Origin of the sequence: Streptomyces sp. NPDC019443 (assembly GCF_044389785.1) — a bacterium.
Taxonomy (GTDB): Bacteria; Actinomycetota; Actinomycetes; order Streptomycetales; family Streptomycetaceae; genus Streptomyces.
In genome coordinates this window covers 229,213-286,883 of record NZ_JBIRYJ010000003.1, presented here as the reverse complement: position 1 = coordinate 286,883, position 57,671 = coordinate 229,213, and the positions used below count along the sequence as shown (strand labels likewise).

Annotated in this window: 39 protein-coding genes and 2 pseudogenes (2 of these 41 only partly in view); 26 read left to right on the top strand and 15 right to left on the bottom strand. The window is 70.0% G+C overall.

From position 1 onward, the window contains the following. The 3 genes from ACH492_RS11680 to ACH492_RS11670 form a co-directional block, all read right to left on the bottom strand. A protein-coding gene (locus tag ACH492_RS11680) for an ABC transporter ATP-binding protein (RefSeq protein ID WP_398985250.1) crosses the window boundary here: on the bottom strand, positions 1-765 show its 5' portion. Its footprint begins 48 nt before the window's first position; the window shows 765 of its 813 coding nt (coding positions 1-765); it begins with the start codon at positions 763-765; its stop codon lies off the left edge, out of view. 4 nt (positions 766-769) lie between these two features. Next, positions 770-1,786 (bottom strand): ABC transporter substrate-binding protein, encoded by a 1,017-nt coding sequence (locus tag ACH492_RS11675; RefSeq protein WP_398985248.1) that lies wholly within the window; start codon positions 1,784-1,786, stop codon positions 770-772. A 215-nt stretch (positions 1,787-2,001) separates the two neighbouring features. Further along, positions 2,002-2,085, bottom strand: coding sequence for a putative leader peptide (locus tag ACH492_RS11670; protein ID WP_351446407.1), 84 nt, complete (start codon positions 2,083-2,085; stop codon positions 2,002-2,004). A 255-nt stretch (positions 2,086-2,340) separates the two neighbouring features. Between ACH492_RS11670 and ACH492_RS11665 the strand changes: the two genes are divergently transcribed. Both ACH492_RS11665 and ACH492_RS11660 read left to right on the top strand, forming a co-directional pair. Then, the gene (locus ACH492_RS11665; protein WP_398985247.1) at positions 2,341-5,829 is read left to right on the top strand and encodes a phosphodiester glycosidase family protein; all 3,489 of its coding nucleotides are present in this window, start codon (positions 2,341-2,343) and stop codon (positions 5,827-5,829) included. A gap of 314 nt (positions 5,830-6,143) precedes the next feature. Continuing rightward, a complete protein-coding gene (locus ACH492_RS11660; protein ID WP_398986200.1) occupies positions 6,144-8,174 on the top strand; it encodes a PP2C family protein-serine/threonine phosphatase in 2,031 nt (676 codons plus the stop codon). A gap of 49 nt (positions 8,175-8,223) precedes the next feature. On the opposite strand, the gene ACH492_RS11655 is transcribed toward ACH492_RS11660, so the two are convergent. After that, positions 8,224-9,276 (bottom strand): enoyl-CoA hydratase/isomerase family protein, encoded by a 1,053-nt coding sequence (locus ACH492_RS11655; RefSeq protein ID WP_398985245.1) that lies wholly within the window; start codon positions 9,274-9,276, stop codon positions 8,224-8,226. 174 nt (positions 9,277-9,450) lie between these two features. Here ACH492_RS11655 and ACH492_RS11650 point away from each other — a divergent pair, with 174 nt between their 5' ends. Next, on the top strand, positions 9,451-10,620 hold the full coding sequence (locus ACH492_RS11650; protein ID WP_398985243.1) for a serine hydrolase domain-containing protein: 1,170 nt from the start codon (positions 9,451-9,453) through the stop codon (positions 10,618-10,620). Positions 10,621-10,736: 116 nt separating this feature from the next. Further along, on the top strand, positions 10,737-11,927 hold the full coding sequence (locus tag ACH492_RS11645) for an acyl-CoA dehydrogenase family protein (RefSeq protein ID WP_398985241.1): 1,191 nt from the start codon (positions 10,737-10,739) through the stop codon (positions 11,925-11,927). Positions 11,928-12,125: 198 nt separating this feature from the next. Here ACH492_RS11645 and ACH492_RS11640 read toward each other — a convergent pair whose 3' ends face one another. Then, positions 12,126-13,634 carry a serine/threonine-protein kinase gene (locus tag ACH492_RS11640; protein WP_398985239.1) on the bottom strand — a complete coding sequence of 503 codons (1,509 nt, stop codon included), beginning with the start codon at positions 13,632-13,634 and terminating at the stop codon, positions 12,126-12,128. A 190-nt stretch (positions 13,635-13,824) separates the two neighbouring features. Between ACH492_RS11640 and ACH492_RS11635 the strand changes: the two genes are divergently transcribed. Beyond that, positions 13,825-14,238 carry a hypothetical protein gene (locus ACH492_RS11635; protein ID WP_398985237.1) on the top strand — a complete coding sequence of 138 codons (414 nt, stop codon included), beginning with the start codon at positions 13,825-13,827 and terminating at the stop codon, positions 14,236-14,238. On the opposite strand, the gene ACH492_RS11630 is transcribed toward ACH492_RS11635, so the two are convergent. Beyond that, positions 14,202-15,185, bottom strand: a complete 984-nt coding sequence (locus ACH492_RS11630; protein ID WP_398986198.1) for an aminotransferase class V-fold PLP-dependent enzyme — start codon at positions 15,183-15,185, stop codon at positions 14,202-14,204. The genes ACH492_RS11635 and ACH492_RS11630 overlap by 37 nt on opposite strands. 847 nt (positions 15,186-16,032) lie before the next feature. Between ACH492_RS11630 and ACH492_RS11625 the strand changes: the two genes are divergently transcribed. Beyond that, a complete protein-coding gene (locus ACH492_RS11625; RefSeq protein ID WP_398985236.1) occupies positions 16,033-16,860 on the top strand; it encodes an FAD binding domain-containing protein in 828 nt (275 codons plus the stop codon). Further along, positions 16,857-19,574: a molybdopterin-dependent oxidoreductase gene (locus tag ACH492_RS11620; RefSeq protein WP_398985234.1), complete on the top strand. Its 2,718-nt coding sequence runs from the start codon at positions 16,857-16,859 to the stop codon at positions 19,572-19,574. Before ACH492_RS11625 ends, ACH492_RS11620 begins: the two co-directional genes overlap by 4 nt. Before the next feature lie 281 nt (positions 19,575-19,855). Here the strand turns inward: ACH492_RS11620 and ACH492_RS11615 are convergent, their stop codons facing one another. Beyond that, complete coding sequence (locus ACH492_RS11615; protein ID WP_398985232.1) at positions 19,856-21,301, bottom strand: glyceraldehyde-3-phosphate dehydrogenase; 1,446 nt, start codon at positions 21,299-21,301, stop codon at positions 19,856-19,858. Between the two features lie 264 nt (positions 21,302-21,565). Between ACH492_RS11615 and ACH492_RS11610 the strand changes: the two genes are divergently transcribed. From ACH492_RS11610 to ACH492_RS11600, 3 genes are read left to right on the top strand one after another with little or no spacing between them, the layout of a single operon-like run. Beyond that, positions 21,566-22,498 (top strand): oxygenase MpaB family protein, encoded by a 933-nt coding sequence (locus ACH492_RS11610; protein WP_398986197.1) that lies wholly within the window; start codon positions 21,566-21,568, stop codon positions 22,496-22,498. After that, a complete protein-coding gene (locus ACH492_RS11605; protein WP_398985230.1) occupies positions 22,480-24,711 on the top strand; it encodes a tetratricopeptide repeat protein in 2,232 nt (743 codons plus the stop codon). Before ACH492_RS11610 ends, ACH492_RS11605 begins: the two co-directional genes overlap by 19 nt. Positions 24,712-24,727: 16 nt before the next feature. Beyond that, the gene (locus tag ACH492_RS11600) at positions 24,728-26,260 is read left to right on the top strand and encodes a phytoene desaturase family protein (RefSeq protein WP_398985228.1); all 1,533 of its coding nucleotides are present in this window, start codon (positions 24,728-24,730) and stop codon (positions 26,258-26,260) included. Between the two features lie 18 nt (positions 26,261-26,278). Here the strand turns inward: ACH492_RS11600 and ACH492_RS11595 are convergent, their stop codons facing one another. Then, entirely contained in the window at positions 26,279-28,126 is a 1,848-nt protein-coding gene (locus ACH492_RS11595) for a serine hydrolase (protein WP_398985226.1), read from the bottom strand. A 150-nt stretch (positions 28,127-28,276) separates the two neighbouring features. Between ACH492_RS11595 and ACH492_RS11590 the strand changes: the two genes are divergently transcribed. From ACH492_RS11590 to ACH492_RS11580, 3 genes and pseudogenes are all read left to right on the top strand, one after another. Continuing rightward, positions 28,277-29,386, top strand: a complete 1,110-nt coding sequence (locus ACH492_RS11590) for an NAD(P)H-dependent flavin oxidoreductase (RefSeq protein WP_398985224.1) — start codon at positions 28,277-28,279, stop codon at positions 29,384-29,386. After that, positions 29,383-30,960: an acyl-CoA synthetase gene (locus ACH492_RS11585; protein ID WP_398985222.1), complete on the top strand. Its 1,578-nt coding sequence runs from the start codon at positions 29,383-29,385 to the stop codon at positions 30,958-30,960. Before ACH492_RS11590 ends, ACH492_RS11585 begins: the two co-directional genes overlap by 4 nt. 58 nt (positions 30,961-31,018) lie before the next feature. After that, positions 31,019-31,186, top strand: a pseudogene (locus tag ACH492_RS11580) (ionic transporter y4hA); the annotation flags it as partial. Here ACH492_RS11580 and ACH492_RS11575 read toward each other — a convergent pair. Further along, positions 31,176-33,596 (bottom strand): penicillin acylase family protein, encoded by a 2,421-nt coding sequence (locus tag ACH492_RS11575; RefSeq protein ID WP_398985220.1) that lies wholly within the window; start codon positions 33,594-33,596, stop codon positions 31,176-31,178. The pseudogene ACH492_RS11580 and the gene ACH492_RS11575 overlap by 11 nt on opposite strands. Positions 33,597-33,681: 85 nt before the next feature. Here ACH492_RS11575 and ACH492_RS11570 point away from each other — a divergent pair, with 85 nt between their 5' ends. Next, on the top strand, positions 33,682-35,178 hold the full coding sequence (locus tag ACH492_RS11570) for an acyl-CoA synthetase (protein WP_398985219.1): 1,497 nt from the start codon (positions 33,682-33,684) through the stop codon (positions 35,176-35,178). On the opposite strand, the gene paaK is transcribed toward ACH492_RS11570, so the two are convergent. Further along, positions 35,165-36,451, bottom strand: coding sequence for a phenylacetate--CoA ligase PaaK (paaK, locus tag ACH492_RS11565; protein ID WP_398985217.1), 1,287 nt, complete (start codon positions 36,449-36,451; stop codon positions 35,165-35,167). The genes ACH492_RS11570 and paaK overlap by 14 nt on opposite strands. Positions 36,452-36,632: 181 nt before the next feature. Between paaK and ACH492_RS11560 the strand changes: the two are divergent. From ACH492_RS11560 to ACH492_RS11550, 3 genes and pseudogenes are all read left to right on the top strand, one after another. Continuing rightward, a pseudogene (locus ACH492_RS11560) lies at positions 36,633-37,468 on the top strand (alpha/beta fold hydrolase). A 71-nt stretch (positions 37,469-37,539) separates the two neighbouring features. Further along, on the top strand, positions 37,540-38,076 hold the full coding sequence (locus tag ACH492_RS11555; RefSeq protein ID WP_398985214.1) for a VOC family protein: 537 nt from the start codon (positions 37,540-37,542) through the stop codon (positions 38,074-38,076). Positions 38,077-38,203: 127 nt separating this feature from the next. Next, on the top strand, positions 38,204-38,803 hold the full coding sequence (locus ACH492_RS11550) for a chorismate mutase (RefSeq protein ID WP_398985212.1): 600 nt from the start codon (positions 38,204-38,206) through the stop codon (positions 38,801-38,803). 52 nt (positions 38,804-38,855) lie between these two features. Here the strand turns inward: ACH492_RS11550 and ACH492_RS11545 are convergent, their stop codons facing one another. Next, complete coding sequence (locus ACH492_RS11545; RefSeq protein WP_398985210.1) at positions 38,856-40,478, bottom strand: acyl-CoA synthetase; 1,623 nt, start codon at positions 40,476-40,478, stop codon at positions 38,856-38,858. 166 nt (positions 40,479-40,644) lie between these two features. Between ACH492_RS11545 and ACH492_RS11540 the strand changes: the two genes are divergently transcribed. From ACH492_RS11540 to ACH492_RS11505, 8 genes are all read left to right on the top strand, one after another. Further along, the gene (locus tag ACH492_RS11540) at positions 40,645-41,445 is read left to right on the top strand and encodes a crotonase/enoyl-CoA hydratase family protein (RefSeq protein WP_398985208.1); all 801 of its coding nucleotides are present in this window, start codon (positions 40,645-40,647) and stop codon (positions 41,443-41,445) included. A 378-nt stretch (positions 41,446-41,823) separates the two neighbouring features. Then, positions 41,824-42,786, top strand: a complete 963-nt coding sequence (locus tag ACH492_RS11535) for a Zn-ribbon domain-containing OB-fold protein (RefSeq protein ID WP_398985206.1) — start codon at positions 41,824-41,826, stop codon at positions 42,784-42,786. Next, positions 42,783-43,829, top strand: a complete 1,047-nt coding sequence (locus ACH492_RS11530; protein ID WP_398985204.1) for a thiolase domain-containing protein — start codon at positions 42,783-42,785, stop codon at positions 43,827-43,829. Before ACH492_RS11535 ends, ACH492_RS11530 begins: the two co-directional genes overlap by 4 nt. Next, positions 43,826-45,007, top strand: a complete 1,182-nt coding sequence (locus ACH492_RS11525) for a thiolase domain-containing protein (protein WP_398985202.1) — start codon at positions 43,826-43,828, stop codon at positions 45,005-45,007. The genes ACH492_RS11530 and ACH492_RS11525 overlap by 4 nt, the downstream gene beginning before the upstream one ends. Before the next feature lie 117 nt (positions 45,008-45,124). Beyond that, on the top strand, positions 45,125-45,367 hold the full coding sequence (locus ACH492_RS11520; RefSeq protein ID WP_307665273.1) for a DUF397 domain-containing protein: 243 nt from the start codon (positions 45,125-45,127) through the stop codon (positions 45,365-45,367). Between the two features lie 246 nt (positions 45,368-45,613). Beyond that, positions 45,614-45,958, top strand: a complete 345-nt coding sequence (locus tag ACH492_RS11515) for a hypothetical protein (RefSeq protein WP_307665274.1) — start codon at positions 45,614-45,616, stop codon at positions 45,956-45,958. A 178-nt stretch (positions 45,959-46,136) separates the two neighbouring features. Continuing rightward, a complete protein-coding gene (locus ACH492_RS11510) occupies positions 46,137-49,052 on the top strand; it encodes an ATP-binding protein (protein WP_398985199.1) in 2,916 nt (971 codons plus the stop codon). 67 nt (positions 49,053-49,119) lie between these two features. Next, entirely contained in the window at positions 49,120-49,620 is a 501-nt protein-coding gene (locus ACH492_RS11505) for a hypothetical protein (RefSeq protein WP_307665276.1), read from the top strand. 68 nt (positions 49,621-49,688) lie between these two features. Here ACH492_RS11505 and ACH492_RS11500 read toward each other — a convergent pair whose 3' ends face one another. The 4 genes from ACH492_RS11500 to ACH492_RS11485 all read right to left on the bottom strand — a co-directional run bounded on the left by ACH492_RS11500 (position 49,689) and on the right by ACH492_RS11485 (position 56,234). Continuing rightward, positions 49,689-51,893: a germacradienol/geosmin synthase gene (locus ACH492_RS11500; RefSeq protein WP_398985197.1), complete on the bottom strand. Its 2,205-nt coding sequence runs from the start codon at positions 51,891-51,893 to the stop codon at positions 49,689-49,691. A gap of 181 nt (positions 51,894-52,074) precedes the next feature. Further along, the gene (locus ACH492_RS11495; protein WP_398985195.1) at positions 52,075-54,000 is read right to left on the bottom strand and encodes an N-acetylmuramoyl-L-alanine amidase; all 1,926 of its coding nucleotides are present in this window, start codon (positions 53,998-54,000) and stop codon (positions 52,075-52,077) included. A gap of 213 nt (positions 54,001-54,213) precedes the next feature. After that, a complete protein-coding gene (locus ACH492_RS11490) occupies positions 54,214-54,816 on the bottom strand; it encodes an ROK family protein (protein ID WP_398985193.1) in 603 nt (200 codons plus the stop codon). Positions 54,817-55,112: 296 nt separating this feature from the next. After that, positions 55,113-56,234, bottom strand: coding sequence for an aminoglycoside phosphotransferase family protein (locus ACH492_RS11485; protein ID WP_398985191.1), 1,122 nt, complete (start codon positions 56,232-56,234; stop codon positions 55,113-55,115). A 233-nt stretch (positions 56,235-56,467) separates the two neighbouring features. Between ACH492_RS11485 and ACH492_RS11480 the strand changes: the two genes are divergently transcribed. Beyond that, positions 56,468-57,671, top strand: partial view of a hypothetical protein gene (locus ACH492_RS11480; RefSeq protein WP_398985189.1) — the 5' portion only. 290 nt of this gene lie beyond the right edge of the window; the window shows 1,204 of its 1,494 coding nt (coding positions 1-1,204); it begins with the start codon at positions 56,468-56,470; its stop codon lies beyond the right edge, outside the window.

Here is a 57,671-nt window from a genome sequence, read left to right as displayed (position 1 = left end):
ATCGCGCAGCAGGCTCCAGATCTGATGTCGGTGGTGCGCAAACTCGGGGCTGGACCGTGGATCGGCGTCGGCGCTTCGGTCACCCAGGTCGATCGGCACGATCTCTTTGATCCGGCCGGGCCGGGAGGTGAGCACGGCGACCCGCCGGCCCAGATGGACCGCCTCGTCGATGCCGTGCGTGATGAACACGATCGTCTTGCCGGTGCGCTGCCAGATCCGCAGCAGCTCGTCCTGGAGCGACTCCCGGGTCTGTGCGTCGAGCGCGGCGAACGGCTCGTCCATCAGCAGCACGTCGGGGTCGTAGGCGAGGCTGCGGGCGATGGCGACACGCTGGCGCATGCCGCCGGAGAGCTCGTGCGGATGGCGGTCCTCGAAGCCGGTGAGCCCTACGAGCGCCAGATACTCGCGGGCCCGCTCGGCCCGTTTGCGGCGCGGCACCCGGGTGGCTTCGAGGCCGAACTCGACATTGCCCTGGGCGGTGCGCCAGGGGAGCAGGGCGTACTGCTGGAAGACGATGCCGCGGTCCAGACCGGGGCCCGAGACGGGTTCGCCGTCGAGCAGTATCCGGCCCGAGGTGGGCTCACAGAGCCCGCCCAGCAGGTCGAGCAGGGTGGATTTCCCGCAGCCGCTGGGACCGACGACAACCACGAACTCCCCGGCGGCGATGTCGAGATCGATACCGTCCAGCGCGATGACGGACTGCTGCTTTCCGCGTACGGGGAAGGTCTTGCCGATGCCCTGGAAGCTGATCTTCGGCGTGGTCATGGGGTCAACTCCCCGCCTTCGTAGTGCCCTTGTTGAACTTGTTGGTGTACAGGTCGGGGATCTTCACCTGTCCGGACTTGATGTCTCCCCGCTCGGTGAGCCAGTCGGCCCAGTCGGAAATCTCCTTCTCGTCGATCCGGCCGCCGGGCGCGGAGACACCGTAGGAGCGCCAGTACTTGAGCGCGTCGGCGCTCTCGTTGCGCTTCCGCTTGGCGACGATCTCGGTCATCTTGGCGACGACCTCCTCGTGCGGTGTCGTACGGGACCAGTCCAGGGCCCTGCCCACGCCGGTGACGAAAGTCCGCACCGTCTCCGGGTTCTGTTCGATGAAGCGCTCGGTCAGCACATAGGTGCCTGCGCTGAAGGCCCCGCGCAGCTCGAAGTCGCTGAAGAGCTTGCGTATCCCGCCCGTCTGCAGCGCCTTGTCGCGCAGGATGCCGCCGAGGACGGCCACGTCGATCTGCCTCTGGCGCAGCGACTGTTCGGTGTTGACGGGCGGTACGACGATCCGCTCGACCTGCTCGGCTTCTGCCCTGCTCAGGCCGTTCTTCCTGAGGTAGATGTCGAGCATCGCCTCGGCGTGGGCGCCCAGGGTGTTCATGCCGACTTTCTTGCCGACGAGGTCACGGGGCCGGCGGATGGCGCTCCGCTCGGCGACGTAGTAGCCGCTGTAGGCGTACTTGTCGGAGCCGTAGTAGCTGATGACGGCCTTGATGGGAGCTTTGCGGGAGGCGAGCTTGACCACCGCGCCGTTGAATGCGCCCCCGAAGTCGATCTGACCGGAGGCGGCGGACTGGATGTCCTGCGGGCCGCTGATGGTGTTGCCGACCCAGTCGAGCTTCAGGTCCTCCAAATAGCCGAGGGCAGCGGCGAGTTCGGCCGGGTTCACCGCGCCGGCCGAACCCTGGTAGCGGAGCGTCTTGGTGTTGCGGACGCCGCTGCCGCTCGCTGTGCCGCAGCCCGCAGCCGCCAGCGCGGAGAGTCCTGAGAGCACAAGGAAGGTGCGTCTGGTGGAGGTCATCAGTCATTCCGTTTCGGGGTACGCGAAGATGCCTGGAAAATCACCGGGAAAAGCGCGATGAATTCAGGTGGGAGGTGGGAATGCATTGGCAGGGGAATGGGGAAAATCCTGCCCAAATAATTACCGCGGGCGGGCCGGGGGAGTGAGGTGCTCAGCCCGTCAGAAGCCCCTGGAGCAGGGGCCGGACGCGGACGAAGAAGTCAGCTGCGCGTGTTTCAGCGGCCGGCGGCACAGAGTGCGCTGGCGTGCCGTCGAAGATCGACGTGCAGGCGCGATACGAGAATGTCAGCTTGACTCACAACGGTGAGAGTGGCAGCGACTTCCGGTCACGTCAATGCGTTTCGGAAATCGTCTCGCATAGTGAATTGTTACGGCTTTCTTTCGTGAATGTGGACCGTCGGACGGCTGTCACGGCCGCGGAGTGTCCACGGTCCTGACGGCCGCTGTTCTTCCGGGTGTTCCCACGGCCCCCTGGTACGTTCCCTCGGGCGCCGCGATGCTGTGCGCCGACAGCGCTTACTGCGCGCTCAACACGCCGTATTCCAGGAGTAGTTGTGGGCCTTGGCAGAGCAAGACGCTCCGTCGTGCTGGTCGCGACGGTGTCCGCCCTGGTGGCGGGAGCGGTATCTCCCGCCGTCGCCGATTCCACCCCCGACCCCCGGCCCAGGGACCGGTCCGAAGTGCTGCGGCCGATCGCGCCGCCGCCCGCGAGCGCCCCGGCCGGACGTCCCAGAGCCATCGCCGACGGCGACGGCATCGAGACCGCGCGCAGCTCCCGGTCGATCGCCCCCGGTATCCGCCTCACCTCGTACGACCGGCTCGAATCCAACAAGTGGCTGCGGGTCGACGCACTCTCCGTCGAACTCGACGGCAGCGGGGCACAGGCCGACTACCTCTCCTCGGGCAAGGTCGCCGACCGCCGTACCGTCTCCGAACTCGCCGCCGGTCACGACGCCGGACCCGGCCGGCGCACCGTCGCCGCCATCAACGCCGACTTCTTCGACATCAACCAGACCGGCGCTCCGCAGGGTCCCGGCATCAAGGACGGCAAGGTCACCCACTCGCCGGCCACCGGCGCCAACCGGGCCGTCGGCATCGGCCCCGGGAGCGCGGGACGCGTCCTGCAGCTCTACTTCGACGGCGCCCTGACGCTGCCCTCGGGAACGCACCCGCTGACCGCGTACAACGCCGCGAACGTTCCGGCCGGCGGCATCGGCGCGTACACCGCGGCCTGGGGAACCGCCGACCGTGCCCTGACCGTGGACGCCGCAACTCCCGTCGCCGAGGCGCTCGTACGGGACGGCAGAATCGTCGCGGTCACGGGCAGGCCCGGCACCGGGCCGATCGCCCCGGACACCACCGTCCTGGTCGGACGGGAGGCCGGCGCCGGACTCCTCGCCGCGCTGGGCCCCGGCGACCCGGTGCCCCTGGAGTACCGGCCGCGCACCGACAGCGGCCCCGTCCCACGCACCGCGGTCGGCGGCCGTGAACTCCTCGTCGTCGACGGCGTACCCCAGAACCACGAGGGCGAAGGCAACAACACCGCCGCCCCCCGCACCGCCGTCGGCTTCTCCAAGGACGGCAGCGCGATGCAGGTCATCACCGTCGACGGCAGGCAGGCCGACAGCGGCGGCGTCACCCTCACCGAGCTCGGCCTGATGATGAAGCAGGCCGGCGCGCACAGCGCGCTCAACCTCGACGGCGGCGGATCGTCGACGCTTCTCGCGCGCGAGCCCGGCAGCGACGCCCTCCAGGTGGAGAACAGCCCCTCCGACGGCAGTGAGCGCACGGTCCCCAACGGTCTCGCGCTCACCGCGCCCGACGGCAGCGGACGGCTGCGCGGCTTCTGGGTCGAGACCCGCACATCCGCCGGTAGCGCCCCCACCGCCGACCCGGTCAAGGGCGGCCACCCCGAGCGGGTGTTCCCCGGACTGACCCGTCGGCTCACCGCCGCCGGATACGACGAGACGTACGGACCGGCTGCGGGAACCCCGCACTGGCGTGCCGTACGGCCCTCGGTGGGCCGGGTCGACGGCCAAGGCGTGTTCCGGGCGCGGCACAGCGGCACCACCGAGATCCGTGCCGAACGCCGCGGCGCCCACGGCAGCACCGAGCTGACCGTCCTCGACGACCTTGCCCGGATCGAGCCGACCACCCGGCGTGTCGGCCTCGCGGACGCGAGCGCCACCGGCACGTTCGGCATCCTCGGCCTCGACGCGCAGGGCAACAGCGCGCCCGTGGAACCCGGCGATGTGCAACTCGCCTACGACCACACGCTGTTCGCCATACGCGATGACGGCGGGGGCTCCTTCACCGTCACTTCCCGTACGGGCGGCGGCGCCGGGCGGATCACGGCGACCGTAGCCGGCGTCACCACCGTCCTCGCCGTCGCCGTCGGCCTCGCCGAGCAGCCGGTGTCGGCCTTCGACGACGCGGCGTCCTGGACCTTCAGCCAGGCCCGCGCGAGCGGTTCGGTCGCGGCCACGCCCGACGGGCAGAGCGGCACCGGCCTGGAGCTCACGTACGACTTCACGCAGTCGACCGCGACCCGCGCCGCGTACGCCAACCCACCGCGGCAGATCGCCGTCCCGGGCCAGCCGCAGTCCTTCACGGTCTGGATCAAGGGCGACGGGAAGGGCGCGTGGCCGACGCTGCACCTCAAGGACGCGGCCGGATCCGACCAACTGCTGCGCGGCCCGTACGTCACCTGGACCGGCTGGCGGCAGGTGACCTTCGCCGTCCCGCCCGGGGCCGCGATGCCGCTGTCGGTCCACCGCTTCTATCTGGCCGAGACCGCTGCCGCCAGGCAGTACACCGGCAAGATCGTGATCGATGCTCTCGCCGCACAGCTGCCGCCGACCGTCGACCTGCCCGAACAGCCGCGTACGGCCGATCCGCTGATCGACCCCGCGGCCGAAACCGAGGGCAGGGACTGGCAGTTCGCGGTCATGTCCGACGCCCAGTTCGTCGCCCGAGACCCCGACAGCGCGATCGTGGCGCAGGCGCGGCGGACGCTGCGCGAGATCAAGGCCGCACGGCCCGACTTCGTCGTCGTCAACGGCGACCTGGTCGACGAGGGTTCGCCCGCGGACCTCGCGTTCGCGCGGCGCGTGCTGACCGAGGAGCTGGGGGACGAGCTGCCCTGGTACTACGTGCCCGGCAACCATGAGGTGATGGGCGGGAAGATCGACAACTTCATCACCGAATTCGGCCCCGCGCACCGTACGTTCGACCATCGCGGCACGCGCTTTCTGACGCTGGACACGTCGAGTCTGACCCTGCGCGGCGGCGGCTTCGACCAGATCAAGGGCGTGCGGGCGCAGCTCGACGCGGCGGCGAAGGACCCGGGCATCGGCTCGGTGATGGTCGTCGAGCATGTGCCGCCGCGCGACCCGACCGTCCAGAAGGGCAGCCAGCTGAGCGACCGCAAGGAGGCGGCGCTGATCGAGCAGTGGCTCGCGGAGTTCCGCCGTACGACGGGCAAGGGTGCGGGGCTGATCGGCAGCCATGTCGGCGTCTTCCACGCCGAGCACGTGGACGGCGTGCCGTATCTGATCAACGGCAACTCGGGCAAGAATCCGGCGGGCCCGGCGGACGAGGGCGGCTTCACCGGCTGGTCGCTGGTCGGCGTCGACAAGGTCTCGCGGGGCGAGCAGGCGGCGGGCCGTGCCAGGCCGTGGGAGGGCGGCCCGGACTGGGTCTCCGTCCAGACCCGCGCACATGTCGACGGCCTCACCCTGGACGCGCCCGCGGTACTGCGCCCCGGCGACAGCGAGGATGCCGGCGCGACGGTCACTCAGGGTGCACGCAGGGTTCCGGTGGCTTTCCCGCTGAGCGTGGACTGGACGGGTTCGCCGAATCTGTACATCGGTGCCCCGGAGAACGCCCGCCACCGCCACGCGGCGGCGTTCGACCCGAGGGCGGGCCGGCTGACGGCTCTGCGACCGGGGACGGTCACGCTGGTGGTGACGGTGGGCGGCGTGACGCAACGTACCGAAGTCCGCATAGCGGCGGAGGGAGCCGGGGTGGGCCGGGCGGCCTAGCACACCTGCTTGCGCGCAGTCGGCCTCGCATCCGGTGGGGGTGTGGGGGTCGGCCTCGCACCCCGTGAGACCGGCTGCGCTGCCCCACTGTGCCCCCGCTCCTGAGACACGGCGAGGCATGGCTGTACGGGGACGGACCGGGTGCCCCAGCTCGCCGTGCGGGAAGCCCCCGCAGCGGGCAGCCTAGGTCGTGAGCGTTGCGGAGGAGGTGGTTCCCCTTGTCCGATCCGCTCGCCGCAGGGGCCGCAGAAGCCGTAGAACCGGACGGCGGGGGCGAGGGCTCCCACCCTCTCCTGTCGCTCGCGCTCGCCGGGATGATGGACGACGTCCAGGCCCACTCCGGAGCCGTCTATCTGCTCGCGCACGACGAGCAGGTCCTCGAGATGGCCGTCATGGCCGGGCTGCCCCGCGCCTTCGCCGCGCCCTGGGAACGCGTCTCGATCGGCTCGCCCATCCCCGTCGCCGAGGCGACGCGCGAGCGGCAGCTGATCTGGGTCTCCGGCGAGGAGGACATGGCCCGCCGCTATCCACGCATCGCGGTCGTCCTGCCCTATCCCTTCGCCCTCGCCGCCCTGCCCATCGCTACCGCCGACACCACGTACGGCGCCGTCTTCGTCACCTGGCCGGGCTCCCATCCACCCGAGATATCCGCCAGTGAAGTCGGCCGTCTCACCGCCGCCTGCGACCGCCTTGCCCTGCGGCTGGCGCGCGCCGCGCAGCTGGGCCGCCCCGTCGTCCCAGAGGCAGACTTCCTGGGGCCCGCCGCCATGACCGGGACGAGCGGCGCGGTCGAGGCCGTGCACATGCTGGCGCGGGTGCCGGACGGCATGTGCTCCCTGGACGTGAACGGACACGTGACCTACGCCAACCCCGCGGCCGGAGAACTGCTCGGCCTCCCCTCGTCGGGGCTGCTGGGCAACCTGCTGTGGTCGGCCCTGCCGTGGCTGAACGACCCGGTGTACGAAGACCGCTACCGGGCGGCTCTGATCAGCCAGCACGCCACGTCCTTCGTGGCGCTGCGCCCGCCGCAGGACTGGCTGATGTTCCGCTTCCACCCCAGCAGAAGCGGCATAAGCGTGCACATCACCCCGGCCCGCGGAACCGTCCAGGAGTTGCCCTACGACGCACCGTCGCAGCAACCCGCGGGCCTGGTGGCGATATCCCACATCCTCAACCTGGCCAGCGCGCTGACCGAGGCCGTCGGCGTGTCCGACGTGATCGAGCTGGTCGCGGACGAAATCATGCCGGCCGTCGGGAGCCGTGCGCTGGTCATGCTTGCGTCCGACGCCGGGCGGCTGCGCGTCCTGGGCCAGCGCGGCTACCAGAACCCGGAGGTCGTCGACCGGTTCGACGGCATGCCCCTGGCCGCCCAGACGCCCGGCGCCCAGGCGCTCGCGACCGGAGTGCCGTCCTTCTTCGAGTCGCGCGAACAGCTGGAGCACATCTATCCCGCGCGCTACGCGACCCGTGACGGCATGGCCGCCTGGGCCTATCTGCCGCTGATCGCCTCCGGACGGCCCGTAGGCACCTGCGTACTCAGCTACTCGGAGCCGCACCACTTCTCCACCGACGAGCGCGCCGTCCTCACCAGCCTCGGCGGCCTCATCGCCCAGGCACTTGAACGGGCCCGGCTCTACGACACCAAACACCGGCTGGCCCACGGCCTCCAGTCCGCCCTGCTGCCGCACTCCCTGCCCACCCTGCCCGGCCTGGAGGTCGCCGCGCGCTATCTGCCCGGCACCCAGGGCATGGACATCGGCGGCGACTTCTACGACCTGATGCGCACCGGCGACGCGGTCATCGGAGATGTGCAGGGCCACAACGTCACCGCCGCCGGGCTGATGGGCCAGGTCCGCACCGCCGTCCGCGCCTACACGGCGGTCGGTCAGCCGCCCGGCCAGGTCATGGAGAGCACCAACCGGCTGCTGATCGACCTGAACGTGGATCTGCTGGCCAGCTGCGTCTATCTGCATCTCGACCCGCTGGCCGGCCGCGGCCTGCTGGCCCGCGCCGGACACCCCCAGCCGCTGCTCCGCGATCCCGACGGCCGGGTCCACATCCTCGATCTGGCAGGCGGCCCGCTGCTCGGCGTCGACCGGTTGGCCGCCTACCCCACCACGGCGGTGCCGCTGCCCCCGGGATCCGTACTGGTCCTGTACACGGACGGCCTGATCGAGGTGCCCGGCGTCGACATCGACGACGCCTTGGCGGACCTGGCCGCACTGCTGGCAAGCACCGCCGACCAGCCGCTCGAAGCGCTGGCCGACAGTCTGATCCGCCACGCGACGCGCAGCCGTCAACGCAGCGACGACACGGCGCTGTTGCTGCTCCGCCCGGAAGTCTGAGCAGAGCCGGGCCGCACGATCAGGCGTGATCGGGAGCGACCGCAGACGTTCACCCGGTCGAGCTGGAGGCCCTCAATTCGCCGTCCCCGAGCGGCGCGAAGAACCGGGCCACATCCGCGTCCGTCACCTCCGACAGCTCCGCGGGCGACCAACGTGGCCTGCGGTCCTTGTCGATGACCTGCGCCCGTACGCCCTCGACCAGATCGGGCGACGAGAGGGCCGCACACGAGACGCGGTACTCCTGGTCGAGCACCGGCTCCAGCACTCCCAGCCGCCGGGCCCGGCGCAGCGCGGCGAGGGTCACCTTCAGCGAGGTGGGGGACCGGGTGAGGATCGTCTCGGCGGCCTCCTTCGCCGCCGGCTCGCCGCAGTCGAGCAGCCGGCCGAGGATCTCCTCCACGGATCCGGCGGCGTAACAGCCGTCGATCCACTGGCGGTGCCGGGCCAGTTCTCCTTCGGGCGCGGCCTCCGCGCACCGCCGCACCGCCTCGGCCACATCCAGCCCGGCGAGCGACGTGGCGAGCTCCGCCAGCCGGCTCGACGGTATGAAGTGATCGGCGAGCCCGCACAGCAGTGCGTCGGCCGCGCCCACCGCCGTGCCGGTGAGCGCGAGATGAGTGCCGAGCTCCCCGGGAGCCTGTGCGAGCAGATGCGTACCACCTACGTCCGGCACGAAGCCGATGCCCGTCTCCGGCATGGCGACGGCGGAGCGCTCGGTGACGACGCGTACGTCACCGTGCGCGGAGACGCCGACCCCGCCGCCCATGACGATGCCGTCCATGAGGGCGACATAGGGCTTGGAGTAGCGGGCGATACGGGCGTTGAGGCGGTACTCGTCCCGCCAGAAGTCGAACGACGCGTTGCTGCCCGCCAGCGCGTCCGAGTGAATGGCGCGGATGTCGCCGCCCGCGCAGAGCCCCCGTTCACCGGCTCCGGAGACAATCACGACCGCGACGGATTCGTCCTGCTCCCACTGTGCGAGCGCCGCGTCGATGGTGCGGACCATCGGGTGGGTGAGGGCGTTGAGAGCACGGGGACGGTTGAGAGTGATGTACCCCGCGCGGCCCTCGGTGTGCAGCAGTACGGAGTCGTCGAGGGCCATCGGTGTTCCTTCCGGGTTGTGGATCTCCTCGGTCCATCCTCGCTCACGCGACGACGGCTCCTTCAGGCGCGCCTTGTGTTCGGGCTCTTCCCGCCAGTCCGACCAGTCGGTACGTTCCTGGGTGAGCCGGATACCGGTAGGCCGGACACCCGGTCCGAGGCAACGGAGGTCCCGATGTCAGAGCACGCACCACAGATCGCAGGCCACTGCGACGAACGCTTCGAGGCGGTGCGTACCGCCTTCGAGGAGAACTTCCGCGCCCGCGGCGAACTCGGCGCGGCCGTGAACGTGTTCCTCGACGGAGAGAGCGTCGTCGACCTGTGGGGCGGCTGGGCCGACGAGGCGCGCACCCGCCCGTGGGAGCGGGAGACGCTGGTCAATGTGTGGTCGACGACCAAGGGCCCCACCGCCCTGTGCGCGCATCTGCTCGCCGACCGGGGGCTGCTCGATCTGGACGCCCCCGTCGCCACCTACTGGCCGGAGTTCGCCGCGGCCGGCAAAGAGGCCATTCCCGTACGCCATCTGCTCTCGCACCGCGCGGGCCTGGCAGGGCTGCGCGAGCCGCACAGTATCGACCAGCTCTACGACTGGGAGCTGACCACCGCACGCCTCGCGGCCACTGAGCCGTGGTGGGAGCCGGGCACCCGCTCCGGCTACCACGCCTTCACCTACGGGTTCCTGGTCGGAGAGGTCGTCCGGCGGATCACCGGACAACTGCCCGGGGAGTTCCTGCAACAGGAGATCACCGGCCCGCTCGGCATCGACTTCACCATCGGGCTTCCGGAGAAGGAGGCAGGGCGCGCCGCCGAGCTGGTCCATCCGCCGGCCGCGGCGAGCAGCGAACAGGCCGCGATCTTCGCCCAGTTGCAGCCGGTCGCCCTGGCGGCCCTCGTCAACCCGATTCTCGGTGCGGCCGACGCCAACACCCCCGCGTGGCGCGCGGCCGAGATCCCCGCCGCCAACGGCCACGGCACCGCCCGTGCGGTCGCCGCGCTGTACGGAATCCTCGCCGGACGCGGAGAGTTCGCCGGCCGACGCGTACTGTCCCCGGGGGCCGCCGAGCGCGTCCGCGAGGGTCAGGGCCGCTGCCGGGACCTGGTACTCGGCGCGGGCTTCAAGAACGACACGGAGGTGGCGCTCGGCCTCTGGCTGAGCGGCGAGAACGGCTCGTACGGCCCCAACCCCCGCGCGCTGGGCCACGACGGCTTCGGTGGCTCCTGCGGACTCGCCGACCCGGAGGCGGGCATCAGCATGGGCTACGTCATGAACCGCATGGGCCCGCACATCGCCGACGACCCGCGCAAGATGGCTCTGATCGAGGCGCTTTACCAGTCGGTGGGGTGACCGTCCGGTTCTGCGGGACGGGCTTGACCACCCCGGCGCCCTTCCAGATTCTTGCAACACGTTCTACTGTGTGCGCCGCCGCGCATGGGACGGATCGCGAGACTCCTGGAGGGGCCGTGCACCTCGAATACACGCCTGAGCAGCAGCAGTTGCGCGCCGAGCTGCGCACGTACTTCGCCGAACTCGTGCCGGACAACGTCTACACCCGGTACGCCGACCCGGGCGAGCAGAAGCGCTTCTACCGCGAGACCGTGCGCCGCCTCGGCACCGACGGCTGGCTCGGCGTCGGCTGGCCCAAGGAGTACGGCGGCCGCGGCCTCAGCCCCATGGAGCAGTTCATCTTCTTCGACGAGGCTGCCCAGGCCGGCGTACCGCTGCCGCTGATGGCCCTCAACACCGTCGGCCCGACGATCATGCAGTTCGGCACGGAGGAGCAGAAGGCATACTTCCTGCCGAAGATCCTCTCCGGCGAGATCGACTTCGCGATCGGCTACAGCGAACCCGACGCGGGTACCGACCTCGCCGCCCTCAAGACCCGTGCGGTCCGGGAAGGCGACGAGGAATCCGGCACGTACACCGTCAACGGACAGAAGATCTGGACCACCAACGGCGACACTGCCGACTGGGTCTGGCTCGCTGTGCGCACCGACCCCGAAGCCCCGCCCCACAAGGGCATCACCATGCTGCTGGTGCCGACCTCCGACCCCGGCTACTCCTGCACCATCATCAACACCCTTGCCTCGCACGACACCACCGCCAGCTACTACGAGAACATCCGTGTCCCCGCCTCCCGCCGCGTCGGCCAGGAGAACAAGGGCTGGCGACTGATCACCAATCAGCTCAACCACGAGCGCGTCACCCTCGCCGCCCACGGCACCATGGCGATCCGGGCCCTCCAGAACGTCCAGCGCTGGGCCGCCGACACCAAGCTCGCCGACGGCCGCCGCGTCATCGACCTCGGCTGGGTGCGAGGGCGCCTCGCGCAGACCCACACCAAGCTGGATGCGATGAAGCTGCTCAACTGGCAGATGGTAGGCGCCGTCCAGGCAGGCACGCTCACCCCGCAGGACGCATCCGCCGTCAAGGTGTACGGCTCCGAAGCGCGCCGCGACGCGTACGCCTGGCTGATGGAGGTCGTCGGCGCGGCGGGCCCCCTCAAGGAGGGCTCGGCCGGCGCGGTCCTCCACGGAGAGCTGGAGCGCGGCTACCGCTCCGCCGTGATCTTCACCTTCGGCGGCGGCAACAACGAGATCCAGCGGGAGATCATCTCCTGGATCGGGCTCGGGATGCCGCGAGTGCGGCGTTAGCGTCCTTTGTGACGAGGATTTTTAGTTGGCACTTAGGATTTTTAGTTGGCACCAAGATTACTTTGTGCTCTAACGACCTCCCCCGCGATTGGGGTCGGGTCATGCTGGCGTGATGTGGGTCGGACGGTGCAGCAGTCTGTGGGGCGGGCGGCCGGTCTCCCGCCAGCGGCAGAAGAACGCGGGGCCATCGGAGCACGGTCAGTTGGCGGAGCTCCGGAAGGAGCGCAGGAAGACACCCAGCGCGCGCCGGTTAGCGGCGTCGTTCCAGTTGTCGGCCGGGGTCGTCCAGCGCAAGGAGAAGCCACGGCCGGAGCCGATGAGGAAACCGCGGCCGAGCGTGCGCTCGCGGACACCGGTGTCCTCGGAGAACCACTCCATGTCCGCCGCGTCGAGGCCACGGTAGTCGGCGGCGCGGATGTCGCCCAGCCGCTCGTAGTCGACGAACACCCGCTTCAGGGACGGCTCCAGTTCCCGCCAGACTGCGACGGGGTCCGGTCCGAGCTGCTGGCTGTAGGTGATCGTCAGCGTGCGAGGGTCGCCGGACGCGCCGAACGTGACGCGGTAGGACACATCGGCTGAACCGCTGCGGTCGAGCGGCTTCCACCCGGTGGGCAGGTCGATGGAGAACCCCTCCGGAGCCTCGTAGGCGTAGAAAGAGTTAGGGTCGGCGGTTCCGCTGGCGGCCGGGCGGGACGGCGTGGGGCCCGACGCGGAGATGCCGTCGTCTGATCCTCCGGTCAGGGCGAGGGCGGTGAGCGAGGCCCCGACCACGGCCAGCGCCAGGGCCTCGAGGAGCGCGGGCCGACCGACGGTTCGCCTGCTCCACACCCGCCCGGTCCGCCGGACGGCAGCGTACGCGCGCAGGCAGGGGAGCGGCGCCGCCTGCTTTGGTTCCTCGGGATCCTCGCGCAGGATGCGGGTGAACGCCGCGCGGACCACCGGCGCGGGCAGGCGCTCCTGCGGGTCCCTGCGGAGCAGACCCTGGATGGCAGGGCCGAGCAACCCCGCGCTCCGCGGGGACCGGATGGGCCGCAGGTCAACAGCTCGCAGCGTCGCCTCGACCGGTCCACGGTCCCGGACAGGGGGACGCCCCTCTACCATCATGTACAAGATTGCCCCAAGTGCCCACAGATCTGACGCGGGTTCCGTGCCCTCGCCGCGGGCTTGCTCGGGAGAGGCGTACGACGGCGCGGTAACGCGTGGGGCCGACGCGTTCCCCAGCAGCCCGAAGCCGGCGACCAGCGTTCCGCCGTCCTTGCGCACAAATACTTGCCCGGGGCTGAGATCGCCGTGCGTGATGCCTTCACGATGGGCCGCCGCGAGAACGTCGAGGATCTCCAGGCCTATGCGAGCAGCGCGGACGTAGTTGACCGGGCCTCGCCACAGGAGGTCGCTGAGGGGAGCGCCCTCAATCCGATCCATGACCGTCCACACGACGCCGTTCTCCTCCAGGACGTCGAAGACAGTGGCCGCCCGGCCGGGGCAGGTCAGCTCCATGGCTTCGGACTCGCGCAGAATCCGAGCGGCGGTGCGGCGTGCACCGGTGGCCTGAACTGGCCGCGCCTCCATCAAGGAAACCGGCCGTCCGAACCGGACGTCCTGACCGTGCCAGCCGGTGCGGCCTTCCTCACGGTGTACGACCTCCTGCGGCCAGTAGCGTCCGGCGATCAACTCCTGTGTGGTGGCTTGCCCTTCGGTCACGGTCATCCCTCGCTGCGCGCCGGTCTCTCGCCTTTCTCAGTTGTACGGCGGGACTGACCGCGGGTGTTCAACGCGTACGCGATTTGGGCGGCCGGATCTTCGTCCGCCCCAGCCCAAAGGCGAAGCTGTTGTGCCGGCACAGCCTGCCGGAGAAGTTCGACCTCGAGCAGGCCGCGGACCGGCCGGTTGTACCTGGATGTGCCCGCCTGCCGGCTCCTTGGGCATCGTCGGGCACCACGGCGCCACCGTGATGGTCGAGCTCGGGCGCCCCGGCGCGATGCACCCGCTGACCGCGGAGTCCCTCGTGGCACCGTTGCTCACCTCCGGCGAGTACGAGCTCACCGCGGCAAGCACCTACGGGGACATCAGCCGGTCCTGGGAAGACCCGCGGACCTTCGAGTCCGAACCGGAGATGGAACCCGCTGACGGATGGTCCTGGCACGACAGCGACCGGGTAGTCGAAGGGATCAGCTGGAGCGGCGAGTTGGAGATCATCTCCTGGCTGCTGATGGCCGACTGCGCGGTACTGCCGGTCGACGCCTACGCCGGTAACGTGCTCTTCCTTGACGCACGTCAGTGGTCGGCCGCGGCGGAGCGGGTGGGGACGTAGAGCACGTCCAGGAAGGACAGCAGGAGTTGTTCTCGCAGTGCGGGGGCGGCGGCGTTCAGGAGGTGGTTGACCATGGCCATACGCTGCGGAAGCTGTCCGTTGCCGCCGAGGTCGGCGCCGGCCAGGATCGCGGTGTATTCGTCCGGTGTGAGGGTGCTCGGGTCGAGGCCGGCGACGAGGGCGAGAGTGTCGGCGTCCGGGGCTGCCGGGGCTTTCAGGGCGGCCTCCATCGCCTCGGCGAAGGCGTTTTGGAAGTCCGTGAGGCTGTCGAGGGTCGCGCCGTGCAGCGAGATGTGGAGGTTCGCCGGGGAGGACTTGCAGCGGAACTGCGGCTGGGTGAACCAGCCGCGGCTCTTCAACTCGTCGGCGAGCACGAAGATGTCGAGTTCGGGTTCGGTGCTGACGAAGGCTGCCATGTTGCCGACGGGGTCGCCGAGGACCTTGAGGCGGAGTGTCGACCGCAGGTGGTCGATGACCTGCTGGGACGCGGTGCGGGTGCGTCGCGCGATCTCGAGGTAACCCTCGTGGCCGAGGTAGCGCATCACGGCCCAGGCGGCACCTGTGGCACCGGCCGAGCGGCTGCTCTGGACGGTGGTGTTGATGATCGTGTAGCCGGACCAGCGCGAACAGGCGAAGTGGGCGTGGCGCCTCAGGTCCGCGTCGCGGAAGAGAACGACGGACGCCCCCTTCGGGGTATAGCCGTACTTGTGCAGGTCGGCGGACATGGAGGTGACGCCCGGCACGGAGAAGTCGAACGCCGGGATGTCGTCGCCGAGTTCGCGGAGGAAGGGTAGGACGAATGCGCCCACGCAGGCGTCCACGTGGCACCCCACGCCGCGGGAGGCTGCCATCGTGGCGATCTCTTCCACGGGATCGAGCACCCCGTGGCCGTAGGAGAAGGCCGAGGCGACGACCAGGACGGTCCGCTCGTCTATCGCGGCGGCGATGGCCGCGGGGTGGGGTCAGCGACGCCGACGACGAGGACGCGGTTCGACGGCCCCGCCCGACGGCCACCCGCCCGACGGGAAGGGCACCGCCGTCGAAGACCAGTGGTGCCAACCCCTTCGGCCGCAGGGGGATTTCCGTACCAACAGGTGACGGCCCGGTCGTCCACCCCCGGCCGGACGACCCCGTCCCCCACGGGCGCCGGTGTGACCTGGGCGTAGGCGATCGTTCCGTCCTTGCTCACCAGGCCACTGCTGAACGGCTCGGAGACACTCGCCACCTACGGCGCCTTCTTCAACCCGGCTATCAGAGCGCCGATCTCGGACTTGTTGGCCGCGAGGGGTCAGTTTCCGACCGCCGGGCGCCTCGAAGAGGCCCGCGCGGTCGCACCGGCGGCGGAGGCTTGCGGGAACTCCTTCTCCAGCAGGCCGAGGCGCGTCTGCATACTCGCTGTTAGATGTCAGAGATGGCGCCGAATAGTCTGGATGTAGACATCACGACATCACGCCGAAGCCCTGACTTGGCGAGGCCGGCCGGTTCTGCGATATGCTTGACAGGAATCTCTGCGCCCGCCGGTCCTTCCTCGAGCAGTTCGACCGAAGCGGCCATAATTCGATTCTGTCGCTCGAGGTTGTGCCGCTCCCAGTGCGTATGGTGACCCGTCGACGTTCGACGAATGTATCGAGCCGAATTTTCGCAATCGAAAAAGTATGTTCGCATCCCTACCTGCAACAACAAGATCGGGGAGATTTTGGCGTTGCCACGAACGCGAGCGGCGCCACGCGCTGGTTGATCGAGTTCGGTAGGCGGTCCGTCGCACGATTATCGTCGTGAGGGAGATCAGTTCCCATGGACCTCAACACCATCACCGAAGTCATCCGGCGACCGTCCGATCAGCCAGGCGTGGACTGGCGCGAAGGCGACGCCTGGCTCGCAGGCGGAACGTGGCTGTTCTCCGTGGAGCAGCCAGACCTGCGCCGTCTGATCGACCTGACAGCGTTGCGTTGGGATCCCCTCGTCCGGAGCGACGCGGGCCTCGGAATCGGCGCGACGTGCACCATCCGCGACCTGTATGCCTTTGCGCTGCCAGGTGATTGGATCGCGGGCACCCTTTTCGCGAAAAGCTGCGAAGCCTTCTTGTCCTCGTTCAAAGTCTGGAACTCGGCGACCGTCGGCGGCAATATCTGCATGTCTTTGCCTGCTGGCCCAATGATCACGCTGACGGTCGCACTCGAGGCAACGTACGAGTTGTGGGCTCCTGACGGGTCCGCAAGCAACGTCGATGCCCTCGACTTCGTGACCGGCAACAATCGGAACATTCTTACTCCCGGGGAAATCTTGCGGCGCATCGACATTCCGGCGCGCGCCCTGAGGAAACGCACCGCTCACCGCCGCTTCACGTTGACCCACCTCGGCCGTTCGACGGTGTTCCTCATCGGTACTCAAACGCCAGGAATGAGCGACCTGCTGCTCACCGTGACAGCCGGCACTACACGGCCTGTGCGCATTGATTTCGACACCATGCCCGACGCCCGAACTCTGCAGCAGAGCATCGACGTTATCCCGGCCGACGTCTGGTTCGCCGATCCCAACGGGACCCCCGACCACCGTCGCCACCTGACAAAGCACTTCGCCGAAGAGATTCGTCGCGAACTCATAGCTGAGGGCCCGGCATGACGTACATCGTGAACGGCAAGAGCTTCGAGGAGGAACCAGACCCCGGCCAGTGCCTGCGCACTTTCCTCCGTTCACTCGGCCACTATGGCGTCAAAAAGGGTTGCGACGCAGGCGATTGCGGCGCATGCACGGTGTGGTTGGACGGCAATCCGGTACACAGCTGCATCACCCCTGCTTTCCGCGCGGACGGTTGTGAGGTGACTACGATCGAGGGTATTGGATCACCCGGCAACCTTCATCCAATGCAGCGCCAGTTCCGCGACGCCCCGGGGTTCCAATGTGGTTTCTGCACCGCAGGGATGATCATGACGTCGGCAACGTTCACCGAGGCCCAGAAAGAGGACTTGCCACGGGCGTTGAAGGGCAACCTCTGCCGCTGCACCGGCTATCGAGGGATCGAGGATGCCGTGAAGGGCGTCGCCGGCGTAGAGACAGCCGCGCCGGGAAAGGCCGTCGGGACGAGTGTCAGTGCGCCGGCAGCCAACGACGTGGTAACCGGTCGCGCCGAGTTCACGATGGACACCCACATCGAAGGCATGCTGCACCTCAAGGTGCTGCACTCACCACACGCGCACGCCCGGATCGTCTCGATCGACAAGACCGCTGCACTCGCAGTTCCCGGCGTGCATCGGGTCTACACCTGGGAAGATGTGCCGCGCAGGCGTTTTACCACGGCGATCCACAGCGACCATCTTGTCGATCCGGACGACACCTTCATCCTCGACAACACGGTCCGCTTCGTCGGCCAACGCGTCGTTGCGGTCCTGGCCGACACGGTCGGGGCGGCAGAAGAGGGATGCCGGAGGGTCGTCGTCGAATACGAGGAAATGCCGGCAGTATTCGACCCCGAAGAGGCAATGGCCGAGGGGGCGCCACAGCTACACGGCGCGGACAGTCCATTCGTCCGCGATCCCGTCCACAACATCTTGCTCGAGATGCATTCGCACATCGGCGATATCGACGCAGGGTTCGCCGAAGCCGACGTGATCCACGAAGGCACGTACTCCTCACCGCGAGTGCAACACGCGCATCTCGAGACCCACGGCTCGATTGCCTGGATGGAGAACGGTCGACTGAACGTCCGCACCAGTTCGCAGTCGCCGTCGATCGGGAAAGTCAAACTCGCATATCTGTTCGCGCTGCGCCCGGACCAGCTCCGCGTGTTCTGCAAACGCGTTGGTGGCGGCTTCGGCGGCAAACAGGAAGTGATCTCGGAGGATCTGGTCGCGCTCGCCACCCTGGACACCGGGCGGCCTGTCAGCTTCGAGTACACCCGCGAGGAGGAGTTCACGACGGCTTCACCACGGCATCCGATGGCGTTGACGGTCAAGCTCGGCGCGAAGTCAGACGGAACACTCACGGCGTTCCAAGTCCGCAATGTGTCGAACACCGGTGCCTATGGCAATCACGGCGGCGAAACGCTGTATGCAGGCGCCGCTGCCGTAATGATCTACCGCTGCCCCAACAAGAAGTATGACGCCTTCTCCGTCTATACGAACACCGTTCCGAGTGGGGCACTGCGCGGTTACGGGATGACGCAACCGGCGTTCGCCGTGGAATCGGCGATGCACGAACTGGCACTCGCATTGCACATCGATCCGCTCGAACTGCGACGACGCAATATCGTGCGACCGGGTGATCCGCTCGTCGCCATGCATGACGGCCCCGACGACGTGTTGTTCACCGAGGACGGACTCGCGAAGTGCATCGATCTGGTGGATGACGCCATGGCCCGTACAGCCGATGAGCCGTCCCCCGGCCCCGGGTGGCTGGTCGGGGCCGGCGTGGCGAGTTCATTGCACGAGACCGCACCCCCGACCGAACACATCTCCGAGGCCTGGGTCACGCTTGGCGACGACCTCATGTACGAGTTGGCCGTTGGAACAGTCGAATTCGGCGAGGGTACGTCGACGGCGCATGTCCAGATCGCGGCCAACCAACTGGGCACGACGCCGTCGGGGATTCGCCTGGTGCAGTCCGACACTGACCGTACAGGATTCGACACCGGCGCCTTTGCGAGTGCAGGCCTTTTCGTTGCGGGCAACGCGGTACTTCGAGCGGCCAATGCTGTGCGCGACCGCATCCTGGAATTTGCTGCCGCGCACACAGGTGTCCATGTCGTGATGTGCTCGATGGACGACGAGGGTGTCGTCTGCGGCGACCAGCGCGTGTCGTTGGCCGAGCTCGTCGCATCGGCTCGAGCGCGCGGAATTCGATTCAGCGCGGCCCGCAAGGCCTATGGCTCACCCCGAAGCGTCATCTCCAATACGCAGGGGTTCCGAGTCGCCGTCCATCGGGTGACGGGTGAGATCCGAATCCTTTACAGCGTCCAGGCGACCGACGGCGGCGTCATCATCAACCCCGCGCAAGTCCGGGGACAGGTCGAAGGCGGTGTCGCCCAGGGAATCGGCTTCACACTGACCGAGAATTACCACGTCGACGCGAACGGTGTCATGGTCAACCCGAACTTCCGCAACTACCGCATCCCCACCTACGCCGATATCCCGCGCACCGACGTGCTCCTGGTGGACTCGGCGGATTCCGTTGGGCCCGTGCGGTCGAAGGGGATGGCCGAATGCTGTATCAACCCGGTGGCTCCCGCGTTGGCGAATGCGCTCCACGACGCCACGGGCGTCCGCTACCGCGCGCTGCCCCTGACTCCGGAACGGATTTACAGCCGGCTCAACGAATACCAGTCGGTGCCGACAGTCTGAGCAAATGAGCACCTGTCCGGACTGAGCGGGAGTACGAAACGTGGCAGAAGGACGTCAACGCCGCTGCCGCCGGACTTCCGCGGTGCCTCGGCACCGCGGAAGTCCGGCGTGTGCTCGACACGACCATGATCGGTCCAGAATCGCAGGCGGAACGGCTGAGCAGACACCTCGGCGAGTCGGCGGCGAAGTCCGCGAGGAGGAGCAAGGACTCCTCCTCGCGGCTCTCGTAGCCGCGGTGGCGCCCCGCCTGCCGGGACACCGGGTCGGACAGTCCGCCGAGATCAGACCACCGGGGCCGGGTAGGTCGGGTACTCCACCCCGGAGACGTGCTGGACGACGCGGATGACCTGGCAGGAGTAGCCGAACTCGTTGTCGTACCACAGGTAGAGGATCGCGTTGTCGCCGTCCACCTTGGTGGCGCCTGCGTCGACGATCGAGGCGTGACGCGAGCCGATGAAGTCGCTCGAGACCGCGTCGGGGGCGGTGGTGAAGTCGATCTGGCGCTTGAGCGGCGAGGTCAGCGACACGTTGCGGAGGTAGTCGAGGACCTCCTCGCGGGTGGTCTCACGCCCGAGCCGCAGGCTGAGGATCGCGATCGAGACGTCGGGCACCGGGACGCGGACCGAGCTGCCGGTGATCGGCGCCTTGAGGTCGGGGAGCGCCTTGGCGACCGCGGAGGCGGCACCGGTCTCGGTGATGACCATGTTGAGCGGCGCCGAGCGGCCGCGGCGGTCGGAGCTGTGGTAGTTGTCCAGCAGGTTCTGGTCGTTGGTGAACGAGTGGACGGTCTCCACGTGGCCGCGCAGGACGCCGTACTCGTCCGCCATCGCCTTCAGCGGCGGGACGATCGCGTTGGTGGTGCAGGACGCGCAGGACAGGATCTGCTCGTCCGGCTTGATCGTGTCGTGGTTGACGCCGTGCACGATGTTGGGAACGTCGCCCTTGCCCGGCGCGGTCAGGACGACCTTGTCGACGCCCGGGCGCAGGTGCTTCGACAGGCCCTCGCGGTCGCGCCACTTGCCGGTGTTGTCGATGAGGATGGCGTCCTTGATGCCGTACGCCGTGTAGTCGACCTCCGACGGGTCGTTGGCGTAGATCACCTTGATCTCGTTGCCGTTGGCGATGATCGTGCTGTTCGCCTCGTCGACGGAGATCGTGCCCTGGAACTGGCCGTGGATGGAGTCGCGGCGCAACAGCGAGGCGCGCTTGACGATGTCCTGGTCGCCGCCCTGCCGGACGACGATGGCGCGCAGTCGAAGGCCGTTGCCGGAGCCGGCCTTCTCGATGAGCAGGCGGGCGACGAGCCGGCCGATGCGGCCGAAGCCGTAAAGGACGACGTCACGCCCCTCGCGGCGCTCGATCTTGTTGGCACCCATGGCGCCGGCGACGGCCTCGGCGGTGAACTCCTCGACCGAGAGCCCGCGGTCGTCGGTCTTGTACACCGCGGCGAGCATGCCGATGTCGATCTGGGAAGGGCCGAGATCGAGCGTGGTCAGAGCCTGCAGGAACGGCAGCGTCTCGGTGACCGAGAGTTCCTCACCGGCGATCTGCCGGGCGAATCGGTGGGTCTTGAGGATGCTGACCACCGACTTGTTCACCAAGGAGCGGCTGTGAAGCAGGACCGTGACGTCCCGCTCCCGGTGCAGCTTCCCGATGATTGGGATCATCGACTCCGCGATCTCCTCGCGGTTCTTCCAGTTGGTGAACGAGTCGTCATTGACAGTCACAGGTTTATCTTTCGAGCTAGGCGGTGCTCAGATGCTAACCCCCCGCCACTTTGATCATTCAAACGGCCCCCTGACCGAACCTCCGGCCGCAGGCGGCCGGGGGCTCGGTGTTGGCACCGCACGTCACCTGCGTCCGTGATCGCGTACCCAAATGACAACAAGTTCTGCAAGCGAGGTCGCCGATGGAACAGACTGAACTGACACCAGTGCAGGTCAGAGCTTTGGGCAGGTGACATGTATCGCAAGGAGTCGCACGTGCCAGGCATGAGCGGCCCGGACCCGGACGCGGGGCTCTTCGGACCGGACTCGGTGACCTGGCAGATGCACGGAGATCCGATGATGTGGGTCGCCGGGGTGCGCGCGCTGTACCTCCAGGCGCTGCACCCCCGGGCCGTGCGCGGCGTCATGCAGAACAGCGACTTCCGGAAGGACGCCTGGGGCCGGCTCATGCGCACCGCGAACTTCGTCGGCACCATCACCTACGGCACCGCCGCGGCCGCCGAGCAGGCGGGCGCCCGGGTCCGCCGCATCCACACCCACCTCGGGGCCACCGACCCCGTCACGGGCGAGCGCTACGGCGTCGACGAGCCGGAGCTGCTGCTGTGGGTGCACTGCGCCGAGGTCGGTTCGTACCTCGACGTCGCACGCCGCTCCGGTATCCCGCTCAGCGACGCCCAGGCCGACCGCTACCTCGACGAGCAGCGCGAAGGCGCACGCCTGGTCGGCCTCGACCCGGCCGAGGTACCCGCATCCGCCGGGGAGCTCGCCGCCTACTTCGACCGGGTGCGTCCCGAGCTCGCCGCCGGACCCGAGGCACACGACGTCGACGACTTCCTGCAGCGGCCGCCGATCAACCCTCTGCTCGTCCCCGCGCGCGAACTGCTGTGGCGGCGCGTGGCCGCACTCGCGTACAACGCACTGCCCCCTTACGCCCATGAGTTGTACGGCAGACCCGCCCCCGCCCCTGAACGTGTCACGCATCAGCTCATCGCCACAGGCAACCTGCTGCGCTGCATTCCCTCCCGTCTGCGCTGGCAACTGCCGCCAGGTCACATCTTGAAAGCGATGGCGCGACTCGGCCCCGGCGCCCGCCCGGCGCCGTACAAACTGCGCAGACAGGCGGCCATACTGGACGGGCCGGGGAGGGCGCAGCTTAGCGACGGGGGCGACAGCACGCGATGGCGGAATCCAGGCTGATCCAAGGCCGCTACCGGCTGCTCGACGTCATCGGGCGCGGGGGCATGGGCGAGGTGTGGCAGGCCCGCGACGAATCCCTCGGACGGCGCGTCGCGGTCAAGTGCCTCAAGCCGCTGGGACCTCAGCACGACCAGAACTTCACCCGGGTGCTGCGGGAGCGTTTCAGACGCGAGGCGCGGGTCGCCGCGGCACTCCAGCACCGCGGGGTGACAGTCGTCCACGACTTCGGCGAGTACGAGGGCGTGCTCTACCTCGTCATGGAGCTGCTGGAAGGCCGCAATCTCAGCCAGCTGCTGGAGGAGAACAAACAGCATCCGCTGCCGGTGCCCGACGTCGTCGACATCGCAGAGCAGATCGCGGACGCCCTCGCCTACACCCATGAACAGGGCGTCGTCCACCGCGACTTGAAGCCCGCCAACATCATGCGGCTCACCGACGGCGCGGTGAAGATCTGCGACTTCGGCATCGCCCGCCTCGGCGCGGACATCGGCTTCACGTCCCGGCTCACCGGCACCGGAATCGCCATGGGCACCCCGAACTACATGTCGCCGGAGCAGATCAGCGGCAGCCATGTCGACCATCGCAGCGATCTCTACTCCCTGGGCTGTGTGCTGTACGAGATCGCCACCGGCGTCCCGCCCTTCGACCACGACGACGCCTGGGCGGTGCTCGTCGGCCACCGAGACACCCCGCCGCAGCCGCTGCGCACCCACCGGTCCGAGATCCCCGAGTACTTCCAGGGGATCGTCCTCGACCTGCTCGCCAAGACCCCCGAGGCACGGCCCACCGACGCCAAGGAGCTGCGCCGCCGGATGGGCGCCGCCACGCGCCAGGCGCACTCCACCGGGCCCGGGCCCCGCCCCGAGCAGCCGCCCTCGCGCGAGCCGCGGCTGCCGTCCTGGACCCGCGGCATGACCACCGGCCACAAGGCGACCGGCACCTCCCTGCTCCGGCCCGCCCTGCCCGACCACACAGCGGGGCTGACCGGCGAGTGGACCACGCACACCGATCCCCGCGGCGGCCCGCTCCCGCCGCCCCGGGCCAGGTCCGAGCGCCCCACGCCGCCGCCCGAGCTGCTCGCCGTCCTCGCCAGCCGTCACAACGCGGGCCTCAGCCTCGGCCGGCTCGGCCGCTGGGAGGAGGCGGGCGAAGTGCACCGGGCGGTCGCCGCAGAGCGCGAGCACGTCCTGGGTCCCGACCACCCGGACACCCTCGCCAGCCGCTACGAGGTCGGCTTCACGCTGAGCAGGACCGGGCGCGCCGCAGACGCCCTGCGGGAGTTCGGCCGGGTCGCGGACGGGCGCGAGCGGACCATGGGCGCCGACCACCCCGAGACGCTCGCCGCCCGCCAGGAGATGGCGTACGTCCTCGGCCAGCTCGGACGGCACTTCGAGGCGCACGAGGTGTACGCCGCGGTCCTGGACTCCCGCGAGCGCACCGTGGGCCATGACCACCCCGACACCCTGCGCTGCCGGCACAACCTCGCCTTCAACCTCAGCAGGCTGGGACGGCTCGAGGACTCCTACCGGATGGCGTACGACGTCGTGGCCGCGCGCGCCCGGGTGCTCGGCGCCGAGCACCCCGACACCCTGGTCTCGCGGTACGAAGTCGCGTACGCGCTCGGCCAGTTGGGGCGCTGGACCGAGGCGCTGCAGACCTATCGGGAAGTGGCCGTCGCGCGCGCCCGGGCGCTGGGCGCAGACCACCCCGACACCCTCGCCGCCCGCTACGAGGTCGGCATCAGCCTCGGTCGGCTCGGCCGCAGCGCGGAGGCCCTGGAGCTGTACCGCGACCTGGTCGACGACCGCACCCGCGTCCACGGGCCCGACGACCCCGAGACGCTGCGCGCCCGCCACGGCCTCGGGGTGAATCTCGGCCGGCTCGCCCGCTGGGAGGAGGCCCTCGCCGAGGCGCGCGACGTGTGCTCCCTGCGTGAGCGGGTCCTGGGCGCCGACCACCCCGACACCCTCGTCAGCCGCCGGGAAGTGGCCGTGGGCCTCGGCTGGCTGGGCCGCTGGGCGGATGCGCTGACCGTCTACGGCCAGGTCGCCGAGGCCCGTGAGCGGGTGCTCGGCATGGACCACCCCGACGCGCTGGCCAGCCGCAACGACGAAGCGCACTGCCTGGAGCAGCTCGGCAGGCACGCCGAGGCGGTGGAGCTGTACCGGCGGGTGGCGGCGCTGCGGCAGCGGCGGGGCGCGCAGGGCCGATAGCGGTTAGGGTCCGGCCATGCCCGCACACACTTCGTACGACGTCGTGATCGTCGGCGGCGGCCACAACGGCCTGGTCGCCGCCGCCTACCTCGCCCGCGCCGGACGTTCCGTCCTCGTCCTGGAGCGCCGTGGGAACACCGGGGGAGCGGCCGTCTCCACCCGCCCCTTCGACGGGGTCGACGCCCGGCTCTCGCGCTACTCCTACCTCGTGTCGCTGCTGCCCGACAAGATCGTGCGCGAGCTGGGGCTGAACTTCGCCGTCCGTAAACGCACTGTCTCCTCGTACACCCCGAAGGGTGCCGGCGGCCTGCTCGTCGGCGGGGACCGAACCCGGGAGTCGTTCGCCCGGCTCACCGGCGGGGAGCGGGAGTACGCGTCCTGGCAGGAGTTCTACGCAATGACCGGCCGGGTCGCCGAGCGGGTGTTCCCCACCCTCACCGAACCGCTGCCGACCCGCGAGGCGCTGCGCGCGTGCATCGACGAAGAGACGGCCTGGCGGACGCTCTTCGAAGAGCCGATCGGCGTCGCGATCGAGAAGCGGTTCGCCGACGATCTCGTACGCGGCGTGGTGCTGACGGACGCCCTGATCGGCACCTTCGCCGACGCCCATGACCCGTCGCTGATCCAGAACCGGTGTTTCCTGTACCACGTGATCGGCGGCGGCACGGGGGACTGGGACGTGCCGGTGGGCGGCATGGGCGCGCTGACCGACGCACTGGCGGCGGCCGCGCGGGACGCGGGCGCGGAGATCGTGGTGCTGCACGAGGCGACCCGGATCGAGACCGACGGCGAGCAGTCCGAGGTCACCTTCCGCTCGCACGGCGAAGAGGGCACGGTCACGGCCCGTCAGGTGCTGGTGAACGCCTCGCCCCAGGAACTGGCCGCACTGCTCGGCGAGGAGCCCCCCGCTCCCGCGGAGGGTGCCCAGCTCAAGGTCAACATGCTGCTGCGCCGGCTGCCACGGCTGCGCGATCGCTCCGTCGACCCGCGCGACGCGTTCTCCGGGACGTTCCATGTATCCGAGGGATACGGGCAGTTGGCGACCGCGTACCGGGAGGCCGCCGCGGGGAAGTTGCCCAGCGCGCCGCCGTCCGAGATCTACTGCCACTCGCTGACCGACCCGTCGATCCTCGGTCCGGAGCTCGCGGCGCAGGGCTACCAGACGCTGACCCTCTTCGGACTGCACACCCCAGTCCGCCTCTTCGCCGCCGACAACGACGCGGCGCGCACCGAACTGCTGGCCGCCACCCTCGCCGAGCTGGACGCCCATCTGGACGAGCCGATCGCCGACTGTCTCGCGCTCGACGAGCACGGGGAGCCCTGCATCGAGGCGAAGACGCCGCTCGATCTCGAACGGGAGCTGCGGCTGCCCGGTGGCCATATCTTCCACCGCGATCTCGCCTTCCCCTACGCCACCGAGTCCACCGGCCGGTGGGGCGTCGAGACGGCGCATGCCAATGTGCTGCTGTGCGGGGCGGGCGCCGTCCGCGGCGGCGGGGTCAGCGGGGTGCCGGGACACAACGCCGCGATGGCGGCGCTCGGCCGGTGATTCTTAGCTGACGGAGAGTCAGTCCCGCGACGCCGTCCAGCCGTTGACCTCGATCAGAGCGGCGTCCCCGGGTCTGGCCTCGTCGAAGACCGGACGTCCGCGGTCCTCGACCCGCAGGCCGTCCACGTACACTCCGCGGCCCACATAGAGCTGGTCGGTCGCATATCGCCAGCGCAGCCGCACCTTCGCGCCGCACCACGCCGAGAGATCGGCGGTCAGCAGTTGCCAGACACGCCCGGACCAGCCGGTCACCGACCCCGCCGGGTGCGGCTGCGGCTCGGCCGCCCCCCGTACGGTGGTGAACGGCACCGCCCTCCAGGTCGCCCCGTCGTCCGCCGACGCCTCAAGGAACACGGCGTCCGAACCCGGTTCGGTGTCCCACCACAGTCGGCACCGCAGCCGCGCCTGCTCCGAGGCGAGGGCGAGCGCGGGCAGGGTGAGCGTGGCGGATGTGGAGCCGGCCATGCCGGAGAACCAGGCGGTCCGTCCGCGCGCGGGCCGGACGGGGACCGCGCGGGCCATGTTGTTGGCGGCGGCGACGCGCGGGGCGCTTCCGGAGCGCCAACTGCGCACCGGGTGGACAGAGTTGCCGAGCACGATCAGGAAGGAGTCGGTGCTCGGGTCGAGGACCAGGCTGGTGCCGGTGAAGCCGGTGTGGCCCGCGGTGCGGGGTGTGGCCATCGCGCCCATGTACCAGTGCTGGTAGAGCTCGAAGCCGAGGCCGTGTTCGTCGCCGGGGAAGGCGGTGTTGAAGTCGGTGAACATCAGCTCCACGGACGCCGGGAGCAGGATGCGGGACAGTCCGTAGACACCGCCGTTGAGGAGGGTACGGGCGAGGATCGCGAGGTCCCAGGCGCAGGAGAAGACACCCGCGTGGCCCGCGACGCCGCCGAAGCTGTAGGCGTTCTCGTCGTGCACCTCGCCCCAGACCAGTCCGCGGTCCAGGCCCGACCAGGGCGGCCGGGCGTCCTCGGTGGCGGCGATCTTCGGCTTCCAGGAGGCGGGCGGGTTGAAGAGAGTGCGGTGCATCCCGAGCGGAGCAGTGATCTCGCTCTGGAGCAGCACATCCAGGGGGCGACCGGTGATCTCCTCCAGGATCAGCTGCAGCGAGATCAGATTGAGGTCGGAGTAGAGGTACTTGGTGCCGGGAGTGCTGGCCGGGGCCTCGTTCCACAGCAGCCGGAGCTTGCCCTCCCGCGTCGGCTCCTTGTACAGCGGAATCCAGGCGCGGAACCCGGAAGTGTGGGTCAGTAGCTGGCGCACGGTGATGTCCTGCTTGCCCGCGCCCCCGAAGTCCGGGAGGTAGGAGGCGACGGTGGCCTGAAGCTCCAGCGTGCCCCGCTCGATCTGTTGCACGGCGAGGATCGAGGTGAAGAGCTTGGAGACCGACGCCAGATCGAAGACGGTGTCCTCGGCCATCGGGATCTGCCGGTCGGCCGGGAACTCCACGCCCGTGTCGGTCCTCTCGTCGTACGCCATGTAGCGCACGGCCTTGCCGATGGGCCGGTGCAGCGCCACAGTGCCGCCTCGCCCCGCGAGCAGCACAGCTCCCGCGTACCACGGGTGTTTGGGGGAGGGGGCGAGGAACCTCTCCGCGTCGGTGACGAGTTGGTCCAGATGACGAGGGATCAGCCCGGCCCGCTCGGCGGAGCCGCGCCGCAGAGTCGGCCGCCCGGATCCATTGCCCGACTCCGAAGCTGAACCTGCTCGCGAACCCGAACCCGAACCCGAACCCGAACCCGAGCCCGACCCCGACGCCGCCTCCGCGAAGGGAATGGACGCCAGCGCGAGCGCTCCGCCCAGCGCCAGTACTCCGCTGCCCAGCCTCCGGCGGCTGATCCCTCTGCCCGCTGCGTCCTCTGTCATCCGGAACCCTCTCCTGAAAGTATCTTTCGGGATCTGACACGGCAGTGAAACTTTCTTGCCGGGTCCGGGTGCTGTCAACCACCCAAAGAATCTGACACCGCATCAGAAAATCTCTTCCCTCGTCCGCCGGGCTGCGGCATCCTGCCGCCCATGGAGACGGAGCTGAGCAAGAAACTGGGGATCGAGCACGCCATCTTCGGCTTCACCCCGTTCCCGGCGGTGGCCGCCGCCATCACCCGGGCCGGCGGATTCGGGGTGCTCGGCGCGGTCCGCTACACCGCGCCCGACGACCTCAAACACGACCTGGACTGGATGCAGGAGCACACCGGAGGCAAGCCGTACGGCCTCGATGTCGTCATGCCCGCCAAGAAGGTCGAGGGCGTGACCGAGGCCGACGTCGAGGCGATGATCCCCGAAGGACACCGGCAGTTCGTCAGGGACACCCTCGCCAAGCACGGCGTTCCCGACCTCCCCGAGGGCGAGGCCTCCGGCTGGCGTATCACCGGCTGGATGGAGCAAGTCGCCCGCAACCAGCTCGACGTCGCCTTCGACTATCCGATCAAACTGCTCGCCAACGCCCTCGGCTCCCCGCCCGCGGACGTCGTCCAGCGCGCCCACGACCACGGCGTCCTCGTCGCGGCCCTCGCGGGAAGCGCCAAACACGCCAAGCGCCACGCCGAAGCCGGCATCGACATCGTCGTCGCGCAGGGCTACGAAGCGGGCGGCCACACCGGTGAGATCGCCTCCATGGTGCTCACGCCCGAAGTCGTCGATGCCGTGAACCCCCTGCCCGTACTCGCCGCCGGCGGCATCGGCAGCGGCGAACAGATCGCCGCCGCACTCGCCCTGGGCGCGCAGGGCGCCTGGCTCGGATCCCTCTGGCTCACCACCCACGAGGCCGACCTCCACTCCCGCGCGCTCACCGCCAAACTCCTCGCCGCCGGCTCCGGCGACACCGTCCGCTCCCGCGCCCTGACCGGCAAACCCGCCCGCCAGCTGCGTACCGAGTGGACCGACGCCTGGGACGACCCGAACGGACCAGGCACCCTTCCCATGCCGCTCCAGGGACTGCTCGTCGCCGACGCCGTCTCCCGGATCCAGAAGTACGAAGTGGGCCCGCTGCTCGGCACACCCGTCGGCCAGATCGTCGGCCGGATGAACTCCGAGCGCAGCGCGCAGGACGCCTTCGACGAACTGACCCGCGGTTTCGAGCGGGCCGTGGACCGTATCAACCGCATCGCCGGAAGGAGCCGGTCATGACCGAACGGCCGTGGAGGTCCCCCCGGACGGAGTCTGCGGGAGGGTTCTGGGCACAGGCGGCCGCGGACCCGGACCGTACGATCCTGATCGCCCCGGACGGCGAGCAGTGGACCGCCGGACGGCTGCACGCCGCCGTGAACAGGCTCGTTCACGGCCTGCGCGCGGCCGGTCTGGAAAAGGGCGACACGTTCGCCGTCGTCCTGCCCAACGGCGTCGAGTTCCTCACCGCCTACCTCGCCGCCTCCCAGGCCGGTCTCTATCTCGTCCCCGTCAACCACCACCTCGTCGGCCCCGAGATCGCGTGGATCGTCGCCGACTCGGGCGCCAAGGTGCTGATCGCGCACGAACGGTTCGCCGAAACGGCGACCGCGGCCGCCGACGAGGCCAAGCTGCCCGCCGGGCACCGCTATGCCGTGGGCAGTGTCCCGGGATTTTGCCCGTATGCCGAACTCCTCGACGGACAGCCGGAGTCGGTGCCCGCAGACCGGTCGCTCGGCTGGGTCATGAACTACACCTCGGGCACCACCGGCCGACCGCGCGGCATCCGCCGCCCGCTGACCGGCAAGCTCCCCGAGGAGGCCCACCTCGGCGGCTTCCTCGCCATCTTCGGCATCAAGCCGTTCGACGACAACGTCCATCTGGTGTGCTCGCCGCTCTACCACACCGCCGTACTCCAATTCGCGGGCGCCGCCCTGCACATCGGGCACCCGCTGGTCCTGATGGACAAGTGGACGCCGGTGGAGATGCTGCGCCTCGTCGACGCGTACGCCTGCACACACACGCATATGGTGCCGACACAGTTCCACCGGCTGCTCGCGCTGCCCGACGCTGTGAAGGAGCGGTACGACGTCTCATCCATGCGGCATGCCATCCATGGCGCGGCCCCCTGCCCCGACCATGTGAAGCGGGCGATGATCGACTGGTGGGGAAGCTGCGTCGAGGAGTACTACGCGGCGAGCGAGGGCGGCGGCGCATTCGCGACCGCCGAGGACTGGCTGAAGAAGCCCGGCAGCGTCGGCAAGGCCTGGCCGATCAGCGAACTCGCTGTCTTCGACGACGACGGCAACAGGCTCCCGCCCGGCGAGCTGGGCACCGTCTATATGAAGATGAGCACCGGTGGCTTCAGCTACCACAAGGACGAGTCCAAGACGCAGAAGAACCGCATCGGAGACTTCTTCACCGTCGGCGACCTCGGGATCCTCGACGAGGACGGCTATCTCTTCCTCCGCGACCGCAAGATCGACATGATCATCTCGGGCGGCGTCAACATCTACCCCGCCGAGATCGAGTCGGCCCTGCTCACTCATCCCGCCGTCGCCGACGCGGCCGCCTTCGGCATTCCGCACGCGGACTGGGGCGAGGAGGTCAAGGCGGTCGTCGAGCCGGCCGAGGGACACGAGCCGGGGGCTGCGCTGGCGGCCGAGATCCTCGCCCACTGCGAGCGCCGACTGGCGGGCTACAAGCGCCCCAAGACGGTGGACTTCATCGAGGTCATGCCGCGCGACCCGAACGGCAAGCTCTACAAGCGCCGGCTGCGCGCGCCCTACTGGGAAGGGCGCGAGCGGCCCGTGTGAGCCCCGGAGTGGAGCAGCGGCACCCCGGCGGGAGCCAGACCCGGCTCGACGCATGCCGCTGCCCGGGCCCCTGGTCCTGGGGGAGGACTCCACCCATTTGGTGCTGCTCGCGCTCACCGCCGTGGTGAGCACGCTGACCATGGTGCCCGGACGAGCCACGCTTCTTCAGAGCGGCGTCCATCTGGCGCTGTTCGCCGCTTTCGTCTTCCTCTCGTTCAGCCCCTGACCCACACCACCTTCAGTTCGGGCGAGCGCAGGATGTCCCGCTCGCAGAACCGCGACGTCACCCAGCGCTCGTCCGAGAACAGCTCGGTCTGGTCGCTGTAGTGCGGGGAGCCGGGGTTCGACGACTGGGAGTACGTGAGCAGGGTGCGCGCCACCGGGCAGCGCCCGCCGTCCCAGCCGACCGCCTGGATGTGGCTCGAACCGGTCACCACCTCGGTGTAGCCGCCCGCCGGACTCCACATCGGCTCGATCTTGTTCCAGACGCCCAGGGCCTCCGTGCCGCCGTGGACGGGGATGCGTTTTCCGTTCCGTACGACGAACTGGTGCTCACCCAGCGGCGCATTCAGCGGCGTCCCGGCCGCGCGCAGTTCGGCGACGGCGTTCGCGAGGGCTCGGGCGAAGCCGGGCGACGCGGTGTTGAGGGTATTCGGCGTGCGCACCGGATCGGCCGCCGAGAACGGCACCTTCCACAGCTCGGCCGGCGGCACCGACGAGGTGAGCCCCCGCCAGAACCGGTCGAAGAGCAGCGCGCCGCGACTGCCGGTGTTCATGGTGCGGTCCCACTTCGCGAGTACGTCGCAGGCCTGCGCGAGGTCGGCGGTCTTGGCGGGCAGCGCCGCGCACGCCTTCGCAGTGTCGGCCGCGGCCAGATCCCCGGCAGGCACCCGGTTCGCGAACTGCTGCTTCTGCAGATCGGCGACGGTCAGCCGGCCCTCGTCCGCCATCGCTGCCACGTCCTCGATGCCGCCGCGGGTGCGCAGCGAGCGGGGTGTGCCGAGGGAGCCGAAGACCCGCTCGTAGCCCGTGATCGGCCGGTCCGCGTTGGTCAGCCAGGCGCTGTCGTTGGAGTTCTCCGCGTACGGTGCGTCCCGCAGCGTCGGCATCTTCGACGGGCCGAAGATGCCCGGCTGCACCGCGTCCTTGTCCGAGCCGAGCGCGCAGTCTCCGCGCGAACCGTCGAGCACGGCCACGCCCGACGCCGGATATGTCACCTTGCCCAGCGGGGTTGAACAGCGCTGTGCCAGCTCGTCGGTGATCCGCGGCAGCACCTGCGACTGGGAGAAGAGCGTGTGGCCCTTCGAGTCGGCGGCGATCGTGTTCACCCAGGGCAGGCCCTGGGTGCGCCGCAGCGCTCGCAGCATGTCGTCAGTGGAGCGGGACTTGCCGAAGGCGAGTGCCGTGTCGGCGCTGCGCAGATTGCTCGCATTGGGGTCGTTCAGCGCGTACGCCGTCGTGGCCGACCAGGGCAGTGGCAGCGTGGGGCCCAGAGCGGTGACGACCGGGCCGTACCTCGTCCACCACTGTGTACGGGTCACGGACGGGCCGTCCTTGACCGGCACGGTGACCGTCCGCTTCGTCATCCGCTCCGGCTTCCCGTCCACCAGATACGCGGTCGGGTCTGCCGGATCCAGCGTCAGCTGATGCAGATTGAGGGTGACGCCGGTGGCGACGGTGTGGCTCCACGCGACCTTGTCGTTGAAGCCGATGTTGACGATGGCGGTGCCGAGCAGCGAGCTGCCCGAGACGTTCAGCTCGCCGGGTATGGTCTGCTGCGACTGCCAGAAGCGGCGGCCGCCCTGCCAGGGGTAGTGCGGGTTGCCGAGAAGCAGGCCGCGGCCGTTCGCGGTCGCAGAGCCGCTGAACGCCACGGCGTTGGAGCCCATGTCGGCGCTCTCGGCGGCGAACAGCTCCCCAGCGGCCTTCGCCGTCGCGGCCGTATCGGCTGCGCCTACCGGGGCCGTGCCCGGCGGTTTCGCCGCGGTGATGCCGTCGATGCCGCGCCCCTGGCCGCCGAGGACGGAGACGGCGAAGCCGCGCCTGGCCACGTCCAGCGTGGTCACCGGGTCCACCCATTCGGCGTTCTTGCAGGCCGGATCGGTGATGCGGTTCTGCTTCAGCCAGGCGTTGTAGCCGGCCGCCCAGCCGCGCATGAGCTCCTTGGTCCGGTGGCCGGGACCGGCCGGTGCGGGGGTGGCGAGCAGCTTCTCGACGGTGCCCGTGTCGCGTACGCCTCGGAAGTACAGATCGCTGGACAGGTTCTTCGTGGCCGACGACAGCGATCCGTCCGGGGCGGCGTCCGGGCCGAAGTGGCGCGAGCGCTCGCCGTGCACCGTGACGAACCCGTCGGCGAGAACGCACACCTGGTCGGCGGCCTGCGCCCAGCCGGTGCCGAAGCCGAGACTCGCGTAGTTGCCGGCGACGATGTGCGGGATGCCATGTTCGGTGTAGCGGATGACGGCGGACAGACCGCCGCCGGGCGGATGGCGGTGGCGGCTGTCAGCCGCTGCGGCGGGCGGCAGCGCGGCCGCCGCGGTCAACAGGGCGACGCCGGTGAGCCCGAGCCGTCTCAGGCGGATGCGGAAGAGCAACGTGCCTCCCAACGGGACTGCGGTGAAAGCTCGTTGCTCCATGCACTCAGCCGGGGCGAACGGTGTCAACATCCCGTTCGGTATCCGCGGTCTTGACCGTCGGGTCGGCGCCGCCCAGGATCGCGCCATGACAGGTGTACGCAGCAGCACAGTCGACGGAATCGTGCGGCGCAGCGCCCGGCGCACCCCCGACGGCACCGCCGTGCGGTACCGCGACCGGTCCTGGACGTATGCCGAACTGGACGCCGCCGTGTCCACCGCCGCCGCGGTCCTGACGGCCCATGGACTGCGCCAGTACGACCGCGTCGCCGCCTACGGTCACAACTCCGACGCCTATCTCATCGCCTTCCTGGCGTGTGCCCGCGCCGGTCTTGTGCACGTACCCGTGAACCACAACCTCACCGGCGACGACCTCGCGTACATCCTTCGCCAGTCGGGGAGTTCGCTGGTGCTGGCCGACCCGGATCTCGTGCCGCACATTCCCGACGACATGGCCGTACGGACCCTGCGCGACGCCGACGACTCTCTGCTCGCGGCGCTGGGCACTCCCCAGTCGTACGACACCGACCGGGACGCCCGCGACCTGGTGCAGCTGCTCTACACCTCCGGCACCACCGCGCTGCCCAAGGGCGCGATGATGACGCACCGGGCGCTGGCCCACGAGTACGACAGCGCCATCGAAGCCCTCGACCTCCGGCAGACCGACCGGCCCGTCCACTCCCTGCCTCTCTACCATTCCGCTCAGATGCATGTGTTCCTGCTGCCGTATCTGGCGGTGGGCGCGGAGAACACCATCATCGACGCGCCCGACGCGGTGACGGTCTTCGACCTGGTCGAGGCGGGACGCGCCGACAGCCTCTTCGCCCCGCCGACCGTGTGGATCGCTCTCGCGAACCACCCCGAGTTCGCCACCCGCGACCTGAGCGCGCTGCGCAAGGCGTACTACGGCGCCTCCATCATGCCGGTGCCCGTGCTCGAAAGGCTCTGTGAGCGGCTGCCTGGGCTGGGGTTCTACAACTGCTTCGGGCAGAGCGAGATCGGCCCGCTCGCGACCGTGCTGGGACCCGACGAGCACGACGACCGGATGGACTCCTGCGGAAGGCCGGTGCGGCATGTCGAGGCCAAGGTCGTCGACGAGAACGGGGAAGAGGTCCCGGACGGGACCGCGGGCGAAGTCGTCTACCGGTCACCGCAGTTGTGCGAAGGCTACTGGGACAAGCCGGAGGAGACGAAGGATGCCTTCCGCGACGGCTGGTTCCACTCCGGAGACCTGGTGGTCCGCGACGCCGAGGGGTACTACACCGTCGTCGACCGGGTGAAGGACGTCATCAACTCCGGGGGGGTTCTGGTCGCTTCACGACAGGTCGAGGACGCCCTCTACACCCATCCCGCCGTCGCCGAGACCGCCGTCATCGGCCTGCCGGACGACCGCTGGATCGAGGCGGTCACCGCTGTCGTGGTGGCACGCGGGGAGGTCGGCGAGGCCGAACTCATCGACCACGCGCGGGAGAAGCTCGCGCACTTCAAGGCCCCGAAAAAGGTCCTGTTCGTGGACGAGCTGCCGCGCAACGCCAGCGGGAAGATCCTCAAGCGCGAGCTGAGGGACCGCTTCACTTCGTCCTGAGGTCCACGATCCTTTTGATCTTGCCCACCGACCGCTCCAGCGTCTCGGGGTCCACCAACTCGACCGTGACGGACACCCCGATGCCGTCCTTCACCGCGGTCGCGATCGCCCGCGCGGCGGCATCCCGCTGCTCGGACGTCGCATCCGCGCGCGCTTCCGCCCGTACGGTGAGCGCGTCGAGACGGCCCTCGCGGGTAAGCCGCAGCTGGAAGTGCGGAGCGACATGCGGCGTACGCAGCACGATCTCCTCGATCTGGGTCGGGAAGAGATTCACCCCGCGCAGGATCACCATGTCGTCGCTGCGGCCGGTCACCTTCTCCATCCGCCGGAATACCCGGGCCGTGCCCGGCAGCAGCCGCGTCAAGTCCCGGGTCCGGTAACGGATCACGGGCATGGCCTCCTTGGTGAGCGAGGTGAAGACCAGCTCGCCGTGCTCGCCGTCCGGCAGCACCTCGCCGGTGAACGGATCGACGACCTCCGGATAGAAGTGGTCCTCCCAGATGTGCAGCCCGTCCTTGGTCTCCACGCACTCCTGCGCAACGCCGGGGCCGATGACCTCGGACAACCCGTATATGTCGACGGCGTCGATCGCGAACCGCTCCTCGATCTCGCGCCGCATCTCCTCGGTCCACGGCTCCGCGCCGAAGATGCCGACTTTGAGGGAGGTGGAGCGGGGATCGACTCCCTGCCGTTCGAACTCGTCCAGCAGCGTGAGCATGTACGAGGGGGTGACCATGATGATTTCGGGGCGGAAGTCCTGGATGAGCTGCACCTGGCGGGCGGTCATGCCGCCGGAGGCGGGGATGACGGTGCAGCCCAGCCGTTCCGCGCCGTAGTGGGCGCCGAGGCCGCCCGTGAACAGCCCGTATCCGTAAGCCACATGGACCTTGTGGCCGGGCCGCCCGCCGGCCGCGCGGATCGAGCGCGCCACCACGTCCGCCCAGATGTCCAGATCGCGGTCTGTGTAACCGACGACGGTGGGACGGCCCGTGGTCCCGCTGGAGGCATGGATCCGCCGCACCTCGGACTGCTCCACCGCGAACATCCCGAACGGATAGTTGTCGCGCAGATCGGTCTTGGCGGTGAAGGGGAAGCGGCCGAGATCGGCGAGCGTGCGGCAGTCCTCGGGGCGCAGCCCCGCCTTGTCGAACGACTGCCGGTAGAAGCCGACATTCTCGTACGCGTGGCGCAAGGTCGCCCGCAGCCGCTCCAGCTGCAGCGCCTCGAGCTCCTCGCGGCTGAGCCGCTCCGCCGCGTCCAGCAGGTCCGTCATACGGAAACTCCCGTCCCAAACCGGACGACCGATCATTCGGTCGTGCTGTTCCGGGATCAGTAATCCAGCCCGTCCCGTCTCCTGGCAAGGGGTTGATTCCCAGAAATCGCTCCCATCCGTTCACGTGCGCTCTGGGAGTAAGTCCATTGCTGCGAATGCCGGTCCCGGTGAAGATCGCCGCATGCCGAAGTTCTCTGCGCACGACGGGGACGGGACAGTGCTCTCCTACCGCCTGAAGGGGCACGGCGAGCCGCTGATCTGCCTGCCCGGCGGCCCCATGCGGGCCTCCTCCTACTACGGTGACCTGGGCGGCCTGGCCGCGCACCGGCAGCTGGTGCTGCTGGGTCTGCGCGGAACCGGGGACTACGCGGTACCTGCCGACCCCGCGACGTACCGCTGCGACCGGCAGGTCGCCGACGTCGAGGCGCTGAGCGAGCACCTCGGCCTCGCGCATGGACGTGCTGGCGCACTCGGCCGGTGGAAAACCTGGCGCTGCTGTACGCGGCCCAGTACCCCGAGCGGATCGGCCGGCTGGCGCTGCTCACGCCCAATGCCTGGGCGGTGGGGCTCCAGGCGACGCCGGAGCAGCGCCGTGCGGCGGCACTGCTGCGCCGTGACGATCCGTGGTTCGAAGAGGCGTACGCCGCCTTCGACGCCGCGCTGCGGAGGCAGGCCGAACGGCTCCTTCGAGCCGTTCTTCTACGGGCGGTGGGACGCGGCGGCTCAGGCGCATGCCGCGTCGGGCGGTGAGCAGTCCAACCCCGAAGCGGCCGCCGCTACGGCTCGGAGGGCGCTTTCGACCCGCCCGCGACCCGCGCCGCGCTGACCGAGCTGGAAGCGGCGGTGCTGGTGATGGCGGGCGAGCTCGACGGCGTACCGACACCGGAGCGGGCCGGTGAGCCGGCCGCGCGGTTCCCGGACGGCGAGGTCGTCCTCCAGCCGGGTGGCGGTCATTTCCCCTGGCTGGACGATCCGGACTGGTGCGTACGGACGGTTATCGGCTTCCTGTCGCGGTGAGCCGCTGGTGAGGGGAGAGGATGCGGGATAATAGTTGAAACGCGCAAACAACCTCCGAGAAGGAGTCCGCGATGCCTCAGCCCGAGGGAGCCGATCTCGACGCCGTCCTCGCCCACAGGGAGGAGCTGCGCCAGCGCTATCTGCGCCCCATGCCCGACCGCCCCCCGACCACCGCCCGGGGCATCCACCATGTGGCCTTCATCTGCCGTGACGTCGAGGAGACCATTCGCTTCTACCAGGAGTTCCTGGGCTTCCCGCTGGTCGAGGTGGTGGAGAACCGCGACTACCGCGGCTCGACCCACTTCTTCTTCGACATCGGCCACGGCAATCTGCTGGGCTTCTTCGACTTCCCCGGCCACGAACACCCGCCCTTCACCGAAACGATCGGCGGGGTGCAGCACCTCGCGCTGTCGGTGGGGGCGGCGGAGTTCGACGCGGCCCGCAAGGCGCTGGACGACGCGGGCGCCGACTATCTCGGACCGGACCGGGGTATTGAGGACAGCCTGTACATCCGCGACCCCAACGGCGTGCCGCTGGAGCTGTTCCGGGAGCAGCTCGGCATCTTCAACGGCGCGCGCATCGTCAGCGGGACCTACGGCGAGGACTGAGGTCAACGGCTGAGGGCAATGCCTGATCAGGACCCGTTCTCTGCCGGGCCCCCCGCCTCGTACGATCAACGTCGATCCGTCGGCCCGGGAAGGGGAACTCGTGCAACTGAGCTCATGCGTAAGGCGTTTGCTGACCACAGGCGCCGCCGCGACACTCCTGTTCACCGGAGCGGGCACCACCTCCGCCGGCCCGGCCGTACCGCAGGCGGCTGCCGTCGCCGCGGCCGACGCGCGGAGCGGCCCGTACTCCGGCGTCCACGCCATTGCCGATCTCTCCGCCCAGCGGGTGGCCACCGCCGACCTGGTCGCCGCGGCCAAATACGGCACAGGCAGTCCCATCGATGACCCGGCCCGGGAGAAGCAGGTCCTCGACAGCGTGGCGCAGCAGGCCCGCGATCTGGGTGCGGATCCCGAAGCGACGGTACGGATCTTCCGTGACCAGATCGAGGCCAACAAGCTCGTCCAGCGCGCCCTGTTCCGCAGCTGGGACGCAGCCCCTTCGCAGGCGCCGACGGAACGACCCGACCTCGCGGAGGTACGCAAGGAGATCAACCGGATCAATGCCGCTCTCGTCCAGGGCATCGCCGATTCCGCCTCGGCCCGACCGGCTCCGTACTGCGACGGCCTGCTGATCGCCTCGGCGGCACACGTACGGCACGAGCGGCAGCTCGACGCGCTCCACACGGTGGCGCTGGCCCGCTCGCTGCGGTCCGTCTGCGGCGATTGACCCGGGGCTTCGCGCGTCCGGGAGCCCGGGCGCGCGACAACGGGCCGGAAGGTCATTGCGCGGCCGACTCCACCGCGACCGTCCGCGCCCAGCGGTAGTCCGCCTTGCCGCTCGGCGAGCGCTGGATCTCCGGCGCGATCACCAACTGCCGCGGGATCTTGTAGCCGGCCAGCCGGGTGCGGCAGTGCGACTGGATGTCGTCCAGCGTCGGTGGGAGCGCGCCCGCGCGCACCTGCACAACGGCCGCCACGTGGTTGCCCCACTTACTGTCCGGCACACCGGCGACCAGCGCGTCGTACACATCCGGATGGGACTTGAGAGCCTGCTCGACCTCCTCCGGATACACCTTCTCGCCGCCGGTGTTGATGCACTGCGAGCCGCGGCCGAGGACCGTGACGATGCCCTCCTCGTCGACCGTGGCCATGTCTCCGAGCAGCACCCACCGCTCGTCGCCGCGCCGGAAGAAGGTCTCGGCGGTCTTCTTGGGGTCGTTGTAGTAGCCGAGGGGCACATGCCCGCGCTGGGCGATCCGGCCGGGCTCGCCGGTCTTCACCGGCTCGTAGGTCAGCGGGTCGACCACCGCCGTACGGGCGTTGACCCGCAGCCTGAAGCCCTTCTCCGGGCCGGAGTCGTCGGTCGCCGTGCCGTTGAAACCGGACTCCGACGAGCCGAAGTTGTTCAGCAGCATCACATTCGGTACCAGCGCCGTGAACTGGGCGCGCACCGTCTCCGACATGATCGCGCCGGAGCTGGAGACGCTGAACATCGAGGAGCAGTCGGTCCCCTTCATCGGCCCGGACAGCGCGTCGATGAGCGGGCGCAGCATCGCGTCGCCGACCAGCGACACACTGGTGACCTTCTCCTTCTCGATCGTACGGAGCACCTCTTCCGGCACGAACTTGCGGTGGACGACGATCCGCTGGCCGAAGTTGAACCCGATGAACGCGGTCAGCGTCGATGTGCCGTGCATCAGCGGGGGAGTGGGGAAGAAGGTGATGCCTTCGCCGCCCGTGGCCACCCGCTCGGCGAGCTCCTCGGGCGAACCGACCGGCTCCCCGGTCGGCGCGCCGCCGCCGAGCCCGGAGAAGAACAGGTCCTCCTGCCGCCACATCACACCCTTGGGCATGCCCGTGGTGCCGCCGGTGTAGATGATGAACTGGTCGTCGCCGGAGCGCGCCCCGAAGCCCCGTGCCGGCGACGCGGCCGCCTCCGCCTGCGCGAAGGGGACGGCGGCAAGCTGCGGCGCGTCGTCCGGGGGCGCACCCACTCGCACGAGATGGCGCAGCTTCTCGGTCTTGGGCAGCGCGGCCGCGACCCGCTCCGTGAACTCCGCGTCGAAGACGAGGGCCACGAGGTCCGCGTCGCGGAAGAGGTAGACCAGTTCCTCCTCCACATAGCGGTAGTTGACGTTGACGGGCACGACGCGGGCCTTGAGGCAGCCGAGGACGGTCTGGAGGTACTCGATGCCGTTGTAGAGGTGCAGGCCGAGATGCTCGCCAGGGCGGATGCCGGCGTCGATGAGGTGGTGCGCGACGCGGTTGGCCGCGGCGTCCAGTTCCGCGTAGGTGAGCCGGCGCTCCGCGCCCGTGCCGGGATGGTCGATGTACACAAGCGCCTCGCGGTCGGGGACCACGTCGACGACCGACTCGAACAGGTCGGCAAGGTTGTACTCCACCGCTCCTCCTGACCCCGGCGAACTTCGGCTCGGCGGTCATTAGAGCGCCGCCGGGCACAAGTGGGAAGGGGTGACGGCGAAGAAATCTGACTGCCTGTCAGAAAACTATTGAACTGGGCCCCCACCTACTGCAACCTGTTCTAGGTCTTGAGACGGGAGGACGGCAATGGGTGGGACGGAACACCTCACCGTGCAGCGCGAAGGCGCCACACTGGTACTCACTTTGAACAGGCCGGAGGCCAAGAACGCGCTCTCGCTGCCGATGCTGGTCGGCCTGTACGACGGCTGGATCGAGGCCGACGAGGACGATGCGATCCGCTCGATCGTGCTCACCGGAGCGGGCGGCGGCTTCTGCGCCGGCATGGACCTCAAGGCCCTGGCGGGCAAGGGCATGGAGGGCGAGCAGTACAGGGACCGGCTGAAAGCCGACCCCGACCTCCACTGGAAGGCGATGCTGCGCCACCACCGGCCCCACAAGCCGGTGATCGCCGCGGTCGAGGGGTCCTGCGTGGCCGGCGGTACCGAGATCCTGCAAGGCACCGACATCCGGGTCGCGGGCGAGAGCGCCACGTTCGGCCTGTTCGAGGTCAAGCGCGGACTCTTCCCGATAGGCGGCTCGACGGTACGGCTGCAGCGCCAGATCCCGCGTACGCACGCCCTGGAGATGCTGCTGACCGGTCGGCCGTACAGCGCGGAAGAGGCGGAACGGATCGGGCTCATCGGCCATGTCGTGCCCGACGGAACCGCGCTTGAGAAGGCACTCGCCATCGCCGCGCAGATCAACGCCTGCGGGCCGCTCGCGGTCGAGGCGGTGAAGGCGTCGGTGTACGAGACGGCGGAGCTGACCGAGACGGAGGGCTTGGCCGCGGAGCTCAAGCGTGGCTGGCCGGTCTTCGATACGGCCGACGCGAAGGAGGGGGCGCGGGCGTTCGCGGAGAAACGCGCCCCGCAGTACCGCCGAGCCTGAGCTTTCCCCACCCCGCCCCTTCCCGTAACTGGGGGCAGGCCCCCAGACCCGCCCCCTACGCCCTGCGGGCGTGGGGCCACCCCCGGTACGGCCTTCGGGCGTGGGGGGGGAGCCCCACCTACGCCCTGCGGGCGTGGAGCGACCCCCGGTACGGCCTTCGGCCGTGTCCTCAAACGCCGGACGGGCTTGATTTTCGCCGGTCGGCCTGAAGATTCAGGCCGACCGGCGGGAAATTCAAGCCCCGTGGGGGTCCCCCCGGACGAAGTCTGGGGGAGCTTGAGGCGCGGGGTCTGGGGCGGAGCCCAGCTACGGGAACGACCCGCGCAGCCGTACCGCCGCCTGCACCCTCGCCGACCCCCACAAGAAAGGGCCCCGCCCATGACAGCCGCCGCCCCCGCGCCCCAGACGCTGCGCGCCCCGCTCGTCGTCGAGTTCCCCTTCACCCGCTCCCTCGGGCCCGTCCAGTCCGCCTTCCTCACCGGTCTGCGCGAGCGCACAGTCCTCGGTGTGAAGGGCAGTGACGGCGCAGTGCTCGTGCCGCCCGTCGAGTACGACCCGGCCACCGCCGAGGAGATCCGCGACCTCGTCGAGGTCGGCGTCACCGGGACCGTCACCACCTGGGCCTGGAACCCCGCCCCGCGGCGTGACCAGCCACTCGCCACCCCTTTCGCGTGGGTGCTGGTCAGGCTCGACGGGGCCGACACCTCCCTCCTGCACGTCCTCGACGTGCCGGGGCCCGACGCCGTACGCAGCGGCATGCGCGTCCGTATCCGCTGGGCCGAGGAGCGAGCAGGCGCGATCACCGACATCGCCTGCTTCGAGCCGTACGACAGTGAGCCGGCCGCCCACGTCACCAGCCACAGCGGCGAGTTCGCCGACGCCGTGACCGGCATCGTCACCCCCGCCCGGCTCGACTACACCTACTCGCCCGGCCGCGCCCAGTCCGGCTACATCAACGCGCTCGCCGACCGCAGGACCGTCGGCGAGCGCTGCCCGTCCTGCCGCAAGGTGTACGTGCCTCCCCGTGGCGCCTGCCCCACCTGCGGCGTCGCCACCGACGAACAGGTCGAGGTCGGCCCGCGGGGCACCGTCACCACGTACTGCATCGTCAACATCAAGGCGAAGAACCTCGACATCGAAGTGCCGTACGTCTACGCGCACATCGCCCTCGACGGCGCCGACCTCGCCCTGCACGCCCGCATCGGCGGCATCCCGTACGACCAGGTGCGGATGGGCCTGCGCGTCGAACCGGTCTGGGCCGAAGGCGGCCGCCACCCCGACCACTACCGGCCCACCGGCGAGCCCGACGCCGACTACGACACGTACAAGGAGCTGCTGTGACCCGAGACGTGGCGATCGTCGCCTTCGCGCAGAGCGACCATCTGCGGCGCACCGACGAGCTCTCCGAAGTCGAGATGCTGATGCCGGTCCTGCACGAGGTGCTGCGCCGGACCGGACTGCAGACCAGTGACATCGGCTTCACCTGCTCGGGATCCACCGACTATCTCGCCGGACGTGCCTTCTCCTTCACCATGGCCCTCGACGGCGTCGGCGCCTGGCCGCCCATTTCCGAGTCCCATGTCGAGATGGACGGCGCCTGGGCGCTGTACGAGGCCTGGGTCAAGATCCTCACCGGCGAGGCCGACACCGCCCTCGTCTACGCCTACGGAAAGTCCTCGCCCGGCGAGGTGCGCGACGTTCTGACCCGCCAGCTCGACCCGTACTACGTGGCCCCGCTCTGGCCCGACTCCATCGCACTCGCCGCACTCCAGGCGCAGGCGCTGATCGACGCGGGAGCCACCGACGAACCCGCCCTCGCCGGGATCGCCGCCCGCAGCCGCGCGGCAGCATCGGACAACCCGCACGCTCAACTGAAGGGTTCGGTTCCGTCGGGCGAGTACCTCGTCCAGCCGCTGCGGACCGGGGACTGCCCGCCGATCGGCGACGGCGCGGCCGCCGTGATCCTCGCGGCCGGGGACAGAGCTCGCGAACTGTGCGTCCGCCCCGCCTGGATCCGCGGCATGGACCACCGCATCGAACCACACAGCCTTGGCGTCCGCGACCTCACCGACTCGCCCTCCACCCGGCTGGCAGCCGAACGCGCCGGAGCCTTCGACAGGCCCGTCGACACCGCCGAGCTGCACGCCCCCTTCAGCTCGCAGGAAGTCGTCCTGAGCGCAGCCCTCAAGCTCGACGACAGGGTGAGGGTCAACCCGTCCGGCGGAGCGCTCGCCGCCAACCCGGTCATGGCTGCGGGCCTGATCCGCCTCGGCGAGGCCGCCGCCCGCATCCACCGAAGCGAGTCCGACCGGGCGCTCGCCCACGCCACCTCCGGCCCCTGCCTCCAGCAGAACCTGGTCGCCGTCCTCGAGGGAGAGTCATGAGCAAGGCTGCGACATCCAAAGAGTGCGTGGCCGTCATCGGCATCGGCCAGACCAAGCATGTCGCCGCCCGCCGGGACGTCTCCATCGCGGGCCTGGTCCGTGAGGCCGCCCGGCGCGCTCTTCAGGACGCCGACCTGACCTGGTCGGACATCGACGCCGTCGTCATCGGCAAAGCACCCGACTTCTTCGAGGGCCTGATGATGCCGGAGCTCTATCTTGCCGACGCGCTGGGCGCCGTCGGCAAGCCGATGCTGCGCGTCCACACCGCCGGCTCGGTCGGCGGCTCCACCGCGCTCGTCGCCTCCAACCTGGTCGCTGCCCGCGTGCACAGCACCGTCCTCACCCTCGCGTTCGAGAAGCAGTCCGAGTCCAACGCCATGTGGGGCCTGTCCCTGCCGATCCCCTTCCAGCAGCCCCTCCTCGCGGGCGCGGGCGGCTTCTTCGCCCCGCACATACGGGCGTACATGCGCCGCACCGGCGCGCCAGACACGGTCGGCTCCCTCGTCGCGTACAAGGACCGCCGCAACGCCCTGAAGAATCCGTACGCCCATCTCCACGAGCACGACATCACGCTGGAGAAGGTCCAGGCGTCCCCGATGCTGTGGGACCCGATCCGCTACTCCGAGACCTGCCCCTCCTCCGACGGCGCGTGCGCGATGATCCTCACCGACCGCGCGGGCGCGGCCCGTGCGCCGAGGCGGCCCGCCTGGATGCACGGCGGCGCGATGCGCAGCGAGCCCACGATGTTCGCGGGCAAGGACTTCGTCTCGCCCCAGGCCGGCAAGGACTGCGCCGCCGACGTCTACCGGCAGGCCGGCATCGCCGATCCGCGCCGGGAGATCGACGCGGTGGAGATGTACGTCCCGTTCTCCTGGTACGAGCCGATGTGGCTGGAGAACCTTGGCTTCGCCGCCGAGGCGGAGGGCTGGAAGCTCACCGAGTCCGGCGTCACCGAACTCGACGGCGATCTGCCCGTGAACCCGTCGGGCGGCGTGCTGTCCACCAATCCCATCGGGGCCTCCGGCATGATCCGGTTCGCCGAGGCCGCCCTCCAGGTGCGCGGGCTGGCGGGCGAACACCAGGTGGAAGGGGCCCGCAAAGTACTCGGTCACGCCTACGGCGGCGGGTCGCAGTTCTTCTCCATGTGGCTGGTCGGCGCCGAGCCGCCCACCACCTGACCGTCCGCCGTACGGCATGTGGCGGCGGACAGGTCGCGGTCCTCGTTCTGCGGCCTGTCCGCAATCGGAGACGATCGCTAGTCTGAGCCCCGGAGACGATGCGGGAGGAGCACGGACGTGGCCGAGAGCACGACCACCAGGCAAAGGTTTTCGGGCTGGGACAAGCCGGAACTCGACCTCAGCAACGCCGACTGGCAGTCCAGCAGTCAGGGAACGGGAGACGTCCAGATCGCCTTCGTCGAGGGTTTCATCGCGATGCGCAACGGCGGACGGCCGGAGAGCCCGTCGCTGATCTTCACCCCGGCCGAGTGGCGCGCCTTCGTCCTGAACGCCCGCGACGGGGAGTTCGACCTCACCTGACCGCCCAAGCGGCCCTAGGGGTCGCGGGTGACCCGCGCACTGCAAAGCAGTGGGCGTGGTCGGCAGTGCCTGGAACCCGCGGCCCGCACATTCTCTCGTACTCGACCCTCCCATCCGGCTGAGGGGCTCGGCGTCGCGGACACCTTTGAACACGCCGGGGCAGTTTCCCGTATCACTCAGCGCACCCCGGCAAGCGGGTGCGCAGCGTTCCCGCGAGATTCCGTTCCGAGACCGTGAGGATCAGCCATGAATGACCCCGTCAATCCTCCTCTCCAGGCCCTCCCGGACGGGGAGGCCGAACTCCGTCTGGTGCTCCGTCTGCAGTGGGAGGACATCGCCGCGCTGGGGCAGGAGGCGGGCCGTCTGGCCGCCCAGATGCAGCGCCCAGTGACCCTCGACGAGGCCGCGAGCCACCGGCTGCGCACGCGGACCGCCGGCCACGCGAGGCCCGCACCTGACCGGAGCCAGCAGGGTGTGCCCTCGTCCGTGTCGTCCTTGACTGCCCGCACTCCGGGTGAGCACGCCCGGCAGGCCATAGAGAAGATCAATGGGTCGGCCCCCGGGCTCGGCACGACCCAGACATCGGCGTGACGAGCGGGAGCGGGGACAACCGCTCCCGCTGACCGATCCGGAAACAAGCCCCTACAACCCCCTTTCACCGGACGGGCCCGCGCGCGGCCAACCGGGCGTACCCTGAGGTGCCTCGAGGACGTCCGTCCGGCAACTCCTTCACCGTGCCGGGCGTACGCCCTGGCCGTGGGGGTGCACCATGACGCGACGCGTCGGCAGGACCCGACGTCGTCTCTTCGAGCGCGAGGCCGAACTGGCCGCCGCCGACGAGGCGTTGAGCGAACTGGTCGGTCTCCGGTCGGACGGCGTCGAGCCACCGGAGCGCCCGCGTGGCGCCCTCCTCGCCTTCGCCGGACACGCGGGCCTCGGCAAGACGACGTTGCTTGCCGAAGTACGGCGGCGCGCGGCCGCCAAGGGATGTACGGTGCTCTCCGCGCGCGGCGGCGACCAGGAGCAACGGGTCGCCTTCCATGTGGCCCGGCAGCTGATCCAGCCCCGGCTCGCAGGCTCCTCCGACGCCGCGCTCCGGCTGCAACTGGGGAGTTGGTACGCCATTGTCGGCCCCGCGCTGGGCCTGTGCACCGCCGAGGCGGGCGCACCGCCCGACCCGCAGGGTCTGCGCGACGGTCTCGACTGGGTTCTCACCCATATTGCCGTCCAGCGCGCCCCGCTCGTCCTCGTCCTCGACGACGCCCACTGGGCGGACCCGGAGTCGCTGAGCTGGCTCGCCGCCTTCGCGCCCCGCGCCGAAGTGCTCCCGATGCTGCTCGTGGTCGCCTACCGGCCCGAGGAACTCCCTGACCACGCACGGCAGTTCCGCGGGCTTCCCGGCCGCGCCGGACACCGCCCCATCGACCTTGAACCCCTCACGGCCCCGGCCGTCGGACGACTCGTACGCGAACAGCTCGGCGATGACGCCGACGATGCGTTCTGCCGCGAATGCTGGGCCGTCACCGCGGGCAACCCCTTCGAGGCCGTCGAACTCACGGCCAAGGTCCACGACCGGGGGCTCGAACCCAACGAGGCCGGCGCCCACCTCCTGCGCGACCTCGCCGCCGACGTCAAGGGCAGCGGACTCATCTCACGCCTCGAACGCCTCGGCGCCTCGACGGTCCGGCTCGCCTGGGCGGGCGCCGTACTCGGCACAGAGATCCCGCCCGCTCTCGCCGCGACCGTCGCGGGCCTCGGCAGCGAGGAGGCCGCCCGCGCCGCCGACCGACTGCGCGACGCCCGCATCCTCACCGGATCGGGCACCCTCGAATTCGTCCACCCGCTGATCGCCACCGCCGTCTACCGGGCCATCCCCGACGCCGTACGGGTCGCCCTGCACGGCCAGGCCGCCTGGTCCGTCATCGACGCCGGATTCGGTTCCACGGCCGCCGCCCGCCACCTGATGGAGACCCATCCCGAGGGCGACCCGTGGGTCGTCCAGCATCTGCGCCAGGCCGCGCGGGAGACGCTCCGCGCCGGAGCCCCCGACGCGGCCCGCCGCCACCTCGCCCGCGCCCTGCGGGAACCGCCGCCCTTCGGGGACCGGGCCGCCGTCCTGTACGAACTGGGCTGCGCCTCTCTCCTCACCGAACCCGCCACCACCGTCAACCATCTGCGCGCCGCACTCGAAGAACCCATCGCCGACCCGGCCCTGCGCCAGGGCATCGTCTACCGCCTCTCCCAGGTCCTCGCCCACTCCGACCGGCTCGGCGAAGCCTCCGACACCCTCGCCCGCGAGGCCCGCCTCACCACCGATCCGCGCACCCGGCTGCGTATGCAGGCCGAGAAGTTCATGTGGGACGCCTTCCGCGCCGACGAGCCCGACTCGCCGGCCCGATCGCGGCGGCTGGCCCGGCTCGCCGACCGGCTCACCGGACGCGACCTCACCGAGCGGTACATCATCGGGCTGCGCGGCTGGGACGCGATGCTGCGCGCCGAACCCGCCGCCGTCGCCCTCGGCCACGCCGAGCGCGCCCTGGAGGGCGGACTGAGCTGGGCCGTCGAGGACCGGGGTTTCGAGGTCCCCGTCCTGGTCGCCCTCACCTTTCTCTACGGTGACCGGCCGGGCCGTGCCGAGGAGCTGTTCGCCGCCGGGACCGCGGAGTTCGAGCGCCAGGGATGGCGCGGCGCGCATCTCTCCTTCGCGTACACCCTCCTCGCCTACATCCGCTACCGGCGCGGTCGGCTGGCGGAGGCCGAGGACTTCGTACGGGCCGGGCTGCGCCTGGCCGTACGGGTCGGGCCCCGTACGCCCGTCGAGTGGTACGCGCTGGGCACCCTCGTCGAGGTCCTGCTCGCCCGCGGCCGCACCGATGAGGCGGTGCGGATCGCGGAGGACCACGACTTCGGCGAACCCTTCCCCGCGGCCGAGACCTTCCCCGACTCCCAGACCGTGTACGGCGAACTGCTGCTCGCCCGCGGCCGGCCCAAGGAAGCGGCCGTCGAACTGGCTGCCGCGGGCAGGCGGCTCGACCCACGCGGCATCCGCAACCCCGCCTGGTGCCCCTGGCAGCTCCACCTCGCACTCGCCGAGGCACACGACGCACCGGACCGGGCACGCGCGACCGCTCTCGAAGCGGTGCACCGCGCCCGTCGCTTCGGGGCGGCATCGGCGATCGGCCAGGCCCTGCGCGTGGCCGCCGAGGTGTCCGGCGGCGTCGAACGCACGGCCCTCCTCGAAGAGGCCGTCGCCCATCTCGAGCGCTCACCCGCCGCGTACGAACTCGCCCGCGCCCTCGTCGACCTCGGCACCCATCTGCGCCGCACCCGCCACCCGAAGGAGGCCGCCGAGTATCTCTACCGCGGTCTGGAGGTCGCCGGGCAGGGCGGCGCCGACGGGCTCACGGACGCCGCCCGTGACGAACTCACGGCCGCCGGGCTGCGCCCGCGCCGGCTGCGGGCCATCGAAACCGACGCCCTCAGCGCCCGCGAACGGTCCGCGGCCGTGCTGACCGCCCAGGGGCGCGACAGGGCCGCTGTAGCTGCCGCCCTCCACCTCGACGAACAGGCCGTGACCAGGTTGCTCTCCGCCGTCTACCGGAAGGCGGGCACCGACGAGGCGGGCCTGGCCAAGGCCATGCCCGAGGTCCTGGCCGTGGCCCGGGACGGCGGTCGTGGACGGTGACCGGCGGCGTCCAGGAGGCTCCGGGCCCCGGCTCGGCCGGGCCCGTCCGGACACGTACCATGGCGGTATGTCGTTCCTCCGCCGCCGTAGCGCCGCCACACCCGCGGGCCCGGACTTCGATGTCCTGGCCATGGACCCGGGCGACTGGCCCGGCAACCTCGGCGCCGGTCTGCTGCCCGCCCCGGACGGTACCTGCCAGGGCGTCTTCCTGCGGTACGACCTGTTCGGCGGCCGCGGCCCGGCGATGATCATCGGCAATCTGCCGGAGGGCTCGCCGGCCCGCGAGCTCGAGGACGGACAGGTCCCCTTCGAGGTGGCCCAGCTGCTGCTGGCGCTGGAGAACGACGAGCCGGTCGAGGTCGTGGACGTCGAGGACACGCCGGTGATGCAGGGCGACAACCTGCTGATCGTGCGCCGCCTCAAGCTCTCCGAAAGCCGTATCTCCTGCGTGCAGTTCGACCGCAGCGACAATGTCCTGGTGACCATCGCCAGCTGGGATCGGCCGATCACCGACGATCTGTACGCGCTGCTCAAGCCGCTGCCCGCGGAACTCTTCCAGCAGGGCTGACCCGCACGGCCCGCCGCGTCGTCCTCGTGGTGGGCCGCACCTGTCATCAACTCACCCTCCGGCAGGCGCTATGTGCTGACGGGGGAGGGCTGAGCGAACAGATTCACGATGCGGGCCGCCGAAGTGCCAAGACCCGTGGGCCCGCATCGCTGCCACGGGGGTGCCGGTACGCCGCGCAGATCCTCCTCCCGGTAGCGGCGGATGCCCCGGTGCCAGTTCAGGATTGCGGCGACCCAGTCCTCCAGTTCGCGCACATAGGTGTCGAGTGCGGCCCTGCCGTCCTTGTCGAGTTCGAATTCCTCGCAGAGCAAGGGGAGTTCATGTTCCTTCGCATGCAGGAACTGGCGCAGCCGCCCCCGCATGAGATCGTCGATGATCGTGACGGCGGTGGGGTAGTCGCAGTCGAAGAAGGACTGCACGACCAGTACGCCATTGTGCAGCTCGCCCTCGAACTCGATCTCCTTCTGGTACGAGAAGAGGTCGTTCATCAGCGTGGCGTAGTCCATGGCGGAGTTCTCCAGACTGCGCACCGGTCCGCTCCGGTAGATCTCCGGCGGGAGCCGGTCGGCGTGGCACAGCCGGGACAGACTCATGGTGAGCTCGGAGCCGAAGGTCAGCCGCCGCATCTCGATGTAGTCGACCGGGTCGGGAATGCGGTGCTGCGCCTGGTTGTGGAGCTCCCACAGCCAGCTCTCGAGCATGACGTCGACCGCCCTGCGAAAAGCCTGCCGCGCCTCGGGAGTCATCGGTCCGGCGGTGCGCGCCCACAGGTCGGCGAGCCCCCGCTCCATGGGGGACACCGCGACCGCCGCCCCGGCAGCCGGTTCGTCCACCGGCATGCAGGCCCTGAAGCGTTCGTCGCAGAGTTTCGCCCCTTCGAGGTTGCGCGACCGCCCGAAGACGAGGGGGTAGTAGTCGTCGGCGTACGTCCCCCAGGTCAGCCACTCCGCGCTGAGCTCCAGCTCCTCGGGGGTGGCGTCCGGGTCGATCCCGGCCGAGCAGAGAGCGAAGTCGAAACCGGTCAGCGCCGGTTCGTCCCAGATGTCGTTCAGCAGCCCCATCCGGCCCGCCCACTCGACGGACTTCTTCTTGGCGTCCTCGTGGTGCGGGCTGATCGACACGGGGAACGGCAGGTCGAACTCCGGCAGGAGCGACGGCCCCACCCGCTGCGGCACATGGGTGAGGCTGCGCAGCCGTGCGGTGGCCGGGCGGCCGAAGAGTGTCCTGATGTCCAGCGCCGAGGTGCCAAGCACCCCGCCGAACGGCGAACGGCCGGTGTCCACCCCCTCGTTCATATAGCGGCTGGAGCGCATGTGCCACTCATGGCCGCCGGACTGCCAGTCCTGAAGTCCCTTGGCGTACGCCGCGACTGCCGCGCACTCCGCCGGACCGAGCCCCTTCTCGACGCAGAGCGCGGGGACTTCGGTGAGCGCGGTGGTCTCGAACTGCTGGACCCGGGAGGTCAGCAGATCGTTGACGGCATCGGCCGCCTCCTGGGTCGTACAGCCCAGGAAGGTCTCCAGTACCAGCACACCGTTGCTGAGCTCACCTTCCTCCTCGACCTCCCGCTGGTAGGAGAAGAGGTCGTTGCGCAGATGAACACCGTCGGAGAAGGCGTCGGTGAGCACCCGCAGCGGACGCGAACCGGCCACGGACTGGGGGACCTCGGCTCTGGCCGCGTACTCCACCAGTCCCGCCGACCACGGCGCGCCGCCGACCTTGCGGCGCATCTCGATGTACTCGACGGGATTGGCGATACGCCCCTCGTTGATGTTGGACAGCTCCCAGAGGGATTCGTTCAGGAGATTCTTCGTGGCCCCCGCGAACCGCACCCGCCAGGCGTCGGACATGCTCGGCACGGTCCGCGCCCACAGATCGGCCAGTCCCGCCTCGACGGGATTGGTGGGCTCTGGCGTGCCCTGCGCCAGGTCCATCGGCATGAAGGCCGGAAGCCGGTCCAGATACGCCTTGCCGCCCTCGCGGTCCTGGGAGCGCTTGAAGATCTCCAGGAAGTGGTCGTCGAAGAAGAAGACCCACACGTACCAGTCGGTGACGAGACAGAGGGTGTCGGCGTCGCAGTCGGGGTGGGTGCAGGCGCACAGCAGGGCGTAGTCGTGCGCGTCGAGGTCGCTCTCCTCCCAGATGCCGGAGCCCTCAAGCATCCCCATCCGGCGTGCCCACTCCTTGGTGTGCCGCCGCGCCTGCTCGACATGCGGATTGAGCCGCGCCGGATACGGGACGTAGAAGTCAGGCAGTACGAAGGGCTGTGCCATGTGCGCCAGGGCCTTTCGGTGAGCATCCGCGCTCAGGGGCGCGGACAGGGTCGTGGACGGGCCAGCCCTACCCGTCGCCCGTACAGCCCACGCTTTACGGCCCATTAGTCACACAAGCGGACAAGGGTAGCCGCGGTGCGCCGCCGGACCCCACGAACGGGGGCGCACCGCGACTGCCCGGCTACCTCAGTACGCGCACGTCGGTCGCCTTCACAAAGGCGACCCGGTGCCCGAACTGGATCTCGTAGTACGCCTCCTTGCCGCGCACCACCCGGTGTCCTGCCGTGTCGAACGTCGTGGCGTACAGGTACTCGCCCGGCGTCCGGTCGCCGACGACGTACTTCTGGCCGGCGAGCAGCTTGTAGGGCAGCGGCGAGATCGCCTGAACCGGGACGCCGGCGGGGTATGCCGCCGCCTCCGGGTAGGCCCGCCCGTACACCGGGATCTCCGTGGCGCCGTCCTTCGGAGTGAGCACCAGGCCCCGGGCGCCCACCGCCGTCGGCTGCTTGCGCGGGTTGTGGAACCATGCCTTCTGCCCCAGGTACCAGATCGCCGTCCAGTCGCCCTCGCGCCCGGCGACCGCGTACTGCTGGCCGGTCGAGGCACGCGCACCGGTGTCGTTGACGCCGGTCGTGGAGTCCTCGCCGCCCGGACGCAGGCCGATGTCCTTGACCAGGGGCGCGTCCTCGGCGGGCGCGGTGTGCAGCCGGACCGCGGCCGAGCCGTGCGGCACGCATGCCTGACCGGGCTTCGCACAGCCCGTGTAGACCGGCTGGTTCTGCCCGTAGTCGGGGCGGATCGTCACCACACCGCTGCCCGGGCCCGCGGTCGGTGTGAACGGCCTGCCGATCAGCTGGAAGTAGTGCGCCCAGTCCCAGTACGGGCCGGGGTCGGTGTGCATCCCGCGGATCGTCGCGGCGGTCGTGCCCGGCACATTGTCGTGCCCGAGGATGTGCTGGCGGTCCAGCGGGATGCCGTAGCGCTTCGCCAGATACTTCACCAAGCGGGCGGAGGTGCGGTACATCGCCTCCGTGTACCAGGCATCCGGCGAGACCAGGAAGCCCTCGTGTTCCAGGCCCACCGACTTGGCGTTCACATACCAGTTGCCGGCGTGCCAGGCCACATCCTTGAGGGGAACGTGCTGGGCGATGTGCCCGTCCGAGGAGCGCAGGGTGTACTGCCACGACACATACGTCGGGTCCTGCACCAGCTTCAGGGTGGTGTCCCAGGAGCCCTCGGTGTCATGGACGATGATGTACTTCACCGACTGGGACGCGGGACGGTCCGCCAGGTCGTGGTTGCCGTAGTCGCCATCGCCGAACTCCTCGTACGGCGCGGGGATCCACTCGCAGGCCACCGTCCGCGGGCACTCCGTCTTACCCGCGTCGGCCGTCCGCAGCCCCAGCAGCGCCGCCTGCGCCGTGTCGGGTGCCACGGCCGGGTCACCCGTGAGCGCGACTCGCTGACCGCTGTCCGTGACGCGTGATTCGCCCGTGCGGATGACGTCGAAGACATCGTTGGCGTACGTCGTCGCGGTCGCCGTGTCGTCGGCCCCGGAGAAACGCGCCACCGCGCCGTACCAGTCGGCCGGATCCTCGCTCAGTGGCCGTCCCAGCCCCTGCTGCGCGCCGGCGAGCAGGGCGGCGCCGCCGCGCACATTGGCGGCCGGGTTGTCGCGCAGCTGCTCGGCGGTGTAGCCGGACAGCTCGGCCGCCCGGTCCAGCGTCCTTAACCGTTCGGGGAGTTCGGACGGTTCGGGCAGCTCGGCCTCGGCGGTGTTCCGCGCCGGCCGGGAGTCGTCGCCGCGTGCGTCCTCGATGCCGTGCGAATGGTGCGGCGCCTCGGCGAGTGCGGTCCTGGCGTCGGTGAGATGCATCGGCCCGTAGCCGCCCGTGACGCTCGCCGCGCCCCCGTGCGCGTCCCAGCGCGACTGCAGATAGGAGACGCCGAGCAGCACACTCTGCGGTACTCCGTACCGGGCCGCGGCAGCGGCGAAGTCACGCTGCAGCGCGCCGGACGAGCGCTGTTCGGCGGTGGCCGACGGACCGGCCGAGACCAGTGGCAGCAGCAGAGCGGCCGACGCCACCGCGCCCCCTGCCCTCACCATGCGCCGACCGGCGCTTTTCGGTCGTACGGGGGCGGATCCTTGCAAGGCTGCCTCCAGGGACGGGTGGTGTGCGACGGGGCCTGCGGGGTGGGACACGACTACAGGGGTATCGGCTTCCGGACGATCCGTCAATCAGCGTCAGCGGCAAGGACTTCGCACGTCAGCCCAGGTGTGGCGGAGTTTCGTGGTGAGGGGGCGCGGGCCTGCGGCGCGTCAGTGGCATGGACCAATAAACGTATGCGTAACGGATGCTGACGCCGGTTGAGGGGCGTCTCGGCATCCGGTCGGGCCTTCTGGGTGGACCGATGGCCTACGAAGCCGTCCGCGCGGCTGCCGGTCCACCTGGGCGGGGGACAGGGCGTGCTCGATCGCCAGGATGCCGGCGCCGAGCGCCGCCGCGTCCTCGCCCGTGCGGCTCGGCTCGATCCGCAGCACATGGGTGGCCGGCGGATGCGAACGCCGGTAGACGGCTTCCCGTACGCCCGCGAGCAGCTGGTTGTGCACGGTGGCCGGCGCGCCGCCGACCACCGTGTCCGGGTTGAAGAAGTTCACCAGGCTCGCCCGCACCTCGCCGACCGCGCGCCCCGCCTCGCGCACCGTGCGCACCGCATCCCGGTTGCCCGACTTCACCAGGCGTACGACATCGCTGCCCGATGCCGCTTCCACACCCAGCCCGGCAAGGCGTGCCGCTAGCGCCGCGCCGCCCGCGACCGCCTCCGGACCGCCGGAGTTGCCGCAGCGGCACGGCTCCTCCTGGTCCCCGACCCGGATATGGCCGATGTCGCCGGCGCAGCCGTGCGCGATGAGGGCGTCCACCCGCTGGGAGGCGGTGGAGCGGGCGAGCCCGGTGATCCGCGCGACATCCGCGCGCGTCGCCGCGGCCCCCCGAACCGATCAGCGCGAGCACCTCGCCGGGGGAGTGGACGGCGGTGGAGACGCTGGGAGCTGACGGCGAAGACATGCCAGCAACCCCATAGGGACGACTTCCGCAACTCCTTCGATGTGGACGCGGTGGAGTTACAGCCCATAACCCGCCGGAGCACAACAGTGCGCTGCGCGCCCAGTGTGTCGGCACTGGGCGCGCAGCGCGCTTCCCCCTCTGTCGCGGACGGTCAGCGAGTGCCGACCGCCGCACGCACTGCCCGCCGGGCCAGTGCGCAGTCGTCATGCAGCCGCCTCAGCAGCAGCCGCTGTTCCTCACCGGCCGACAGACCGCCGGACGGAGCCTGGCTGCTGCCCGCAGGGGGCGCCTCCCGGATCGTCCGCTGCACAGCCGTCTCGTAGGTACGGATTTCCCTGGTCAGCACCAGCATCAGATTCACCAGGAACGCGTCCCGCGCCGCCGTTCCCGCCTGCTGCGCCAGCTGGCTGATCTGCCGACGCGCCACCGGCGCATCCCCCAGCACCGCCCACAGCGTCGCCAGGTCATAGCCCGGCAGATACCAGCCCGCGTGCTCCCAGTCGACCAGCACAGGACCGGTCGGCGACAACAGGATGTTGGAGAGCAGCGCATCGCCGTGACAGAACTGCCCCATGCCCTGCCTGCCGCCCGCGTGCGCCAGACCGTGCAGCAGCTTCTGCAGATCCCCGAGGTCACGGTCGGTGAACAGACCCAGCTCGTGATAGCGGGAGATCCGCGAGGCATAGTCCAGTGGCGCGTCGAACATCCCGGCCGGCGGCCGCCAGGAGTTGAGCCGGGCGATCGCGCCGAGGGCGGCCCGGACATCCGCACGGGGCGGAGCCTCGACCGGGTGCCGTGCAAGAGCCGCCGCCCGGCCCGGCATCCGCTCGATCACCAGCGTGCAGTTTTCGGGATCCGCGGCGATCAGCCGCGGGACCCGCACTGGTGGGCGGTGCCGGACGAAGGCGCGATAGGCAGCTATTTCGTGGCGGAGCCGCTCGGCCCAGGCGGGCGAGTGGTCCAGTAAGCACTTGGCGACCGCTGTCGTACGTCCTGTTGTGCCGACGATCAGTACGGAGCGTCCGCTGCGCCGCAGCACCTGCACCGGATTGAACTCCGGACAGATGCGGTGCACCGAAGCGACGGCCATGCGCAGCTGCGCGCCCTGAGGGCCGGACAAGTCGATTCTCCCGCTGAGGGGTTGGGCGACCGTCCCCGCCGGCCGTCGAGCCCGACCGGCGTGAGTGGGGTCGAGATACGGTCCGGCGCCGACCGGGGCGGCGGAGCGCTGCGGTCGGGGCGGGGCGGACACGGAGGACGATGCTGTGTACATGGGGGCGACAGATCCCTTCGTGTGCCGACAAGTTGCATACGCGGCCCCGCCCCGGCAGCCGGTCAACACCCTGGGGAATGCGTCCGGCTGCCGGGCCGAGGTGGCGCGTTCCTACGTCACACCCGGCCGCGGGTGGCACACCATCTGGCGCACCCTGGCGAACCCTGGCGAATAGTCGCCACGCATCTGACAGGGGGTTACTGTCAACTCAGCCGAGAACCTGGGGGCTTGACGTGACCGGAGAACCCAACACCCGCCTCTGCGACCTGTTCGGCCTGGCCGGCTGGTCCAAGGGAGAACTCGCGAGACTCGTGAACCGGCAGGCGGCGGCCATGGGCCACCCACAGCTGGCGACCGACACCTCGCGGGTGCGGCGTTGGATCGACATGGGGGAGACCCCGCGCGATCCCGTGCCACGAGTGCTGGCAGCTCTGTTCACCGAGCGACTCGGTCGTGTCGTGACCATCGAGGACCTCGGGTTCGTACGGATCGGGCGAGCGGGGAAGCGGCGGGACGTCCAGGGAGCAGACAATCCTGACGGCCTTCCGTGGGCGCCCGAACGGACGGCAGCGGTCCTCACCGAATTCACGGGAATGGACCTCATGCTCAACCGACGCGGCTTGGTGGGCGCGGGCGCCGCGCTCGCCGCAGGCTCCGCACTCAGCAGCGCCATGCACGACTGGCTGCACACCGACCCCGCACTCGCCCACGACGCCCCCCGTATCGAAAATCCCCTGCACGCCGACCCCGCTGGGTTCGACCGCTATGAGGCCGCCCCCATCGGGTCGCAGGAGATCGAGGCACTGGAGCGTTCCGTCGAAGTGTTCCGCGCCTGGGACGCCGCCCGCGGCGGCGGGCTCCAGCGCAAGGCCGTTGTGGGGCAGCTCAACGAAGTGGGCGGCATGCTCGCCTACCGCCACCCCGACCATCTCCAGCGCCGCCTCTGGGGCGTCGCCGCCAACCTCGCCGTACTCGCCGGCTGGATGTCCCACGACGTCGGCCTCGAACCCACCGCCCAGAAGTACTTCGTCATCGCCGCCCACGCGGCACGCGAGGGCGGCGACCGCCCGCGCGCCGGCGAAGCCCTCTCCCGTGCCGCCCGGCAGATGGTCCACCTGGGCCGTCCCGACGACGCCCTGGACCTGATGAAGCTCGCCAAGTCCGGCTCGGGTGAACAGACCCTGCCGCGCACCCAGGCGATGCTGTACACCATCGAGGCCTGGGCCCAGGCATCCATGGGGCGCGGCCAGGCCATGCGCCGCACGCTCGGCGAGGCAGAGGAACTCTTCGTCTCCGACAAGGGCGATGTGCCCCCGCCGAGCTGGATGCAGATGTTCGACGAGGCGGATCTGCACGGCATGGAGGCACTGGCGTACCGCACCCTCGCCGAACACGACGCGGGGGCGGCCGCCACCGCGCAGAACCACGCCAAACAGG

What these genes read in the sequence shown, in the direction of transcription:
- ACH492_RS11675 (WP_398985248.1), bottom strand. Translation starts at nt 1,786, where the DNA reads ATGACCTCCACCAGACGCACCTTCCTTGTGCTCTCAGGACTCTCCGCG.
- ACH492_RS11660 (WP_398986200.1), top strand. Translation starts at nt 6,144, where the DNA reads ATGATGGACGACGTCCAGGCCCACTCCGGAGCCGTCTATCTGCTCGCG.
- ACH492_RS11655 (WP_398985245.1), bottom strand. Translation starts at nt 9,276, where the DNA reads ATGGCCCTCGACGACTCCGTACTGCTGCACACCGAGGGCCGCGCGGGG.
- ACH492_RS11650 (WP_398985243.1), top strand. Translation starts at nt 9,451, where the DNA reads ATGTCAGAGCACGCACCACAGATCGCAGGCCACTGCGACGAACGCTTC.
- ACH492_RS11640 (WP_398985239.1), bottom strand. Translation starts at nt 13,634, where the DNA reads ATGACCGTGACCGAAGGGCAAGCCACCACACAGGAGTTGATCGCCGGA.
- ACH492_RS11635 (WP_398985237.1), top strand. Translation starts at nt 13,825, where the DNA reads ATGTGCCCGCCTGCCGGCTCCTTGGGCATCGTCGGGCACCACGGCGCC.
- ACH492_RS11625 (WP_398985236.1), top strand. Translation starts at nt 16,033, where the DNA reads ATGGACCTCAACACCATCACCGAAGTCATCCGGCGACCGTCCGATCAG.
- ACH492_RS11620 (WP_398985234.1), top strand. Translation starts at nt 16,857, where the DNA reads ATGACGTACATCGTGAACGGCAAGAGCTTCGAGGAGGAACCAGACCCC.
- ACH492_RS11610 (WP_398986197.1), top strand. Translation starts at nt 21,566, where the DNA reads ATGAGCGGCCCGGACCCGGACGCGGGGCTCTTCGGACCGGACTCGGTG.
- ACH492_RS11605 (WP_398985230.1), top strand. Translation starts at nt 22,480, where the DNA reads ATGGCGGAATCCAGGCTGATCCAAGGCCGCTACCGGCTGCTCGACGTC.
- ACH492_RS11600 (WP_398985228.1), top strand. Translation starts at nt 24,728, where the DNA reads ATGCCCGCACACACTTCGTACGACGTCGTGATCGTCGGCGGCGGCCAC.
- ACH492_RS11595 (WP_398985226.1), bottom strand. Translation starts at nt 28,126, where the DNA reads ATGACAGAGGACGCAGCGGGCAGAGGGATCAGCCGCCGGAGGCTGGGC.
- ACH492_RS11590 (WP_398985224.1), top strand. Translation starts at nt 28,277, where the DNA reads ATGGAGACGGAGCTGAGCAAGAAACTGGGGATCGAGCACGCCATCTTC.
- ACH492_RS11585 (WP_398985222.1), top strand. Translation starts at nt 29,383, where the DNA reads ATGACCGAACGGCCGTGGAGGTCCCCCCGGACGGAGTCTGCGGGAGGG.
- ACH492_RS11575 (WP_398985220.1), bottom strand. Translation starts at nt 33,596, where the DNA reads ATGGAGCAACGAGCTTTCACCGCAGTCCCGTTGGGAGGCACGTTGCTC.
- ACH492_RS11570 (WP_398985219.1), top strand. Translation starts at nt 33,682, where the DNA reads ATGACAGGTGTACGCAGCAGCACAGTCGACGGAATCGTGCGGCGCAGC.
- paaK (WP_398985217.1), bottom strand. Translation starts at nt 36,451, where the DNA reads ATGACGGACCTGCTGGACGCGGCGGAGCGGCTCAGCCGCGAGGAGCTC.
- ACH492_RS11555 (WP_398985214.1), top strand. Translation starts at nt 37,540, where the DNA reads ATGCCTCAGCCCGAGGGAGCCGATCTCGACGCCGTCCTCGCCCACAGG.
- ACH492_RS11540 (WP_398985208.1), top strand. Translation starts at nt 40,645, where the DNA reads ATGGGTGGGACGGAACACCTCACCGTGCAGCGCGAAGGCGCCACACTG.
- ACH492_RS11535 (WP_398985206.1), top strand. Translation starts at nt 41,824, where the DNA reads ATGACAGCCGCCGCCCCCGCGCCCCAGACGCTGCGCGCCCCGCTCGTC.
- ACH492_RS11525 (WP_398985202.1), top strand. Translation starts at nt 43,826, where the DNA reads ATGAGCAAGGCTGCGACATCCAAAGAGTGCGTGGCCGTCATCGGCATC.
- ACH492_RS11515 (WP_307665274.1), top strand. Translation starts at nt 45,614, where the DNA reads ATGAATGACCCCGTCAATCCTCCTCTCCAGGCCCTCCCGGACGGGGAG.
- ACH492_RS11510 (WP_398985199.1), top strand. Translation starts at nt 46,137, where the DNA reads ATGACGCGACGCGTCGGCAGGACCCGACGTCGTCTCTTCGAGCGCGAG.
- ACH492_RS11505 (WP_307665276.1), top strand. Translation starts at nt 49,120, where the DNA reads ATGTCGTTCCTCCGCCGCCGTAGCGCCGCCACACCCGCGGGCCCGGAC.
- ACH492_RS11500 (WP_398985197.1), bottom strand. Translation starts at nt 51,893, where the DNA reads ATGGCACAGCCCTTCGTACTGCCTGACTTCTACGTCCCGTATCCGGCG.
- ACH492_RS11495 (WP_398985195.1), bottom strand. Translation starts at nt 54,000, where the DNA reads ATGGTGAGGGCAGGGGGCGCGGTGGCGTCGGCCGCTCTGCTGCTGCCA.
- ACH492_RS11485 (WP_398985191.1), bottom strand. Translation starts at nt 56,234, where the DNA reads ATGTACACAGCATCGTCCTCCGTGTCCGCCCCGCCCCGACCGCAGCGC.